Genomic DNA, 57671 nt, shown 5'->3' with positions numbered 1-57671 from the left:
CTGAGCATCGAGCACGCCTTCACGGGCGGCGATCAGAATCGCCTGAGCCGCTCGCGCCGGGCTTTCTTCGAGCATCGATTTGAGGTGGTCGCCATCGAGGATTTCCTCGCGGCGTAAGCGAAAGTCCGTCACTTACACCTCGACCCAACGACGCAACAGGTTGTGATAGGTGCCAGTCAGGCGGATCAATGAAGGGTGGTCGGGCATGTCTTGGGTCAGCTGTTGAATCGCCCCGTCCATCTCGAACAGCAAGGCACGCTGGCTGTCTTCCCGCACCAGGCTTTGCGTCCAGAAAAACGAGGCGTAACGGGTGCCACGCGTAACGGCGTTGACCTTGTGTAAGCTGGTGCCGGGATACAGGACCATGTCGCCGGCCGGCAACTTCACGCGCTGGGTACCGAAGGTGTCCTGGATTTCCAGTTCGCCGCCGTCGTAGTCCTCCGGTTCGCTGAAGAACAGTGTTGCCGACAGGTCGGTGCGCACCCGCTCGATGCTGCCCTTGGGCTGACGCACGGCGTTGTCGATGTGAAAGTCAAAACTGCCCCCAGCCGTGTAGCAGTTCAGTAACGGAGGGAAGACCTTGTGCGGTAATGCCGCCGACATGAACTGCGGATTTTTCCACAACCGTTCGAGCATCGCCGCACCGATTTCCTTGGCCAGCGGATGCCCTTCAGGCAGTTGCAGATTGTGCTTGGCCTTGGCCGACTGGTAACCGGCGGTGATTTTGCCATCGGCCCAATCCGCCTGTGTCAGGGCCTCGCGAATACGCTGCACTTCTTCTTTCGCGAACACGCCGGGAATGTGCAGCAACATGAAAAGACACCTGAAGGCAAAGGGGCGCCAATGGTATTGATTCTTATTGCACCTGTAAAACCCCGGCAGACGAATGAAACCGAAAAACCGTAAAGGCAAATTGTAAAGAATGTAAATTAATCGCGAATAGCAACGTTTCGCAATTGATACAGATACCTGTTTACCCTATATTCCGCGGCCTCAAATCCTTGGGGAGGGGAATTCACATGTCACGCCAACAACTACAATTAACGGTCAGTTCACCGCGTTTGCTCGCCTCTGCAATTGGCATGGCGATCACTGCCGGCTCTGCGGGCCACATGGTTTTCGCGGCCGAGAAGAGCGGCGAAAAAGCACTGAACAATGCGATTTCCCTGGACGCGACCAGTGTTGTGGGCGAGCAGGATGACGCCTCCTACAAGACCGATACTTCGGCCTCCAAGAAGTACACCGCGCCCCTGCGCGAGACGCCGAAAAGCGTCACTGTGATCCCGCAACAAGTGATTCGCGACACTGGCGCCACCAGCCTGGTCGACGCCCTGCGCACCACCCCAGGCATCACCTTCGGTGCCGGTGAAGGGGGCAACCCGGCGGGCGATCGTCCGATCATTCGTGGTTTCAACGCCGAAAGCGACACGTTCGTCGACGGCATGCGCGACCCGGCGTCCCAGAGCCGCGAGATCTTCAACGTCGAATCGATCGAAGTCAGCAAAGGCCCCGGGTCGGCCTTCACCGGCGCCGGTTCCACCGGTGGCAGCCTGAACCTGGTGAGCAAGACTGCCAAACTGGGCAATGCCTACAACGGCGGCTTCACTTGGGGTTCGGATCAGACCAAGCGCACCACTCTGGATCTGAACCAGCAGATGACCGACACCTCGGCCGTGCGTCTGAACCTGATGAAGCACGAAGCCAACGTCGCCGGCCGTGATGCCGTGGACGTCAGTCGCTGGGGCGTAGCGCCGTCCTTCGCTTTCGGACTGGGCACCGATACCCGCTTGACCGTCGGCTACTACCACGTCGAAACCGACGACATGCCCGACTATGGCATCCCGTTGACCTTGAGCCCCAACCGCAGCAAGCACAACGTCGATAAGCCTGTGAATGTCGATCGCGACAACTTCTACGGCCTCACCGGTCGCGACTTTCGCGAGACCACCAATGACAGCGGCACCCTCAAGATCGAACACGATCTGAATGAAGACCTGACTGTGTCGAACAGCTTCCGCATGTCCCGCTCGACCCTGGACTACATCGTCACCAACCCGGACGACAGCAAGGGCAACGTGGTCAATGGCAACGTGTACCGGGGTGCTAAGAGCCGTAACTCGACGTCCAGCGGATGGGTCAACCAGACCGACCTGAGCGCCAAATTCAACACTGGCGCCATTGAGCACAGCCTGGTGACCGGTCTTGAGTTTTCCTATCAGGACACCCACAACCGCCCGTACCTCTTGACCTCCACCGCCAGCGGCACCCGGTGCAACAGCGCCCTGTTCACCTCCGGCGACTGCACCAGTCTGTACAACCCGACGCCCGGGGATCACTGGAGCGGCACCATCACCGACAGCAAAGCCTTCACCGATACCGACACCAAAACCGCTGCGGCCTACGTGTTCGATACCCTGAAGTTCAACGAGCAATGGTCCCTGAACCTGGGCCTGCGTTACGACAACTTCCAGGTCGAATCCAGCGGCTTCGCCAACGCTAGCAGCACAGCCCCAGCGGGCAGTTTCTCCCGTGAGAACACCAGCGACCTGGTGAACTACCAAATCGGCGTGGTCTATAACCCACTGCCTAACGGCAGCATCTACGCGGCCTACTCCACTTCCAGCAACCCGGCCGGCGAAACCAGCGGCAACGGTGGCCTGGAACTGGCAGCGAACAACAGCACGCTGGAGCCGGAAAAAAACCGCAACTACGAGATCGGTACCAAGTGGGACTTCTTCGGTGACGATCTGTCGCTGACCGCCGCGCTGTTCCGTACCGAGAAAACCAACGCGCGGATCAACGACCCGGACGGCGGCACCACTCAAGTGCTGGACGGTGAACAGCAGGTCAATGGCCTGGAACTGAGCTACTCCGGCAAGCTGACGCGCAACTGGAGAGTCTTCGGCGGCTACACCTATATGGACAGCGAAGTGGTCAAGACCACACTCGCCGCCGATGAAGGCAACCATATGCCGAGCACTCCACAGAACAACTTCACGTTCTGGTCGACCTACGACCTGGTGCCGGACAAGTTGACCGTCGGTGCCGGTGCGACCTACGTCGATTCCCAGTTCGGCAACGTCGCCAACTCGGTGGAAATCCCGTCCTACTGGCGTTACGACGCGATGGCCAGCTATCGCCTGACCAAGAACGTCGACCTGCAACTCAACGTACAGAACCTGACCGACGAGCATTACTTCGACCAGATACTCCAGAACCACTACGCCCACGTCGCGGCGGGCCGTACCGCCCTGCTGAGTGCCAACTTCCACTTCTGATAGCAGAAGCGAAAGGCCAAAGCCCCAATGCCAGTCATTTAAACGAGAATCTCTGTGGGAGCGGGCTTGCTCGCGAAGACGGCGGCACAGTCAACATTGATGTTGCCTGACCCACCGCTTTCGCGAGCAAGTCGAATCGTCGCACCGCCGCTCCCACAGGTTCCGCGGCGTAACTGACTGACATCAGGCCAAAGCCCCGTTCATCGAAGTGAACGGGGCTTTTGTGTGTAAAAAAGAATGCTTCTCGACAACTCACGGCATAATGCGCGCCGTGATGATAATTTTTGAACGAACAAGGCGAGCGACGTGTTGAAGAAATCCCTGTTCCAGTTGCACTGGTTTTTCGGCATCAGCGCCGGACTGGTCCTGGCCCTGATGGGCATCACCGGGGCGGCGGTATCGTTTCAGGATGAAATCCTGCGGGCACTGAACCCCTCTGTGCTACACGTCGATAAGCAGATAGCCGGCGTGCTGCCCCCGGCTGAGCTGGTGGAAAAAATCGAAGGTGCTTCGGGCAAAACCGTCTCGATGCTCTGGGTCGAAACCGACAGCGGCAACGCCGCGCGGGTGATCTTCACGGCGCCGCCTGGCGAACGTCGCGGGCCGATGCGTTACTTCGACCCGTACACCGGCGAGTTCATGGGCGCTGTCACCGGCCAGGATTTCTTTGGCCTGATGCTGCAACTGCACCGGGTTCTGGCCATGGACGATATCGGCCGGCAGATCACCGGCGCCTGTACGCTGATTCTGCTGTTCTTCTGCCTGTCCGGCCTGTACCTGCGCTGGCCGCGCCAGTGGAAAAGCTGGCGCGCCTGGCTGACCCTGGACTGGAATAAAAAGGGTCGCAGCTTCAACTGGGATCTGCACTCGGTGGCCGGTACCTGGTGCCTGGTGCTCTATCTTTTGGCGGCGTTGACCGGGTTGTTCTGGTCGTACGAGTGGTACAACAAGGGCCTGACGCGACTGCTTTCCGATTCGCCGCAGAACGAGCGAGTGCGCAGTGGTCGCGGTCCCGCACCAAGCGGCCCGGCCCCCACCGCCGACTACGCCGCCATATGGAGCAGCATCTACAGCGCCGCCGGCCCTGATCTTTCATCCTACAACGTGCGTATGCCGCCCGTGGCCGGCCAACCGGCAACGGTGTTCTACCTGCTGAAGAATTCCCCCCACGACCAGGCGCGGAACCAGATCATCCTCGATCCGGCGACCGGCATCGTCAGCCGTCATGACCGCTACAGCGACAAGAGCCTCAAGGCGCAGCTGCTGACCAGTATTTATGCGCTGCACGTCGGCAGCTATTTCGGGATGGTCGGTCGGATAATCCTGACGATCGCCGCGCTGGCCATGCCGCTGTTTTTCATCACTGGCTGGTTGCTGTACCTGGACCGTCGACGCAAGAAACGTCAAATCAAGGATGCCCGCAAAGGCCTCGCGCAACCGGGCAGCGACGCGCCCGCATGGCTGATCGGCTTCGCCAGCCAGAGCGGATTCGCCGAACAGCTCGCCTGGCAGACCGCCGGGCAATTGCAGGCCGCCGGGTTGCCGGTGAAGGTTCAACCATTGGCGAATGTCAGTGAACAGGACCTGCAGGATTCCAGCAACGCGCTATTTGTGGTCAGCACCTTCGGCGACGGTGAAGCACCGGACAGCGCTCGAGGATTCGAACGCAAAGTGCTGGGCCGTGCGCTGAGCTTCGACAGCCTTAACTATGCCGTGCTCGGCCTCGGTGACCGCCAGTATCAACACTTCTGCGGCTTCGCCCGTCGCTTGCACACCTGGCTGGGCGAGCACGGCGGCAAGACCTTGTTCGCCCCGGTGGAGGTCGACAGCGGTGATCCTTACGCCTTGCGTCACTGGCAACAGCAACTCGGCTTGCTGACTGGACAGACGCCGGTGGATACCTGGCAGGCACCCAGCTACGACAACTGGACCCTGACCCGCCGCGAATTGATGAACCCGGACAGCAGTGGTTCGCCTGTGTACTTGCTCGGCCTCACCGCCCCCACCACCAGCAGCTGGCTGGCTGGTGACCTGGTGGAAGTACTGCCGCGTAATTGTCCGTGGGCCATCGAGCATTTCCTCGACGGCCTGGGGATTGACGGTCGGGCCAGGGTTGAGTTCGATGGCCTGTCGCAAACCCTGGAACAAGCCCTGGCCAGCCGCCAACTGCCCGAGAACCGCGCTCATCTGGTCGGCCTGCACGCCCAAGCGCTGGCGGACGCCCTGGTGCTATTGGCCATGCGCGAATACTCCATCGCCTCGATCGCCGCCGACGGCGTGCTGGAATTGATTGTGCGTCAGGAAGTGCATTCCGACGGCACCTTGGGCGTCGGTTCCGGCTGGTTGACCGAGCATGCGCCCGAGGGTAGCGGCATCAGTTTGCGGGTGCGGCGCAACAGTGGCTTCCATCTACCGAACGAACCCGTTCCGATGATCCTGTTGGGCAACGGCACCGGACTGGCCGGGTTGCGCAGTTTGCTCAAGGCACGGATTGCCGACGGGCAGCAGCGCCAGTGGCTGCTGTTCGGCGAGCGTAATCGGGAACACGATTACCTGTGCAGTGCCGAGCTGGAAGAATGGTTGATCAACGGCGATCTGGCGCGTCTGGATCTGGCGTTTTCCCGGGATCAGGCCGAGAAGATCTATGTGCAGGATCGCCTGCGCGAGTCGGCGGTTGAATTGAAGAAATGGCTGGCCGATGGCGCCGTGATTTACATCTGCGGCAGTTTGCAGGGGATGGCTTCAGGGGTGGATCACGTGCTCAACGAATTGCTCGGCATTGAAGAGGTCGACCGCCTGATCGAACAAGGCCGCTACCGCCGCGACGTCTACTGACACACACGTGACTGTTCTGATCGTTCCCACGCTCCGCGTGGGAATGCAGCCCGGGACGCTCCGCGTCCCTTTCAAGCCGAACGCGGAGCGTCCGTTGAGGCATTCCCACGCAGAGCGTGGGAACGATCATGCAGCCCTTAAACCGGCTGCAACTTACGCTCAAACACCCCCACCCCATCCAGATCCCGCAGCACGACGCTCATCTCCCCCGTTTGCCCATCTATGTTCACTTCACCAAAAAACTGAAACCCGGCAAACGGCGAGGTGTTCTGCGCCGCCGGTGCCTTCTGGAACACCACTTCGGGGCCGAAGGTTTTATCCAGCGCATTAGGCCCGAAGCTCCCCGCATTCAGCGGACCCGCAACAAACTCCCAGAACGGTTCGAAGTCCTGAAACGCCGCGCGGTCCGGGTGGTAATGGTGCGCGGCGCAGTAATGCACATCCGCCGTGAGGAAGACAAAATTACGCACCTGCTGCGCCCGCAGAAAACCGAGCAATTCAGCGATTTCCACTTCACGGCCCTGAGCCGGGCCCGGATCACCATTGGCCACCGCTTCCCACCGCGCCACACCGGGACTGACTTCACCATCCGGCACGCCGAGGCCGATGGGCATGTCGGTGGCGATGACTTTCCATTGGGCCTGGGAGCCTTTCAATTCACGCTTGAGCCAGTCCAATTGCTCTCGACCGAGAAACGCTTTGGCGGCACCGAGGTTGTCGTCGTTGGCTTCGCGATAACTGCGCATGTCGAGCACGAACACATCCAGCATCGGCCCGTAATTGAGCTTGCGATAAATCCGTCCGCCAGCGTCTGCACTCTGCAAGCGCATCGGCGCATATTCCAGCCAGGCTTGGCGCGCCCGGTCCACCAGGCTGTGGATATCTTTGCTCTTGTAGCGCTCATCCAGTTGCTTGCCCGGCGACCAGTTGTTCACCACTTCGTGGTCGTCCCACTGCCAGATTTGCGGGACTTCGGCGTTGAAGCGGCGGACATTTTCGTCCATCAGGTTGTAGCGATAATTGCCGCGATAGTCGTCAAGGGTTTCGGCGACTTTGCTCTTGGCTTCGCTGGTGAGGTTGCGCCACACGCGGCCGCTCTCTGTGGTGAGCTGCGCAGGTACGGGACCGTCGGCGTAGATGGTGTCGCCGCTGTGGATAAAAAAGTCCGGCAGGCGCAGACGCATGGCTTCGTAGATGCGCATGCCACCAATGTCCGGGTTGATGCCGAAGCCTTGGCCGACCGTGTCACCGCTCCAGACGAACCGAATATTCCGCACGACGGTTGGCGCGCTGCGCAGATGGCCGAACCAGGGTTCACTGGCGACACCACTCTGGGCGTCTTCGAAAGTCACGCGGTAGAAAATCGCCTGATCGGCGGGCAGCCCGGTGAGTTCGACCCGAGCGGTGAAGTCGGTGCGGGCATCGGCCAGTGGCGAGACGAACCGACGAGGATTACTGAACAGACTACGCGTGTCCCATTCCACCACCATCCGCGCCGCGCGGTCGCTACGGCTCCAGATCATCGCCCGGTCGCCCAGCAAATCGCCGGACTGCACGCCATCGGTGAGTTGTGGCCGATCCTTGACCGAAGCGATCACCGCCGGCGCCAGACCTGGCAACAGCAGCCCGGCGCCAACGGCTTGCATGACCCGACGGCGACCGAGGTCGAATTCGCTCATGGTGTTCTCCCTGAAAAAGGAAAACTTAAGCATGGCCATGTGAATCAGGCATGACAGATCCTTTGTAGGAGCGAGGCTTGCCCGCGAAGAGGCCATAACACTCAATATCAATGTTGAATGAAAAAACGCCTTCGCGGGCAAGCCTCGCTCCTACAGGGATGGGTGGCTATGCAGACGGATCGAGCAGCCGAACCAGCGCCATTGCTCATCGTCCTCCAGTAACAACATGAAATAGGAAATTTCAGCGCCGCTTTTGGGAAACGTCCTAACGCCAGCCTCTGAGCCTTTCAGTAGGTTCGAGGTGAACCCAGACGAACAAGAAGCGCTCATGAAAAAGCTCGGTTTCCCGGACACTCCGGATTTTCTGCCCGCCCCAAGGCAACAACCCACCCAGGCACAGATACAAGCCTTCCAGGACGCCGGCGCAGCGGTAGCCGCCATTAATCGCAAGCATGAACTGGAGGCCAACGCCCGTTGGGAGGCGCATCAGAAAAAACAACAGGACGCCCTCAACGCTCAGCCCGATTTGCAGGGTTGCGTGTTCGCCAAGAGCTGCAACCTCCCTGACGGCATCATCAATCACAGCCACCCGAGCGGATTTGTCCCCGTAGAGAAATTGGCCGACTACGGATTATGGGCCGTGCTCGACACCGGTGCGCCGATCACAGCCGCCGGGGTCCCCCTGAAACTGGTGAGAGGCTCAGCCACGGCCGGCGCCATCGCCCAACGACTCGGCGGCTCGCTTGCACTCGGTCTGCTTTCAGGCTCCACGGCCGTGGCAGCCGGCGCAGCGCTCGGGACCGTGGCACTCCTGATGCCCAATACCCGCCTTTCCGCCGACAGCGCCTTCTACAAGAAAGAACAGTACACAGAACTGAATACCGGGCGAACCCGTGTGCGCCTCAACGTGAAGACCTTGCCGGACGGCTCCGTCAGCGCTTACGGCTTCTACACCGGCGGGAAAACAGACTGGGAATTTGTCCCGGTCATCAAGGCCACCCAGAAAGGCGAGCAGTTTGTCGCCGACCTCGGCAACGGCATCGGCCTGATCTGGACGCCTGCGGCGAACCCCGACGATATACCACGCATCCCGGCCCTCGAAGGCGCCCCGCCACTGCCGACGATATGGGTGTACCCGCCCACCGAACATGCCAACAAGGCGCTGGTGAACCCGGAGCATCCGCCGGATTATCAGGACGCGATCATCTGGTTTCCTGCGGATACGGGGCTTGAGCCGATCTATATCGTGCTCAATGCCCGGTTTGAACCCGGCGGGGTGACGGGGGTGGGCGAGGATGTGTCGGGGGTTTGGCTTGCTGGGGCTGGTACTGGGTTAGGTGCCCCCATTCCAACGCGGATTGCGGATGTACTACGAGGGCGCGAATTTAAAAACTTCAACCAATTCAGAACTGCGTTCTGGACAGCGATAGGGAATAACCCGGAGCTTTTCAGCCAATTTAATGAAGACGCTCAAGACCGCTTAATGTCAGGCAATGCCCCTGCCGTTCGTGATAGAGACGCTGTAGGAAACCGAGGTACTTTCGAGATTCACCACGTCGAGCGAATTGCCGATGGTGGCGCCGTCTATGACGTAGATAACTTGCGAGTGAACACCCCTAAGAACCATATCAATCAGCACAGGACGAAATAGGCACATCATGGCAAACATTTCCGATTACACCGAGGCAGAGTTCATTAGCTTCGTTGAAAAGATACGTGCCACCAACAGAGGGGGATCAGACGAAGAGCTTGGTGAGTTGCTCACGCAATTCAGGAAGCTCACCGGCCATCCGGATGGCACTGATCTGATGTTCTATCCGGAACCCGGTCAAGACAATTCCGCCGAGGGCGTTACACGGACTGTAAAGGAATGGCGTTCAACTCAGGGCCTGCCAGGTTTCAGAACTGATCCTGAAAACTGAAGCCGTCCCCATGACCAAACGACGTCGCCGGCCTGGTTCGATATCGGGGAGACATTAAAAAGATCGCAGCCGTCAACAACTCCAGATTCGATGTACGCCGCAATATCGCGGTCGAACACAATCCTGGGAGCTGCCGAAGGCTGCGATCTTTTGCTTTTAAGCCTTGACCGGCTCCAGCACCAATTCCACCGTCTCAGGCCGTTTGAGCACCGAATACGTCACCGCCGTCAGCAAACTCCCGGCCACGATCGCCAGCAGATACAACAGTGCATGGTTGATCGCGTTCGGAATCAGCATCACGAACAACCCACCGTGCGGCGCCATGAGTTTGCAGCCGAAATACATCGACAACGCGCCGGTCAGCGCACCGCCGGCGATGCTCGCCGGAATCACTCGCAGCGGGTCTTTCGCCGCAAACGGAATCGCCCCTTCGGAGATAAAGCACAGCCCCAATACCAGCGCCGCTTTACCGGCCTCGCGTTCAGTCTGGGCAAACTTGCGCCGGGCAATGAACGTGGCGATGCCCAGGCCAATCGGCGGCACCATGCCGGCGGCCATGGTCGCGGCCATCGGCGCATAACTTTGCGACGCCAGCAGCCCCACCGAAAACGCGTAAGCCGCCTTGTTGATCGGCCCGCCGAGGTCGACGCACATCATGCCGCCCAACAATACACCGAGCAGTATGGCGTTGGTGGTGCCCATGCTGTCGAGGAAGTGCGTGAGCCCTGCGAGCATCCCGGCCACCGGTTTGCCGACCACGTAGATCATCACCAGACCGGTGAACAGGCTCGCCAGCAACGGAATGATCAGGATCGGTTTCAGTGCCTCAAGACTTTGCGGCAAGCGCGCATAGCGGTTGATCGCCTGGGCCGCATAGCCGGCGATGAAACCGGCAATGATCCCGCCGATGAAACCGGCGCCCAGGGTGCTCGCCAGCAAACCACCGATCATCCCCGGCGCCAAGCCCGGGCGGTCAGCGATCGAGTAGGCGATGTACCCCGCCAGCAGTGGCACCATCAGCTTGAACGCGGTATCGCCGCCGATCTGCATCAGCGCCGCCGCGAGCGTGCCTTCCTCCTTGAACGCGGTGATGCCGAACACGAAGGACAAGGCGATCATCAGACCGCCCGCCACCACCATCGGCAACATGTACGACACCCCGGTCAGCAGGTGTTTGTAGAGGCCGGTCTTCTCTTGTTTGGCCGGACCTTTGGCGCCGGTCGAAGCGCTTTCCTGCTTGCCTTCGGCCAGGGCTTTGTTCAGCGTCGCTTCGGCCTGTTTCAGCGCGATGCCGGTGCCACAGCGGTAGATTTTCTTGCCGGCGAAACGCTCGGTGGCGACGTCGATGTCTGCCGCCAGCAGCACCACGTCAGCATCGGCAATCGCCTCTGCGCTGAGTGGATTGCGTGCGCCGACCGAGCCCTGGGTTTCCACTTGCAAGTCGTAACCCAGGCGTTTGGCCGCTTGCTGCAAAGCTTCGGCGGCCATGAAGGTATGGGCGACGCCGGTCGGGCATGCGGTGACGGCCACCAGGCGCGGTGCATTTTTAACCACCGCAGCAGGCTCGGCGGTGGCTTCGGGCGCGACGTAAACCTCGGCCTCCTCCACCCCGCGACGTAGCAGCGCTTCGACATCTTGCAGGGCCTGGGCCGGGGTGCTCTGGAACACGCGTTTGCCGACGAACCGTGACATATCCACTGGCCCGCTGGTGACCAGCAATACCCACTCGGCGGCCTCGAGGGTCGCAGACGACAGTTGGCGTTCCGGATGGGCCGCATCAACGACTTCGACACTGGTGCTCCAGCCCTGACGCTGGGCGGCTGCATCAAGCAGACGAGCACACAGCACACTGGTGACCATGCCGTTCGGGCAGGCCGTAACAATGGCTAACTTCATGTCAAACCCTCTTATTGTTCTGTCAGGGGGCGCACGCGCACGCCCTGTTCAAGCTGCGTCAGTTGCGCGGCATCGCCGATACCAAAACCGATCTGGGTGACGGCCATGGCGGCAATCGCGGTAGCGGTGCGCAAGGTTTGTTCGGGCGTATCGGCGCTGAGCAACCCGTGCAGCATGCCCGCCAGCAACGAATCCCCCGCACCGACGGTGCTGACCACGCTGACCTTCGGCGGCGTAGCGTGCATGGCCGAGCCGACACTGAACCAGTTCACTCCGTCGGCACCATGGGAAATCACCACATGCTCGATGCCATGGGCATGCAAGCGGCTCGCTGCTTCGGCTTGGGCGGTCACGGAAACCACCTCGCAATCCAGCGCCTCAGCCAGTTCTTCGGTATTGGGTTTGATCAACCATGGGCCGGCCGTCAGACCTGCGCGCAAGGCTTCACCGCTGGTGTCGAGCGCCACTTTCAAACCGCGCTTTTTCAAGCGCTGGATCAACTCGCGCAACCACTGAGGATTCACACCACGGGGCAAACTACCGGCGACGACGACCGCGTCATGCCCTGGAGCAATCTGGTCGAGACGATCGAGCAAAGCCTGCTGCGCCGCTTCACTGACCCTCGGCCCCGGACCGTTGAGATCGGTGATGCGCCCATCGCTTTCCGCCAGTTTGATATTGCTGCGGGTTTCGCCAGGGACGCGGACGAATGCGTCGGTAAAACCGCGTTTGGCGAACAGGGTTTCGAACGCCTGAAGGTTGTCTTCCCCGAGAAAACCGCTGACGGTCAACTGATGACCGAGGTCGGCCAGCACCTGGGCCACGTTCACTCCTTTACCAGCGGCGTGGGTGTGCATTTCGTCGCTGCGGTTGACCTGACCGGGTATCAGATGCGGCAACTGAACGGTGAGGTCCAGCGCCGGGTTAAGGGTCAGGGTTAAGATCTTGGCCATTACAGGGCCTCCACTAATGCGCGGACTTCGTTCGCGCTGCCCACAGCCAGGGCTTGTTGGGCAAGGATTTGAGCCTGAGTCAGGCTGAGTTCACGAATGCGCGCCTTGACCTCGGCAATGCTGCGGCCCGACACGCTCAACTCATCCACACCCAGGCCCACCAGCACCGGCACCGCCAGCGGATCGGCTGCCAGTTCACCGCACACGCCGACCCACTTGCCATGAGCATGAGCCGCACGCACGGTGATATCGATCAGTTGCAGCACCGCTGGATGCAAGCCGTCAGCCTGGGCCGACAAGGTAGGATGACCACGGTCGATGGCCAGGGTGTATTGCGTCAGGTCGTTGGTGCCGACGCTGAAAAAGTCCACCTCTTTGGCCAGCACCGGCGCCAGCAAGGCGGCCGACGGTACTTCGATCATGATCCCCAGTTGCAGATCGGCCACCGGAATTTCCTGGCGCAGACGTTCGGTCATGTCCCGCGCCTGACGCCACTCATCGACGCTGCCGACCATCGGGAACATGATCCGCAACGGACGGTTGTCAGCCGCACGCAACAAGGCGCGCAACTGCGCTTCCATGACCTGCGGGCGTTGCAGGGTCAAGCGAATGCCACGTACGCCGAGGAACGGGTTTTCTTCTTTCGCGATCGGCCAGTACGGCAGCGGTTTGTCACCACCGACGTCAAGGGTGCGCACCACCAGCGGTCGACCGGCCAGGCCATCGAGTACGCGACGGTATTCGACTTCCTGAGTCGCCTCGTCCGGCGCTTGCGGGTGGGCCATGAAGATCAGTTCGGTGCGCAGCAGGCCAATGCCTTCGGCGCCCTGCTCCACCGCACTGGTGACGCCGGCGCTTTCACCGATGTTGGCGAACACTTCTACCGCGTGACCATCGGTGGTCAGCGCCGGTTGATGGCGTTGTTCAGCGGCGGCTTTCAAGCGAAGTTCGCGGGTGTCGCGCTCTTCGGTGGCGCGCTGCAAGGTAGCGGCATCGGCGTCCACGTGCAGGCGACCGCGTTGGCCATCGATCAACAGCGGTGTGCCCGGTTTCAGCAGCAACACGGCGGCACCGGCGCCCACCAGCGCCGGAATACCGAGGGCGCGGGCGACGATGGCACTGTGGGCCGTGGCACCACCGCGAGCGGTGAGGATGCCGGCGACGCGTGTCGGATCGAGACGCGCCACGTCGGACGGACCGACTTCGTCCATCACCAAAATATACGGTTGCGCGGGCTCGGCCGGTGTTTCGACGCCACTCAATTGCGCCAGCACCCGACGGCCAATATCGCGCAAGTCAGCGGCACGCTCGGCGAGCAAGGCGTCCTGTAGCGATTCCTGTTGTTTGGCGGCCGCTTCAATCACTGCCATCCATGCCGCTTCGGCGCTTTCGCCTTGCTTGAGGCGGGTGTCGACTTCATCGGTCAGTTCCGGGTCGTCGAGCATTTCCTGATGGGTGATGAAAATCTCGCGAATCGCCTTGGCCTTGCTGCGCTCGATCAGGCCTTCGATGTCGCGACGCACATCCGCCAGCGCTTGCTTGAGACGTTCACGCTCGACGGCGGCAGACTCACCGCGCAGCGGGTAATCAATGACTTGCAGCACTTGAATATGCGCCGGGCCGATGGCAATCCCCGGTGCGGCGGCAATCGCCTGGATCAGGCTGCCGGACGTTGGCGCGAGCAGCACTTCGACGACTTCGGCGAGCACTTCGCGCTGTTGGCTCACGACCGGCAGTGGCTCGACTTCCTCACCGAGGCCTTCTTCGATGGCCGCCAACAAGGCTGGCAAGGCATCGGCGGCGATGGTCGGTTCGGCGATGAATTCCAGCACCTGACCGCGACGGGCGCCAAGGCTGAGCAGTTTGCTCAAACTCTTCACCGACACCGCGTTGTCATGGCCATCGACAATGCGCACGCGGATTTCGCCTTCAAAGCTTTTCGCCAGTTGCGCGAGGATCTTCGCCGGGCGCGCATGCAAACCGTGGGCATTGGCCAGGGCAATGCGTACGTTCGGCCAATCCGCCGGCACTTCACCGCCGAGGACTTCCAGCACCGCGCGACTGCTGGTGGCACGGCCCAATTCATGACCCCGGCCTTCGATCAGCAACGCGCAAAGGCGTTCGAGCAGCGCCTGATGGGCCTCACCGAGGCTGGCCAGGCAGAACAGACCGCTCAACGGCTGACCGAGGTAGCGCATGGGTTTGTCCGGGGTGACGAAGGCCAGGCCCGGACGCTTCACCGTTTGTTCGCTGTGCAGCCACCACAGGCCATCGCCCAGGGGCAGCGCTTCGACCTGCTGTAAAACGCCGGCAAAACCATTGCTCACGCAATCGGCCTGCCGCAGCAAACGGGCACCGCGCCAGACCAGTTCTTCGAAGTCATCGGCGGAAACGCTGAGGCCGATCATCTGTGCGTCCAGCGCCAGTTCTTGCGGCGCGCCTTGCAGCAGTTTCAGCAAGGCTTCGGCGGAACTGGCGCGGCGCAGAGCCTGGCCCAGATCGGTTTCACCGAGGGCGCGGGTCAGCAGTTGCAGCAGGCGCAGGTGTTCATCGGATTTGGCGGCGATACCAATCGCCAGATAAACGATCTGGCCATCGCCCCAGTCCACGCCGTCAGGAAACTGCATCAGCCGCACGCCAGTAGCGAACACCTGATCGCGGGTTTCCGGGGTACCGTGGGGGATGGCGATACCTTGGCCAAGAAAGGTCGAGCCCTGTGCTTCCCGGGCCTGCAAGCCCGCAAGGTAGCCATCGGCCACCAGACCATCGATCACGAGTCGGTCAGCGAGCAATTGCAAGGCGGTGGCTTTATCCACAGCCGACTGGCCCATGGATATCTGCTCTATGGTGAGCTCGAGCATGCTTTCTCCTTTTTGGCGCCGTGTGACGCCAGGTATTGTTTTGATTGATTCAGCTTAGGCGTTTGGAAACACCTTTTCAGGAGGCCATTTTGGCGGTTTCGAGGCAGAACCTTCCAAAGCGACCTGTAACGTAGAAAATACGCCTGCTGAAACGTTTAATCTAGAATGTTAGGCACGTTACTCGATAATGTCTCATCCTTGAAGCCCAATTGTCGGACGAGCTGCGACAATGGTCACCTGCCTGAATCGGGTAGCATTGGCGAAATGTCGCAACACGCTTAAAAAAACAAGGAATACCGGGTTGAAACTCAGTGATATTGCACAGTTGGCCGGCGTCTCCGTGACCACCGCCAGTTATGTCATCAACGGCAAGGCCGAACAGCAACGCATCAGCAGCGCCACTGTCGAGCGCGTGCGTGCGGTGGTCGAACAACATGGTTTCACACCCAACCCCCAGGCCGCCGGGCTGCGCAGTCGGCATACCCGCACGCTGGGGTTCATTCTGCCGGACCTGGAAAACCCCAGTTACGCGCGAATCGCCAAACTGCTGGAACAAGGCGCCCGGGCTCGCGGCTATCAGCTGCTGATCGCCAGTTCCGACGATGCGCCAGACAGCGAACGGCAATTGCTGCAACTGTTCCGCGCCCGACGCTGCGATGCGCTGATCGTCGCCAGTTGCCTGCCGGCCGGCGACGACAGTTATCGCCAGTTGCAGGCCAAAGGCATTCCGATCATCGCCATCGACCGGGTGATGGAGCCTGAGCACTTCTGCTCGGTAATCAGTGACGACCGCGAAGCCAGCCTGCACTTGACCCGCAGCCTGCTGGATCCGCTGCCCAAACAGATCGTATTGATCGGTGCCCGTCCCGAGCTAAGTATCAGTCAGGAACGGGCGGCGGGCTTCAAGGAAGCGCTGAACGGTTTCAAAGGCGAGGCGCTGATCGAACACGGTGAATCGTTCAGCCGTGAGTGCGGCAAACAATTGATGGAAGAGTTGCTTCAGCGCCTGGGTCATTTGCCGGATGCGCTGGTGACCACGTCCTACGTGCTGCTTCAGGGCGTGTTCGATGCCTTGCACGACTTCCCGCTGAAAACCCGCCCGCTGCGCCTGGGTACTTTTGGTGATACGCAGTTGCTGGACTTCCTGCCGTTGCCGGTCAATGCCATGTCCCAGCAGCATCAGTTAATCGCCGACAAGGCTTTGCAACTGGCGCTGGCGGCGATTGAACAGGCCGATTACCAACCCGGCGTGCAGGCCATCGCGCGGACCTTCAAGCAGCGAATCAATCAGGACTGAACCGTGGAACTGATCGACACCCACACTCATCTGGATTTTCCGGATTTCGACGTAGATCGTCAGGCGCTGCTGACCGAGAGCCGCGCCCTCGGCGTGCGACGAATGGTGGTGCTGGGGGTTTATCAGGCCAATTGGCAGCGGGTCTGGGATCTGGTGCAGAGCGATCCCGATCTGCACGCGGCGTTCGGTTTGCACCCGGTGTACCTGGATGACCATCGCCCTGCGGATTTGATCGAACTCGGTGACTGGCTGACGCGCCTGGCGGGCCATCGGCAGCTATGCGCGGTGGGCGAGATCGGTCTGGATTACTTCATCGAAACCCTGGATCGTGAACGCCAGCAAGCGCTGTTCGACGCCCAACTGCAACTGGCGGCGGACTTCAATCTGCCGGCTCTGATTCATGTGCGACGCAGCCATGCAGCGGTGATTGCCACGCTCAAACGATTTCGCTTGAAGCGCGCGGGGATCATTCATGCCTTCGCCGGCAGCCAGGAAGAGGCGCGCGAATACATCAAGCTCGGTTTCAAACTCGGCCTCGGCGGCGCCGCAACCTGGCCGCAGGCCCTGCGCATGCACCGTGTGATCGCCGGTTTACCCCTTGAATCGGTGGTACTGGAAACCGATTCACCGGACATGGCACCCGCCATGTTTCCCGGCGAACGCAATAGCCCGGCTCATTTGCCGGCAATCTGCGCGGCACTGGCCGCCCTCATGGCGATCAGCCCCGAGCGACTGGCTGCTGCCAGCACTGCCAATGCGTGTGAGTTGTTCAACTGGTAGTCAGTCGCCACACACATCCCTTGTGGGAGCGGGCTTGCTCGCGAAGAGTCCGTCACATTCAAAATTGATGTGCCTGATAGACCGCTTTCGCGAGCAAGCCCGCTCCCACATTAGATCTGCTGCGTGGCATCAAACCCGGAACGCGCTGATCAATTGTTTGAGTTCCACTACCTGCGCCGACAACGCACGACTGGCATTTTCAGTCTGGTGCGCGCCTTCGGCAGTGCGCTCACCGGCGCGGTTGATCTCGACGATGTTCTGGTCGATGTCGTGGGTCACGGCGGTCTGCTGCTCTACCGCGGCGGCGATTTGCTGGTTCTGGTCGACGATCATGCCGACGGCGCCGAGGATGTTTTCCAGCGCCTGCTGGACCTTTTCCGATTGCCCGACCGTGCCGTTGGCCATCTGATGGCTGCTGCCCATCGCCTTGACCGCCGCACCGACACCGCTGTGCAGCTTGGCAATCATCTGCTCGATTTCTTCGGTCGATTGCTGGGTACGTTTGGCCAGGGTCCGGACCTCGTCCGCCACCACCGCAAAACCACGGCCCTGCTCGCCCGCACGCGCGGCTTCGATGGCCGCGTTGAGGGCCAGCAGGTTGGTCTGTTCGGCGATGCTTTTGATCACTTCCAGCACACGACTGATGGATTGGCTGTCGCTGGCCAGTTGATTGATCACCCGCGCCGACTGATCGATCTCACTGGCCAGTGCAGCGATGCTGCCCTGCTGGGACTCCACCAGCCCGCGCCCGCTAATGGTCTCGTCGTTGACGCTGTGGGCGCTGCTGACGGCCGCCGCGGCACTGCGCGCCACCTCCAGAGAAGTCGCTGACATCTGGTTCATCGCTGTGGCGACCTGCTCGATCTGGGTACGCTGCCCCGCCACCGCCTGATTGCTCTGGGCAGACACGTTTTCGACCTGGCCGGCCTGGCGCTCGACCTCACTGACGGTCTGGCCCACCCGCTCGATCAGATCATGGATTTTCTTCACGGTGCCGGTGAATACCTCGCCCAACTCGCCCAGTTCATCGCGGCTGTTGGCGCTGAAGGTCACGGTCATGTCGCCGGCCGCCACCTTATCCATCACCGCGCCAAGACGCTTGAGGGTGGTGCGGGTCGAGGCATAGAAACCGCCGTAGAGGTAAAAAATCAGCACAAACACCAGCGCCAGCGCCACTGCCTGCAGGATCATGTGAGTGCGGTGCTGCTCCAGCCGCTGCTGCAACTGGGTACCGAGAAACTTCAGGGTGGCTTCATTGAGTTGGTAGGTCTGATCGATCAGGCCCGTAACCTGATCGTAAAAGGTCTGCCACGGAGCATCGAGGGTGTCAGCCATCACTACTTGCTCTTCGAACAATTCACTGGCCTTTTTCAGCGAGGCCTTACTGCGTTCGGCCTGAGCAGCCAGGGTTTCGTGCGCCGCTTTACTGGAGCCCAGAGCATCCTGCAATTTCAGGCCGTATTCGGCCTGAAGCTTTTCGATCTGCGCCAGCAACTCATCGAAACGGGTGCTCGATGCCGAATTGAGAAAGCCCTGCCCCAACGAGTAAGAACCCATCGCCCGGCCTTCGCCGAGCGTCTGGGTGACGGCTGGCGTGACGTTGGTAATAAGCTCGCTCAGCTGACGCATGTCGCTCTGGCTGTCGCGGCTCAAGCCTGCCTGACTGGTGATGATCTGGCTGAAAATCTGCGCGTTGCCGAGCAACTTGCCGATCAGCGCACTTTTGCTTTGCAGGGAATTTTCTGCTTGCTGAGCCTTGAACGCGGCAATCATTTCATCGCGCTTGCCATCGAAAAAGGTGATTTGTTCCGGGTCAGTGGTCATCGCCGCCAGCCCTTGCAAACGGCTCAGAACACTTTGCTCCAGGGCGCTGATAGTCGATTCGACATTGCCGGCCTTGCCGGACTGGCCGAGGGTGACATTGATCTGCACCAGGTTGTTGAGGGTTTCCAGATCCCGGCGCAGGCTCAGGCCGCTGCCCAGCAGATCGAGGCTCTGCAGCTCGACCCGAGTGCCCTGGAATTCGCGGTAGGAGTCGCGCACCAGATAGAAGTTGGTCACCAGCATCGGCACGAGGAATAGCACGCTGATCAGGCTGAACTTCATACCGAAGCTCAAGCGGTTCATCAGCGCGACGGCGGGATAGAGCAAGCTCTTCACTGTGAAGTCTCCCTTTGAATTCTTATTTTTATGGCAGGCGCGCTGAGACAGCAGATAGCCACTATTGGCGCTATCTCTGTATAGCCTAAATCGGCGGAGGGTTTTGTAACTTAAGGTTAACGACGGGGTGCCTTTTCTTCAGGCAGAAGATGCTTCAGGCAAGTGATATCCCTGTGGCGAGGGGGCTTGCCCTAATGCCAGTCAGTTAAGCGAAATTCCTGTAGGAGCGAGCTTGCTCGCGAAGACGGCAGTACAGTCAATATTGATGTCGCCTGATATACCGTTTTCGCGAGCAAGCTCGCTCCTACAGTGTTCCGAGCCTTAACTGACTGGCATTAGGGCTTGCCTCGTTCGGCTGCGAAGCAGTCGTAAATCCGGACAATGCTATCTGTCTGAAAAGGCGCAGGGGGGTCGCTTCGCGCCCCAGCGGGAGTAAGCTCCCTCGCCACAATGAGATTCACTTCAGATGTATCGTGGTTATGACAAAACAGTCCACAACGCGAACCCGGCATACCAAAGCACTGCCGCGCGCAGCAGCAGTTCCCAGATCCGATCCAGGCTGTTGATACCGTCCGGTCCGACCATCGGTGCCGGAATTTCACCCGCCACCAACCCGATCTTCTCGATCAGTTGGGCGGCGCTGATGTTCCAGTTCAGCAGCTCGTGCAGCATCACCCGGCTGACCGCGACAAAGTTGCCGACCAGCGCGAAGCTCGCTGCCAGCAGCCGCACCGGCACCCAATCGAACGCATGACGCAGCTGTGCCGCTCGCTCGACCACGGCCGGGTTCTGCCCGTGCTCCTCGGCCAGCGCCAGCAATCGATAGCTCAGGGCCGCGACAGGGCCCAGCAAGAAGTACCAGAAGATCACGGCGAAAAAGCTCTGGTACGCCTGCCACAGCAGATGTGCCTGGACTCGTTCCAGCAATTGCTCGCCGCTGTCAGCGCAAATATTCAGGTCACGTTTGGCCACATGGGCGGCGGCTTGCAGGTCTTCCCGGCGCCAGGCATCGCGAAACGACCCGAGGTCGGCCAGCAGATCACCACGGCCCAAACTGTAAATCACCACCAGCAGGTGCACCGGTAACGCCAGCAATCCGTAAGCCACCGGGTCCAGCACCACCAACAGCAAACCCAGCAGCGCCACCGGCAACAACACCAGCACCACCAGTATCAGCCACGGACGGTTTGTCATACGCGGGTTGGCTTCAAGCTTGTTCAGCTCACGCACCCAACCGCCATCACGTTGAACCCGATGACGCAGGGCTGAGAACTTCTCGATCCATACCGCCAACAGCAGCACCAGAAAACTCATTGTTACTCCTTTTTTTCCAGAGCAGCATTTGCCAGAGCCGCGCGATAGCGTGTCCAGTCAAATGCCGGTCCCGGATCAGTCTTGCGCCCGGGTGCGATGTCGCTATGCCCGCAGATGCGTTGCGCGGTGATGCCTGTGAAGGCGCTTTGCAGCTGTCGTGTCAGTACCGTCAACGCTTGATATTGGGCGTCGGTGAACGGCAGATCATCCGTGCCTTCGAGTTCGATGCCCACGGAAAAATCGTTACAGGTTTCCCGTCCTTCGAAACACGAGACGCCAGCGTGCCAGGCGCGCTCAAGACAAGAGACAAACTGAGTGACGGTGCCGTCACGTTCGATCAAAAAGTGTGCAGACACCCGCAGGTCGGCGATTCCTGCAAAGTAGGGATGTTCCGTGACATCCAGACGATTCTGAAAAAATTCCTGCACCTTGCCGGTCAGAAACTGCGCGGGCGGCAGACTGATGTTGTGAATCACCAGCAGGGAAATTTCGCCCTCGGGGCGCGCATTGAAGTTGGGCGAGGGGCATATGCGCACACCCTGACACCAACCGCTCGCGGGGTCCAACTGCATACAGGTTCCTTCAACGACGACTGTGTTGGTACCCAGTATGCCGCGATAGACCCTTGGCGCGCGATCACTTGCCGCGATTGAGACGCCGCAGGTTGCCCAGCACCGACTCCAGCGCCCGGTCGAACAGCAAGGTGTCGTCCAGCGTTCGCACCGCGCCACGCCGGAACTGCAGGGCCAGCCCGGTACGGCTGTGCTCCAGCACTTTCATCCCGGTACGGTTGACGAAGATGTACTTGCCGGTGGTTTCAATGATCGCCGCCAGCTTGCAGCGCAGCGTGTTTTCCTCGTCTTCCTGAAACTCGACCCAGCAGCCCGGGTGCAGTTGATCGACTTGAAGCAGTGCGACATCGCCCGCCGGCAAACGCACCGAGGGCTTCTCGACCGGGCCTTCATCCGCGGTGCGAAGCACGATTTCCTGCTGCACCTGGACCATCATCGGTCCGCCAACAAGCGTACTGTTCTGGCCCGGGCGTTCGAACTGCTGAACGTGCAAAACTTCCAGCTCGCTGAAAAACTCGCCGGTGGCGAACGGGTCGAATGCCGAGCTGTTCAACCCATCGCGCAACGACTTGAGCAACCCCGGCACCAGTGCCAACAAGCACAGGCTTGCACCGGGTTCGTCATGACGCTGCACGCTCCAGATCAATTGTTCCATGGTCTGCACATCGGCATGCCATTCGGCGGACTGATCACCGTGCTTGAGGCCGGTCAACAACAGCACTTTGCTCCAGGCCTCCTGGACAAACGCCACCACGCAGTGCGGCAACACCTTGCCCACCAACGCCTGATTCAGTGCCTGCTCGACGCGCTGACGCGCCAGTTCAGTCCTTGCGCGGCCTTCTTCGGCGTCACGGGTGCGCTGCTCGAGTAATTCGCTACGACGGCGCTCGTCACTGGTGAAGGCGAGAAAATCCGCCAACAATTCAGAAAAGATCGCAGGATCATCGACAAAATCGTTTAACAAGCGCTGCACCACTTGCTCGATGTGCAGGTACAGGCTGTCGCGCTCATGGTCATCGCACTCGCCCCAGCCCATGGCCGCAGCGGCAATTTCGTTGAGCAAACGCCGGGCCGGATGGCTGTTGCGGCTGAAAAAGCTCTTGTCGAGCACCGCTACTTTCAGCATCGGGATCTGCAAACGGCCGATCAACGCCTTGAGGGAGTCCGGCAGGTTGCGGTCATCGAGGATGAATTCGAAGAGCATGGCAATCAGGTTGATCACGTCTTCGTCGGCCACCCCCACTACGCGTGATCTGCCGCTTTTGACGCTGACCCGGGTCAGCAGTAGTTCGAGCTGGTTACGCAGATCGAAGTCGTCCTGAACCGCCAGCGCCGGCACATATTGTTGCAAGTGCGAGAGCAGGCGCAGCAGGTCGCGGGTGGAAATGGGCTGAGTCTGGGCACTGACTTCCAGGGTCGGCGCAACGCTGCCACGCACATGGAGCAGCAATTCCTGCAATGCGGCGAAGACCTCCTGTACGCCATCGTCGATCTGAGGATTGCCCGTCAGTACGCCTGTCTCGTCGGGAGAACCACGAACACACGCCGCCGCCCGATCGGTGGCGCGTCGCGCCGGTGCGGGTGTAAGGTCCGGCAGCACGCCGGTAGCAATCAGCAATTGATTGGCTTCGGTGTACAGCTGATCAGCATTGCTGAGCACATAACGCTCGAACAGTTTAAGGATGATCAGCTTGACCTTGATCTCCATGCCTAGGTTGCGCCCGGCCTGCAAGAAATACTCGCAGAGCAGCGTTGGCCCCAAGGGGTTGTGCTGTTCGACCAGCGTCTTGCTCAGCAGTGTGCTGAGTCGAGCGGTGAGCTGGTCGAGGGCGAAACCGTCGCGATTCAGCACTTTGCCGACCATGGCCTCCACCGCCACGTTGCGCTCCATGTCGTCATTAGGCATCGACGCGCAGGCATCGAAAGCAAATGCCCGGGGCAAGGCCGCTTGGGAAATGTCGTACTGCGCAAGGCTGACGAAGGCCTCGAAGAATTGCTCGAGAAATCCGCGTTCGATGCTTTTACGCTTGAGGCGCAAATCGCGCATGGCCTCGAAGAAGATGTTTTGCTCGACATTATTTCGGGCCCGGTCAGCCATTTCGAACAGCGTGTCGTCGGCGTTATCGAACAGCTCCTGCAAACCTTGCTTGAGCTGTTGAGCGGCCTTGTCGCGAACCTGAAGCAGAATCACGGGCAGGCGGGCGAGCGGCGAGTGAGTCGCCTGGTCGGTAGATGCCCTGTGCAAAGGCACTACATTCCCGTCGTTGTGCATCCAGGCCTCCTGAGACGGTGATGCTTCGATTCGGCAAGAAAGCTGAACGCGCAGACTCCACAGCCGGCGCTCAACAGTGACAGTCGTCACCGTTGTCATTCGGAATCCAGAATTACGTCAAAGCCATGACGTCAAATACAAGGCGGATTATCTGCAAAAGACCTTCCTTGTACCAGCGGACTCTGCGCTCCCCGGGAAACTAATTGAGAAACGCCCTCTAGCACTGATTGCTCGCGCGAATCGACCAAATGCAGGTTTGCGAACAAGGGAATGGCCGTTGATACCTTGGGTTGCCTCGCAGCATGGCCCTATAATCGGGCCACTTTGTTTGTGGAGCCCGTTATGCCGAATCTACGTCTCGCCGATTTGACCGCCGAAATCGAAGCCAACGTGCGCCGTGCGTTGCTCGAGGACATCGGCAGCGGCGACATCACCGCGCAACTGATCCCGGCCGAACGCCTGGCCAAAGCCACCATCATTACCCGCGATGCGGCTGTCATTGCTGGCACCGCTTGGGTCGATGCGGTTTTCCGGCAATTGGACCCGCGGGTTGCCGTTCATTGGCAGGTGCGCGATGGCGAACGGGTGAAACCCAATCAGGTGCTATTCCATCTCGAAGGCCCGGCGCGCTCGCTGCTGACAGGTGAGCGCAGTGCACTGAATTTTCTGCAAATGCTTTCCGGCGTGGCCACTCGCGCGCAGTATTTGGCCGACTTCGTCGCCGAGACCCAGGTGAAATTGCTCGACACCCGCAAAACCCTGCCGGGATTGCGCCTGGCCCAGAAATACGCCGTAACCTGCGGCGGTTGTCACAATCACCGCATCGGCCTGTATGACGCCTTCCTGATCAAGGAAAACCATATCGCCGCCTGCGGTGGCATTCCTGAGGCTATCAACGCCGCGCACAAGATCGCCCCGGGCAAACCGGTGGAGATTGAAGTGGAGAACCTGGCGGAGTTGAAAGAAGCCCTGGCGGCGGGTGCCGACATCATCATGCTTGATGAACTGAGCCTGGACGACATGCGTGAAGCCGTGCGGTTGAACGCCGGCAAGGCAAAACTGGAGGCCAGCGGCGGTATCAACGAAAGCACGTTGCTGCCAATCGCCGAAACCGGGGTGGATTATATTTCGATTGGTGCGATGACCAAGGATGTGAAGGCGGTAGACCTGTCGATGCGTTTAAGCCTCTGATCAAGAAAACGCCCGATTCAAATGTGGGAGCGGGCTTGCTCGCGAAGGGGGCGTGTCAGTCGACGTAAATGTCGCCTGACTCACCGCTTTCGCGAGCAAGCCCGCTCCCACAGGTCAGACCACCAGATTATTCATCTCGCAATACTCTTCCCACTCGACGCCCAATACCTCGGCCGCCTCCTTGTGCAGCGCCAGGCGCGCGGCCTCGAACTCTTCCGGGGTGGTCGTGTACTTGAGCGTCAGCTCCCAAGGCTGCAAGCCCTGAGCCTCTGCCTCATCCTCGAACGCCCACTGAATCTGGTCTTTCTGATCATCGGCTGGCAAGTCCTTGATCTCTTCGGCTAGCTGGGGCGACTCAAGCAGGTACTTTTTGAGGGCTTCTTCGTGTCTGGCTTCTTGGGTCAATTCTTTAACGGTCATGGCGTTCTCTCTGATCTGGGGAATGGAAGATGGATCTGGATCATCAAGGATCTCTCTGACGCAAAAAAACCGTTTGAAGCCCGGTTTGTCTGGCCTTCAGAACCATTCGGGATCATCTGAAAACAAAGTGTCGCTGGTGCCCGAGACAGGAATCGAACCTGCGACCTTCGCGTTACGAGTGCGCTGCTCTACCGACTGAGCTACACGGGCGGTGGGCTAAACCTAGCACCGACTTCAGGGTCAGGCAACTTCGCGACGCGTCTCAATTTTTCGCAGGCAAAAAAATACCCCGCAGCGTTCACTGCGGGGCATTTCTACAACGTTGAAGCGGTCAGGCGAAGGGGGTGATTAAACGCCCGAAGCCTTGGCTGCTGCTACGTCTTTGATGGACAGCTTGATACGGCCGCGGTTGTCCACGTCCAGTACCAGCACTTCCACTTCCTGGCCTTCTTTCAGGATGTCGGTCACTTTCTCGACGCGAGCATCGCTCAGCATGGAGATGTGAACCAGACCGTCCTTGCCCGGCAGGATGTTGACGAATGCGCCGAAGTCGACGATGCGCTCAACTTTACCAACGTAGATCTTGCCGATCTCGGCTTCAGCGGTGATGCCCAGAACGCGCTGACGTGCCGCTTCAGCCGCTTCCTTGGTTTCGCCGAAGATCTTGATCGAACCGTCGTCTTCGATGTCGATCGAAGCCTTGGTTTCTTCACAGATCGCACGAATGGTCGCGCCGCCTTTACCGATGACATCACGGATTTTGTCGGTGTCGATTTTCATCGCGATCATGGTCGGAGCGTTTTCCGACAGCTCGGTACGCGACTGGCCAATGATCTGGTTCATCTGACCGAGGATATTCAGGCGCGCTTCCAGGGCTTGGCCCAGAGCGATTTCCATGATTTCTTCGGTGATGCCCTTGATCTTGATGTCCATCTGCAGCGCGGTAACACCTTTGGCGGTACCGGCTACTTTGAAGTCCATGTCGCCCAAGTGATCTTCGTCGCCCAGGATGTCGGTCAGAACAGCGAATTTCTCGCCTTCTTTAACCAGACCCATGGCGATACCGGCAACCGGTGCCTTCATCGGAACGCCGGCATCCATCAGCGCCAGGGAAGCGCCGCAGACCGAAGCCATGGAGCTCGAACCGTTGGACTCGGTGATTTCCGACACCACACGAATGGTGTACGGGAACACGTCGGCAGCAGGCAGCATGGCCTGAACCGAACGACGGGCCAGACGGCCGTGACCGATTTCGCGACGACCGGCGCCACCCATGCGACCACACTCACCTACCGAGAACGGAGGGAAGTTGTAGTGCAGCATGAACGGGTCTTTTTTCTCGCCTTCCAGGGTGTCCAGCAGCTGTGCGTCACGGGCAGTACCCAGAGTCGCGACTACCAGGGCCTGGGTTTCGCCACGGGTGAACAGTGCCGAACCGTGGGTCTTCGGCAGAACGCCGACTTCGATGTTCAGCGGACGTACGGTCTTGGTGTCGCGACCGTCGATACGTGGCTTGCCGTTAACGATGTTTTCGCGAACGGTGCGGTATTCGATTTCACCGAAAGCCGCTTTGACTTCAGCGGAAGTCGGCTGACCTTCTGCACCGGACAGGTTGGCAACCACCAGGTCTTTCAGCTCACCCAGGCGAGCGTAACGGTCTGCCTTGATGGTGATGGTGTAAGCCTGGGAGATCGCTTCGCCGAACTCGGCACGGATAGCGCCCAGCAGTGCGGTGGCTTCTGGCTGAGGAGCCCAGGTCCAGGTTGGCTTGGCAGCTTCAGCGGCCAGTTCCTTGACGGCGTTGATCACCACCTGGAACTCGTCGTGAGCAAACAGTACAGCGCCCAGCATCTGGTCTTCGGTCAGCTCTTTGGCTTCCGACTCAACCATCAACACGGCTTCCGAAGTACCGGCAACGACCATGTCCAGGCTCGAAGCTTTCAGTTGTTCGTAAGTCGGGTTCAGCAGGTAACCGGTGCTTTCATGGAACGCAACGCGGGCAGCGCCGATCGGGCCATCGAAAGGAATACCGGAGATGGCCAGGGCAGCCGAGGTACCGATCATCGCAGCGATGTCCGGATCGGTCTTTTTGCTGGTGGAAACGACGGTGCAGACAACCTGCACTTCGTTCATGAAGCCTTCTGGGAACAGCGGACGGATCGGACGGTCGATCAGTCGGGAAGTCAGGGTTTCTTTCTCGGAAGGACGGCCTTCACGCTTGAAGAAACCGCCAGGGATCTTACCGGCAGCGTAAGTCTTTTCCTGGTAGTGAACGGACAGAGGGAAGAAGCCTTTGCCTGGATCGGCTTGCTTGGCACCGACAACGGTCACCAATACGCTGACGTCGTCGTCAACGGTGACCAATACTGCGCCGGAGGCCTGACGGGCGATACGGCCAGTCTCGAGGGTAACGGTCGACTGACCGAACTGGAATTTTTTGATTACCGGGTTCACGGTGTCCTACCTTCTTTTGTGGCTCTTGGGGAACTTGTCTTCTTGCGAAATTCTTGGGCAATGTCGGGAATCGGCCCAACGCCTGTCCAGGGTAAAACGTATATCCAGATAAAACTTGAGGCTGGGAGCCTGCCATGCGCCAGCGGGAAACCCACTGACGCACGACAGACAACCAACCTCTAGCGCAATCGCTTATTAGCGACGCAGACCCAGGCGAGCGATCAGAGCGCTGTAACGGCTCACGTCCTTGCCTTTCAGGTAGTCCAGCAGCTTACGACGCTGGTTTACCATGCGGATCAGACCACGACGGGAGTGGTGATCTTTACCGTTGGCCTTGAAGTGACCTTGCAGTTTGTTGATGTTGTGGGTCAGCAGTGCAACTTGCACTTCTGGCGAACCAGTGTCACCAACAGCTTGCTGGTAGTCAGCTACGATTTGAGCTTTTTCTTGAACGTCGAGAGCCATGAGGCAATCCTTTTATCAGGAAACTGTTTCAGAGAAACAGCTTCAACAGGCCAGGGACAAATCCCTGTATCTATAAATGAGTAGTGACCGTGCCTGTTAACAGCCACACTCGCCGGCCTGCTGTTACACAGGCCGGTTCCGGTCATTCTGACCGAATCAGTCGACGCGGCGCGATGCGCCCGTCTTCGCTCACTTCACCGATACCGATGAAGCGACCGTTGTGATCCTGTACCCGTACCATGCCGAACTTCGGTGCATCCGGGGCGCGTACCGGTTGGCCGTTAAGCCAGTAGAACGCGCTGTGCTCCGAGAACTGCAACAGTGGCCAGTCCAGCAGGCCGCTGTCCGATGGCATCAGGAAGCGGTCGACCGCTTCGTTGCCGCCTTCGGCATGTACCGCTTCAAGCTCTTCCAGAGTGACGGTCTGTGCAAGCGTGAAAGGCCCGGCCTGGGTACGTCGCAATTCAGCCACGTAAGCGCCACAACCGAGTTGCTCACCGATATCCTCCACCAGGGTACGGATATAGGTGCCTTTGCTGCAATCCACCGCAAGCCGCGCAGTATCACCCTCAAAGGCCAGTAATTCCAAGCGCGCAATAGTAACAGAACGCGGTTCGCGCTCCACTACTTCGCCTGCACGGGCCAGCTTGTACAGCGGCTGCCCATCACGCTTGAGCGCCGAGTACATCGGCGGTATCTGACTGATTTGCCCACGAAATTTCGGCAGCACAGCTTCGATATCGGCGCGACCAACGGTCACCGGACGCTCCAGCAAAACTTCACCTTCGGCATCGGCCGTGGTGGTGGTCTTGCCCAGTTGCGCCAGGGTTTCATAAGCCTTGTCGGAATCGAGCAGGTATTGCGAGAACTTGGTGGCTTCGCCGAAGCACAACGGCAGCACGCCAGTGGCCAGTGGATCGAGACTGCCGGTGTGCCCGGCCTTCTCGGCATTGAGCAACCAGCGGACCTTCTGCAACGCCGCGTTGGAGGTGAACCCCAACGGCTTGTCGAGCAGGATGATGCCGCTGACGTTACGACGGATACGTTTGACCTGAGCCACCGATTACTCCTTGGCGTCTTCGGGTTCAGCCGCTACCGGGTGCTGATTGTCTTCAGCCACCGCACGCTCGATCAGGGCCGACAGGTGCGCGCCACGCACGACGCTTTCGTCGTAATGGAAGTGCAACTGCGGAACGCTGCGCAACTTCATTTCGCGAGCCAACTGCATACGCAGGAAACCGGCGGCTGCGTTGAGCACCTTGATGCTTTGCGCGATATCTTCAGCGCTGTCCTGCCCCATCACGGTGATGAAGATCTTGGCGTGACCGACGTCACGGCTGACTTCAACAGCGGTAATGGTGACCAAACCGACGCGCGGGTCTTTGACTTCACGACGGATCAGCTGTGCCAGCTCACGCTGCATCTGATCGCCGATACGTTGGGTACGGCTGTATTCTTTTGCCATGTCTTGTTACCTGTTACTGCCCCACGGTGAAACCCGAGGGGTCTGAAAGCGGCAAACGCCCGGCCTGACAAAAGCCAGACCGGGCGTTGCGTTTAGAGTCCGGACGTTGCGCCGCGCATCTGCATGCGGCGGCTCATCGTGGCCCTTGAAGTGCGCGAGTCAGAGGCTGCGAGCAACCTGCACCTTCTCGAAGACTTCGATCTTGTCACCGACCTTGACGTCGTTGTAGCTCTTCACGCCGATACCGCATTCCATGCCGGCACGTACTTCGGAAGCGTCATCCTTGAAGCGGCGCAGGGATTCCAGCTCGCCTTCGAAGATAACGATGTCTTCACGCAGTACACGGATTGGACGGTTACGGTGAACCGTACCCTCGAGCACCATGCAACCGGCGATCGCGCCAAACTTCGGCGAGCGGAACACATCACGCACTTCGGCGATGCCCAGGATGTTCTCGCGAACATCGCTGCCGAGCATACCGGTCAGGGCTTTCTTGACGTCTTCGATGATGTCGTAGATCACGTTGTAGTAACGCATATCCAGACCTTCCTGCTCGACGATCTTGCGAGCGCCGGCATCGGCACGCACGTTGAAGCCGAACAGTACAGCGTTGGAGGCCAGTGCCAGGTTGGCATCGGATTCGGTGATACCACCGACACCGCCACCGACCACACGCACTTGCACTTCGTCGTTACCCAGGCCGTTCAAGGCACCGTTCAACGCTTCCAGCGAACCACGGACGTCGGATTTGAGGACGATGTTGAGCGTCTTCTTCTCTTCCTGACCCATGTTCTCGAAGATGTTTTCAAGCTTGCCGGCGTGAGCACGGGCCAGTTTGACTTCGCGGAACTTGCCTTGACGGAACAGAGCCACTTCACGGGCTTTCTTCTCGTCGGCAACAACGCTCATCTCGTCGCCAGCGTCCGGGGTACCGTCCAGGCCGAGAATCTCGACAGGGATGGAAGGACCGGCGTCCTTGATTGGCTTGCCGTTCTCGTCAAGCATGGCGCGAACGCGGCCATAGTTCGAACCGACCAGCACCATGTCGCCTTGGCGCAGGGTACCGTCTTGAACCAGAACAGTTGCAACCGGGCCACGACCTTTGTCGAGACGCGATTCAACCACGACGCCACGGCCAGGAGCCGAAGGGGTCGCTTTCAGTTCGAGAACTTCAGCTTGCAGCAGAACAGCTTCGAGCAACTCGTCCACGCCAGTACCGACTTTCGCCGAAACCGATACGAACGGGGTATCGCCGCCCCACTCTTCCGAAGTCACGCCGTGAACCGACAGTTCGCTACGGATGCGATCGAGATCGGCGCCCGGCTTGTCGATTTTGTTCACTGCAACAACCAGCGGAACACCAGCAGCCTTGGCGTGCTGAACGGCTTCAACGGTCTGCGGCATTACGCCGTCGTCCGCTGCAACCACCAGGATCACGATGTCGGTCGCCTTGGCACCACGGGCACGCATGGCGGTAAACGCGGCGTGACCAGGGGTGTCGAGGAAGGTAACCATGCCGCGTTCGGTTTCAACGTGGTACGCACCGATGTGCTGGGTGATACCGCCAGCTTCGCCAGCAGCTACCTTGGCACGACGGATGTAGTCGAGCAGCGAGGTCTTACCGTGGTCAACGTGGCCCATTACGGTCACAACCGGTGCACGGGAGAACGCTTCACCTTCAAACTTCAGGGACTCGGCCAGGGAATCTTCCAGGGCGGTGTCGCTGACCAGGGTCACTTTGTGGCCCAGCTCTTCGGCAACCAGTTGGGCAGTTTCCTGATCCAGTACCTGGTTGATGGTCGCTGGAGTACCCAGTTTGAACATGAACTTGATGATTTCAGCAGCCTTGACCGACATCTGCTGGGCGAGATCGCCAACAGTGATGGTCTCGCCGATCTTCACTTCGCGCACAACAGGGCCGGTTGGGCTCTGGAAACCGTGGGCGTTGCGTTTCTTCAGCTTGGCCTTGCCGCGACCACCACGACGGAAGCCATCGCTTTCTTCGTCGGTAGTACGTGGCGCAACACGTGGAGCAGGCGCTTTTTCCTTGACCGAAGCACGATGCGGAGCGTTTTTGCGCTCGCCATCGCCACTGCCACGACGATTGCTATCGTCGGCACGTGGTTTGTCCGGACGACGCTGCTCGTCGCGTTTGCGAGTGTCGGCCGCAGGTGCTGGAGCAGCTGCAACAACCGGCGCGCTTTCACGCACTGGTTCGGCAACTGCAACTGGCGCTGCAACGGCGGCATTCGTAGCGGTTTGCGCAGCAGCAGGCTGACGACGCGCTTCTTCTTCGGCGCGACGCTTGGCTTCTTCTTCAGCCTTCTGACGTGCAGCATTTTCTACTGCGCGGCGTTCATCCAGTTCACGTTTGCGCTCGGCTTCGATTTCTTCCGGGCTGCGCTGTACGAAGACTTTCTTCTTGCGTACTTCAACGCTGATGCTCTTGCTACCAGCAACACGCAGGGTGCTGGTGGTTTTGCGCTGCAATGTAATCTTGCGCGGTTCTTCCACTTTCGCCTTGTGGCTGCTCTTCAAGTGAGTCAGCAAAGACTGCTTCTCACTATCGCTCACACCTTCATCGGCGGCGGTGTGCGGCAGACCTGCCTCACGCATCTGCTGCAACAGGCGCTCTACCGGTGTTTTGACCTCATCGGCCAGTTGTTTCACCGTGACTTGCGTCATGCACTTCTCTCCTCAGGCCGCGCCTAATTACTCGAACCAATGGGCTCGGGCGGCCATGATCAACTTGCCGGCACGATCATCGTCAATGCCGTCGATGTCGAGCAGGTCGTCAATAGACTGCTCGGCCAGGTCTTCGCGGGTAATTACGCCGCGCACCGCCAGTTCCATCGCCAAATCCTTGTCCATACCCTCAAGCGAGAGCAGGTCTTCGGCCGGATGGGCGTCTGCCAGCTTTTCCTCAGTAGCGATGGCTTTAGTCAACAAACGATCCTTGGCGCGAGCGCGAAGCTCGTTGACGGTTTCTTCGTCAAAGCCGTCTATGTTGAGCATTTCTTCCAACGGTACGTAGGCAATCTCTTCCAGGCTGGTGAAGCCTTCATCTACCAGCACCTGTGCCAGGTCTTCGTCGACTTCCAGCTCGTCGATGAAGTTGCGCAGGATGTCGCCGGTTTCTGCTTGCTGCTTAGCCTGGATGTCCGATTCGGTCATCACGTTCAGGGTCCAGCCAGTCAACTGGCTTGCCAGACGCACGTTCTGACCACCGCGACCGATGGCCTGAGCCAGATTGTCTGCGCCAACGGCGATGTCCATTGCATGGGCATCTTCGTCAACGATAATTGCCGCCACTTCAGCCGGCGACATTGCATTGATCACGAACTGCGCCGGGTTATCGTCCCACAGGACGATGTCCACACGCTCACCGCCCAACTCGCCGGACACTGCCTGGACGCGCGAACCGCGCATACCGATGCAAGCGCCTTGCGGGTCAATGCGTTTGTCCTTGGAGCGGACCGCGATCTTGGCGCGCGAACCCGGGTCGCGGGACGCAGCCATTACTTCGATCAGGCCTTCAGCGATTTCCGGCACTTCGATGCGGAACAACTCGATCAGCATTTCCGGCGCGGTACGCGACAGGATCAGCTGAGGGCCGCGGTTCTCGGTGCGGATTTCCTTGAGCAGCGCACGCAGACGCACACCAACCCGGAAGGTTTCGCGAGAAATGATGTCTTCACGGGCCAGCAACGCTTCAGCGTTATTGCCCAGGTCGACGATCACGTTGTCGCGGGTGACTTTCTTCACGGTGCCTGAGATGATTTCCCCCAGGCGCTCACGATAGGCGTCAACGACTTGAGCACGCTCGGCTTCGCGAACTTTCTGCACGATGACCTGCTTGGCAGTCTGTGCAGCAATGCGGCCGAACTCGATGGATTCGATCTTTTCTTCGACAACATCGCCGACCTTGGCACCAGGATGCGTTTCTGCAACCTTGCTCGGCCAGGTTTCGATGGCCGGATCGTCCAGGTCTGCTTCTTCGACGACCGTCCAGCGACGGAATGTCTCGTAAGCACCGGTGTGGCGATTGATTTCCACACGCAGATCGACTTCGTCCTCGAAACGCTTTTTGGTAGCAGTGGCCAGGGCCAGCTCCAGCGCTTCAAAAATTACGTTTGCCGGTACGCCCTTTTCATTGGATACCGACTCAACAACCAGCAGTACTTCTTTGCTCATCGTACGCCTCGCCTTTCGCAAGCCATTGGATCCGCGGGATCCGCGTCTCAGTCAAAACTGGGAATAATGTTGGCCTTGTCGATCATATCGATCGGCAACAGAAACTCATGGTCTTCAACCTGCACCACGACGTCCTGCTCTTCTACACCGCGCAGAAGGCCCTGAAAGTTGCGTCGACCTTCGAAAGGCGAGCGCAGCTTGATCTTCACTTGTTCACCGGCAAATTTTGCAAACTGCTCAATAGTGAACAGTGGGCGTTCCATGCCAGGCGAGGAAACTTCAAGGGTGTATTCAACGGCGATAGGATCTTCAACATCCAGTACACCGCTGATCTGGCGGCTGACGATGGCACAATCGTCCACCAGCACGCCGCCCTCTTTATCAATATAAACGCGCAACATCGAGTGGCGACCTTGGGCCGAAAACTCAATACCCCAGCATTCATAGCCTAGGGCCACGACCACCGGGGCCAGCAAGGCCTGCAACTCTTCTAGCTTGCTCGACACCTGAACCCCCTCGTGCATGTATGTGCATGCTGTGCAAAATAAAAAAATGGGCGAAACGCCCATCCTTGAAACGCCGTTGAACAGCGGCGTTGAAAGTGTCCAGCTAACAAAAAGCCCCTGAAAAGGGGCTCCTTAAACTGGTTGCGGGGGCCGGATTTGAACCGACGACCTTCGGGTTATGAGCCCGACGAGCTACCAGACTGCTCCACCCCGCGACAAAGCTGGGGCGGAAGTATACGACCGATCCCTGACAGGGTCAATGTAACCTTCCACCTACAAGAAAGCCCGCAACAGCGGGCTCTCCTGATAATTGGTACCGAGAAGGGGACTCGAACCCCTACACCCTATGGGCACAACCACCTCAAGGTTGCGTGTCTACCAATTCCACCACCTCGGCAATACTACGTTTGAAACTCTTCTTACTTCTGCTCTTGAGCTGGAGGCACGTCAGTCGCTGGAGTAGCCGACTTTTGCTCTTGAAGCACCGGGACATCATCAGAAGCCGGTTGTTGCTTTGGAACTTCCAACACTGCTGGATTTGGCAAACCTACTTGAGTCAGCTCTTGAGCCTTCTCTTTAGCAAAGTAACCTAACCCTAAGCTGGTTATGAAGAAACCGGCGGCAAGTATAGCAGTAAACTTACTAAGAAAGGTAGAGGAACCTTGGCTTCCGAACACAGTATTTGAAGCACCTGCTCCGAAAGACGCGCCAGCATCCGCACCTTTACCCTGCTGCAGCAAAACCAGAGCAACTACGCCCAATGCACCCAGCAGATGAAAAACGACTACGACTGTTTCCAGCATTTTTTCAGTTTCCCGCGGCGCGACAAATCGCACCGAACTCATCTGCATTCAGGGAAGCTCCACCAATGAGCCCCCCATCGATATCCGGCATGCCGAACAGTTCGACCGCATTGGCCGCCTTCACGCTGCCGCCGTATAGAAGCCGCACACCTTGCGCGACTTCAGAATTCTCTGCCGCCAACTGAGCGCGAATGGCTGCATGCACATCCTGCGCTTGTTGCGGCGAAGCAGTCAGCCCGGTGCCAATGGCCCAGACCGGCTCGTAAGCGATTACTGCCTTTGCAAAGACACCTACACCCAGCTCCTCGATGATACTGCCAAGCTGACGCCCGACAACCTCAAGAGTTTTTCCAGCTTCGCGCTCTTCGAGGGTCTCCCCTACGCACAACACCGGAATCAAGCCACATGCCTGCGCCGCTGCGAACTTGCGAATCAGCATTCCGTCCTGCTCGCCCATTATCTGGCGGCGCTCGGAGTGCCCGACAAGCACCAGGGAACAACCTGCATCCACCAACTGACTCGGCGCAATCTCACCGGTCAATGCACCTTGCATGGATTCCACTGCAGAATTCTGCGCGCCGACCGAAATCGACTTGCCTTTCAAGCCATCAATCACTTGATTGATATACAAGCAAGGCGGGAATACCGCGACATCAACACCGCTCGGCAAGGCCAGATGACTAAGGCCATTGATCAGCTCAGCGACGCTGGCGCGGGTACCGTGCATCTTCCAGTTACCAGCTACCATAGGGCGACGCATGCTGTACCTCGTCGGTCAAAGTGGGCGCAGATGTTACCCAACACAATCATGGCTGGCAAGCCGAAATCAGACAGAAACTTCAGTTACCAGTTTTGCCAGCTCTTCGGCGTAACCGCGAACCTGTGTTTCGTCCTCGCCCTCGACCATGACTCGCACCAACGGCTCTGTCCCGGACTTGCGCAACAACACGCGCCCACGACCAGCCATCGCCTGAGTAACACGGTCGCTGGCCTCCTTGACGGTCGGATGTTCGAGTGGATTCGCACCACCGCCAAACCGGACATTGATCAGCACCTGAGGGCACTTGCGCAGCGCCTGACGAGACTGAGCCAGGCCTTCTGTGCGCCTCTTCAGAGCCATCAACACCTGCAACGCAGCAATGATCGCATCTCCAGTGGTGGTGTGACTGAAGCAGACAATGTGCCCCGAGTTTTCCCCACCCACCTGCCAATCGCGCTCCAGCAACTCGGAGATCACGTAACGGTCGCCAACGTTAGCCCGCACAAAAGGAATCGCCAAATCCGCCAGGGCCAATTCCAGCCCCAGGTTACTCATCAGCGTACCGACCACGCCGCCCTGCAACTTGCCGCGCTCTTGCAGATCGCGAGCAATGATGAACAACAACTCGTCGCCGTCAACGACAGCGCCAGTGTGATCAACCATCTGGACCCGATCACCATCACCGTCAAAGGCGATACCCAAATCGGCCTGCTCGGCCAATACGGCAGCTTGCAGCGGCTCCATATGGGTCGAACCGCAATTCTCATTGATGTTCAGGCCATTGGGATGAGCAGAAAGCACAACGACATCGGCCCCCAACTCACGAAACACACTAGGCGCCACTTTATAGGTCGCACCGTGGGCACAGTCGATCACGATCTTCAGCCCAGCGAAACTGGTGCCGGTCGGAACGCTGCTCTTGCAGAATTCGATATAACGGCCCGAGGCATCGTTGATTCGCGACACCTTGCCGATCTTGCTCGATTCAACCACGGTCATCGGGGTGTCGAGCAACTCTTCAATCATCAACTCGACTTCATCCGGAAGCTTGGTGCCCTTCCCGGAGAAAAATTTGATGCCGTTGTCGTCATGAGGGTTGTGCGAAGCGCTGATCACGATGCCGGCTTCGGCATGAAAGGTACGTGTCAGATAGGCGATGGCCGGCGTCGGCATCGGCCCCAAGAGCATCACATCAGCACCTGCCGAGGTCAGCCCGGCCTCAAGCGCCGACTCGAACATATAACCGGAGATCCGGGTGTCCTTGCCCACGAGCACCTTGCAGGCACCCATGCTGCGAAATGCCATGCCTGCCGCCCAGCCAAGCTTGAGCATGAAATCAGGAGTTATCGGGTATTGACCGACCCGACCACGAATGCCGTCGGTGCCAAAGTATTTTTTACTCATAAGTACTCCATCATTCTTATTCGGCTGATTCTACTGCGGCAATCATTCGCACTACGTCGACCGTTTCAGCCACATCATGGACGCGCAATATACGCGCCCCCTTGACCGAAGCCAGTGCCGCGAGCGCCAAACCACCATGCAGGCGCTCTCCCACCGGCCGATTCAAGGCCTGCCCGATCATGCTCTTTCGCGAAACCCCGACCAACAGGGGCCGCCCCAAGGCATGCAAGGCTTCCATATGCTTAAACAAGCTCAGGTTGTGCTGCAAGGTTTTCGCGAAGCCGAAGCCGGGATCGAGAATGATCCGCTCAGCGGGAATGCCCACCGACGCGCATTGAACCATGCGCTCAGCGAGAAACTCGCCGACCTCTTTCGTTACATCCTGGTACTGCGGATTGTCCTGCATGTCACCCGGCTCACCGAGCATATGCATCAGACACACCGGCAAACCGGTGGCCGCCGCCGCATCCAGGGCGCCATCTCGACGCAACGAACGCACATCATTGATCAACCCCGCCCCCAGCCTTGCGGTTTCACGCATGACCGCCGGCGTGGAGGTATCGACCGAGATAATCACATCGAGTTCACGACTGATACGCTCAACGATAGGCGCTACACGTTCGAGCTCTTCAAGCGGCGAAACCGCCCTGGCACCGGGCCGGGTCGATTCGCCACCAACGTCGATCAGCGTCGCGCCAGCCGCCACCATCGCCTCGGCGTGGCGCAGCGCCGCATCCAGCTGGCTGAATTGGCCGCCATCGGAAAAGGAGTCGGGAGTGACATTGAGAATGCCCATGACATGCGTCTGGGCCAAATCAAGAACCCGGTTGCCGCAAGGCAACCGGGTCGAGGACTGAACAGAAGTCATTTCAAACCTTATACATCAGCAGCCGGGCCACCGATTGGTGTTTCCGGACGCCCATTCTGCACAGCCGGAGGCGTGCCGGAAGCATCACTTCCGCCAGACCAGTCGCGAGGTTCGCGAGGTGCACGCCCTGCCATGATGTCATCGATCTGATCAGCATCGATTGTCTCGTACTTCATCAAGGCATCCGCCATGGCGTCAAGCTTGTCACGGTTATCCGTGAGGATCTGTTTGGCCGTGCCGTAGCACTGGTCAATGATGCTGCGCACTTCGGAATCGATCAGCTTGGCTGTCTCGCCGGAGAAGCTGGCATGTTGACCACCGCCGCCACGACCAAGGAACACTTCGCCCTCTTCTTCGGCGTACATCAACGGACCGAGTTTTTCCGACAAGCCCCACTTGGTCACCATGTTTCGTGCAATCTGGCTGGCACGCATGATGTCGTTGGATGCACCGGTGGTGACACCGTCGAAGCCCAAGGTCATCTCTTCAGCGATACGACCACCATACAGCGAGCAGATCTGGCTGATCAGGGCACGCTTGGACAGGCTGTAGCGATCTTCTTCCGGCAGGAACATGGTCACACCGAGCGCACGACCGCGCGGGATGATCGACACTTTGTAGACCGGGTCATGCTCAGGCACGACGCGACCGACGATAGCGTGGCCAGCTTCGTGATAAGCAGTGTTCTGTTTCTCTTTCTCGGACATGACCATGGATTTGCGCTCGGCACCCATCATGATCTTGTCTTTGGCCAGCTCGAACTCTTTCATCTCGACGATGCGCTTGCCGGCACGGGCTGCGAACAACGACGCCTCGTTCACCAGGTTAGCCAGGTCGGCACCGGAGAAACCAGGAGTACCACGTGCGATCACGGCCGGAGCGACATCGTCACCCATTGGCACTTTGCGCATATGGACTTTGAGAATCTGCTCGCGACCACGGATATCCGGCAGACCGACCACGACCTGACGGTCGAAACGGCCAGGGCGCAGCAATGCAGGGTCGAGCACGTCGGGACGGTTGGTCGCTGCGATGACGATGATGCCGTCATTCATTTCGAAGCCGTCCATCTCTACCAGCAACTGGTTGAGTGTCTGTTCGCGCTCGTCATGACCGCCGCCCATGCCGGCGCCACGGTGGCGACCGACGGCGTCGATTTCATCGATGAAGATAATGCATGGCGCGTGTTTCTTCGCCTGCTCAAACATGTCACGAACACGACTGGCACCGACACCGACGAACATTTCGACGAAGTCGGAACCGGAAATGGTGAAGAACGGCACTTTGGCTTCGCCGGCAATCGCCTTGGCGATCAAGGTTTTACCAGTACCAGGAGGACCGACCATCAGCACGCCACGAGGAATGCGACCGCCCAAACGCTGGAACTTGCCCGGATCACGCAGGAATTCAACCAGCTCGCCAACTTCTTCCTTGGCTTCGTCGCAACCGGCAACGTCAGCCAAAGTGGTTTTCACCTGATCTTCGGAGAGCAGGCGTGCCTTGCTCTTGCCGAAACTCATCGGCCCGCCCTTGCCACCGGCACCGCCCTGCATCTGCCGCATGAAGAACATGAACACAGCGATAATCACCAGGATCGGGAAGCTTGCGACCAGGAGTTGAGTCCAGATGCTTTGTTGCTCAGGCTGCTTGCCTTCGACTACCACGTGGTTATCCACGAGATCGCCGATCAGGCCATTGTCCTGGATTGCCGGACGAATGGTCTTGAAGCTGTCGCCATCGTTGCGTTTGCCGGTAATCACGTAGCCATCAACCGCTACGCGCTCGACCTTGCCATCCTTGACCTGCTGGATGAAGTCGGAATAGTTGAGGGTCTGCGGCTCGTTAGGGCTGGAGAAGTTGTTCATCACCGTCACCAGGACAGCCGCGATGATCAACCACAGGATCAGATTCTTTGCCATATCGTTCAATTAACTACCCTCTGAAGCAAGCTCGCTGATGGCGCGTGCTTCGCATGATATTCACCGGCCTAACTTACTACATTACCTACGGCTCTGGCAGGCGCCGTCTGTAACCCTTTGTGAAACACTTTCTACACAATATTCGCTAAAGCTCACGGGACGAAATACGAAAAACCTATCGACCCGCAAAAAAACCTCGATTTACTCACTACGGCCGCGGTAGCCCCAAGCCAGCATGTATTGCTCGCGGGAACTGCCACGGGAAGAGTCCGGCTTGATCATCTGGACCTTGTCGAATTTCTGACGAGCGTCCTTCACGTAAGCATCAAACCCTTCGCCCTGAAACACCTTGATCACGAAATTACCACCCGGCTTGAGTATCCGAGCCGCCAGATCAAGAGCCAGCTCGCATAGAAACATGGCTTTGGGCATGTCCACCTCAGGCGTACCACTCATATTGGGGGCCATATCGGAAATCACAAGGTCCACCTGCGAATTACCCACGGCTTCAAGGATCTGAGCGAGCACTTCGTCCTGGGTGAAGTCACCCTGGATGAAAGTCACGTCCGGAATGCTGTCCATTTCCAGGATGTCCGAGGCGATCAGACGCCCCTGACCGCCGATCAGCCGACTAGTGACCTGCGACCAGCCGCCGGGCGCCGCACCCAGGTCGACAACGCTCATACCCGGACGGATCAGCTTGTATTTCTCCTGGACCTCCAGAAGCTTGTAACTCGCACGCGAGCGGTAACCATCCTTCTGCGCCTGCTTCACATATGGATCATTGACATGTCTTTTCAGCCAACCAAGGCTTGTCTTGGAACGCGCCATTGGGCACCTCGATGATAAGGGTCGTGATTAATTGGGCGGATCCACGAACCCTCGGGTAAAATGGCCGCCATTTTACAGAATCCAGACTAAAGGGTCAGATTATGCCGCTCACTCAAGAGCAGAAGAAACAGTACAAATCCATTGGCCACCATCTGAAACCAGTTTTGATTGTGGCTGACAACGGTTTGACTGAAGGTGTGTTAGCCGAACTTGAACGCGCTTTGGCGGATCACGAGCTGATCAAAATCAAGCTCAACATCCTCGATCGCGAATCGCGCCTGGCAGCCATTGCAGAGCTCTGCAAGGCCGGAAAAGCCGACCTGGTTCAGGTCATCGGCAAGATGGCACTGATTTACCGCAAGAACTTCAGCGTCAACAAGCAGCTGTCGAACGTCCATCGCTTCAAGTGATGACAAGGGTCAAGGGTGTGCTTCGCGCACCCTGACACTCCATCCCGGCACCGGCTGCATCACCAGTACCAGCCCGGAAAACCCCAGAACAAGATAGCTGAACAGCTGCCAATGCGCCGCCTGCGGCCAGCCGACGTAGACCGCGAAATACATCGCGCCCCCATATAGCGCCATCATCAGCAGTTGCCCGCGAATATCGCGCCATAGACTGGCAAGGCCCTCGGCCTGAACCAGCACCAAAGCCTGCAAAATCACACACACCGTGGCAAATCCCACCATCAGCGTATTCAGCATGCCTGCAATTTCGTCGATCAGCAGCGGTGCCAGGCCTATTCGCTCCAGCACCGGCAGCAGACCGATATGCAACAACCACAGGCCGCCAACCCACAACATCTGGGTCAACTGCCAAAGCATGGCGCCCGCACGTAGCGGGCGCCTTCTTTCAGAGGTGGCGAACTTCGACAATCTCGTACTCGATAACGCCACCTGGCGTTTTGACGGCAACCACATCGCCTTCTTCCTTGGCAATCAAGGCGCGAGCCAGTGGCGAACCGACAGAGATCTTGCCGAGTTTGAAGTCTGCCTCATCCTCGCCAACGATGTGGTAAGTGACGCGTTCATCAGTCTCGACGTTGGCGATTTCAACGGTGGTGCCGAAAATCACTTTGCCGGTATGAGGAATGGTCGTGACATCGATGATGACCTGATTCTGTATCCGGCCTTCGATGTCACGAATCCGCGCCTCGACCATCCCCTGCTGCTCGCGAGCAGCGTGGTATTCGGCGTTTTCCTTCAAGTCACCCAACTCGCGGGCCGTACCGATGTCCTGGCTGAGCTTCGGACGGACGACCTTGGTCAGATGAGCATGCTCTTCTTCCAGGGCTTTCGCGCCCTGGACGGTCATTGGGTATTTGATCATGCCTTCAATCCTGCGTGTAGATCCTGCAAGCGGCGCACGGTCTTCTCGGGACCGAACTTCAGCGCTTCGCAGATAGCTTCGCCAGCAGCAATGGTAGTGGTGCAGTAGATCTTGTGCTGCAAGGCATTACGACGAATGGAGTAGGAATCGGCGATCGACTGGCGACCTTCGGTGGTGTTGATGATCAGGGTGACTTCGTCATTCTTGATCATGTCGACCACGTGCGGACGACCCTCGGTCACCTTATTCACACGACGCACTTTCAGGCCTGCGGCTTCGATCAGCTTGGCAGTACCGGCAGTGGCGACCACTTCAAAGCCCAAGTTGATCAGATCACGGGCCACGCCTGCAACCAGTGGCTTGTCATCGTCACGCACGCTGATGAACGCGGTACCGCCAGTCGGCAGCACTTCGCTGGCACCCATCTGGGCTTTGGCAAAGGCTTCGCCGAAGGTATCGCCCACGCCCATCACTTCACCGGTGGACTTCATTTCAGGGCCCAGGATCGGGTCCACGCCAGGGAATTTGGCGAATGGGAATACCGCCTCTTTCACGCTGTAGAAGTTAGGAATGATTTCTTTGGTGAAGCCGATTTCCTTCAGGGTTTTACCAGCCATCACGCGAGCCGCGATCATTGCCAGGGACACCCCGATGCACTTGGACACGAACGGTACGGTACGGGAAGCGCGCGGGTTGACTTCGATGACGTAGATGTCTTCGCCTTGCAGCGCCAACTGAACATTCATCAGGCCGACAACGCCCAGTTCCAGGGCCATTTTCTTGACCTGTTCGCGCATCTCGTCCTGGATGTGAGCGGGCAGCGAGTACGGCGGCAGGGAGCACGCGGAGTCACCGGAGTGAACACCGGCCTGCTCGATGTGCTGCATGATCGCGCCGATCACTACGTCAGTGCCGTCGCAGACCGCATCCACGTCCATTTCGATCGCGCAATTGAGGAAGTGGTCCAGCAGCACCGGGCTGTCGTTGGAGACTTGAACCGCTTCACGCAGGTAGCGCTTGAGCTCTTCTTCTTCGTAAACGATTTCCATCGCGCGGCCGCCCAATACGTAGGACGGGCGAACTACCAGCGGGTAACCGATCTTGGCGGCGGCACGAATCGCTTCGTCTTCGCTGCGCACGGTGGCGTTAGGCGGCTGACGCAGGTTCAGACGCTCAACCATTTGCTGGAAGCGCTCACGGTCTTCGGCACGGTCGATGGCGTCAGGGCTGGTGCCGATGATCGGCACGCCGGCTTCTTCCAGGGCACGCGCCAGTTTCAGCGGGGTTTGGCCGCCGTACTGGACGATCACGCCTTTCGGCTTCTCGACACGGACGATCTCCAGCACGTCTTCCAGGGTCACTGGTTCAAAGTACAGGCGATCGGAGGTGTCGTAGTCGGTGGAAACGGTTTCCGGGTTGCAGTTGACCATGATGGTCTCGTAACCGTCTTCGCGCAGGGCCAGTGCCGCGTGTACACAGCAATAGTCGAACTCGATACCCTGGCCGATACGGTTTGGACCGCCGCCGAGGATCATGATCTTGTCGCGGCCCGACGGCGCTGCTTCACACTCCTCCTCGTACGTCGAGTAGAGGTAAGCAGTATCGGTGGCGAACTCGGCCGCGCAGGTGTCGACACGCTTGTAGACCGGGAAGATTTCCAGCTTGTGACGGTGGCGACGCAGAGCCTTCTCAGTCACGCCCAGCAACTTGGCCAGACGCATGTCGGAGAAGCCTTTGCGCTTGAGGCGGAACATCAAGTCGCGGTCGATGCTGGCCAGACCCAGAGTCTTGACCTTCTCTTCATCCTTGATCAGGTCTTCGATCTGCACCAGGAACCATGGGTCGATCATGTTCATGCCGAAAATGTCTTCGACCGACAGACCGGCGCGGAACGCATCAGCCACGTACCAGATACGCTCGGCACCCGGCACGGTCAGTTCGCGCTTGAGGATGCTCATGCTTTCCGGGTTGCTCAGGTCGAGCTTCTCGTCCAGGCCGCAAACACCCACTTCCAGACCGCGCAGGGCTTTCTGCAGGGATTCCTGGAAGGTCCGGCCGATGGCCATGACTTCACCGACCGACTTCATTTGAGTGGTCAGGCGCGCGTCGGCTTTCGGGAATTTCTCGAAGGCGAAGCGTGGCAGCTTGGTCACGACGTAGTCGATGGACGGCTCGAAGGATGCAGGAGTAGCGCCGCCGGTGATTTCGTTCTGCAGCTCGTCCAGGGTGTAGCCGATCGCCAGTTTGGCAGCGATACGCGCAATCGGGAAACCAGTGGCTTTCGAGGCCAGTGCCGAAGAGCGGGATACCCGCGGGTTCATTTCGATCACGACCATGCGGCCAGTGTCCGGGCAGATGCCAAACTGAACGTTGGAGCCGCCGGTTTCCACGCCGATCTCACGCAGTACCGCCAACGAGGCGTTACGCATGATCTGGTATTCCTTGTCCGTCAGGGTTTGTGCCGGAGCAACGGTGATCGAGTCACCGGTGTGCACGCCCATTGGGTCAAAGTTTTCGATCGAGCAAACGATGATGCAGTTGTCCTTCTTATCGCGGACAACCTCCATCTCGTACTCTTTCCAGCCGATCAGCGATTCGTCGATCAGCAGCTCTTTGGTCGGCGACAGGTCCAGACCGCGGGCGCAGATTTCTTCGAACTCTTCACGGTTGTAAGCGATACCGCCACCGGTGCCGCCCATGGTGAAGGACGGGCGGATGATGCACGGGAAGCCCAGGCGTTCGAGAACGGCGTTGGCTTCTTCCATGCTGTGGGCGATACCCGAACGCGGGCAGTCCAGACCGATGGATTTCATCGCCTTGTCGAAGCGCGAACGGTCTTCGGCTTTGTCGATGGTGTCAGCGTTGGCGCCGATCATTTCTACGCCGAACTTCTCCAGAACGCCTTCGCGCTCCAGGTCCAGGGCGCAGTTCAGAGCGGTCTGGCCGCCCATGGTCGGCAGCAGCGCGTCCGGGCGCTCTTTCTCGATGATCTTGGCAACGGTCTGCCACTTGATCGGTTCGATGTAGGTGGCGTCGGCCATGGCCGGGTCAGTCATGATGGTCGCCGGGTTGGAGTTCACCAGGATGACGCGGTAACCCTCCTCGCGCAGGGCTTTACAGGCCTGGGCGCCGGAGTAGTCGAATTCGCAGGCCTGGCCGATCACGATCGGGCCAGCACCGAGAATCAGGATGCTTTTAATGTCTGTACGTTTTGGCATGGGTTGTCACTCAAATCCGCAGGTCAGTCGGCAAGCCGTCTTGTTCAATCTCTGAAGCCTTGAGGGGGCCACCGTTTCGGGACCGCCCTCAGGCTTCGCTACATCAGGGCGAGCGATTAGCGTCGCTTGGCCATTTCATTGATGAAGCGATCAAACAGTGGCGCTACGTCGTTCGGGCCGGGGCTGGCTTCAGGGTGACCCTGAAAGCTGAAGGCGCTCTTGTCGGTAAGCTCGATGCCTTGCAGGGTGCCGTCGAACAGCGATTTGTGGATCGCCCGAACGTTGCCTGGCAGGGTCGTTTCGTCTACCGCAAAACCGTGGTTCTGGCTGGTGATCATCACAACGCCGGAATCCAGATCCTGGACCGGGTGGTTGGCACCGTGGTGTCCGTGACCCATTTTCAGGGTCTTGGCACCGGCGGCCAGCGCCAGCAGTTGGTGGCCGAGGCAAATGCCGAATACCGGAATTTCGGTTTCCAGCACGTCCTTGATTGCCTGGATCGCGTAGTCGCATGGCTCAGGGTCACCCGGGCCGTTGGACAGGAACACGCCGTCCGGCTTCAGTGCCAGCGCTTCGGCGGCTGGAGTCTGTGCCGGTACGACTGTCACGCGGCAGCCGCGCTCGACCAACATGCGCAGGATGTTCACCTTGACGCCGTAGTCGTAGGCCACCACGTGATAGGGCAGCTCGGAGGCTTCGAGCGTCGCGTGACTGTCGGTTTTCAGATCCCAGACAGTCGAGCGCCATTCGTACTGCTCTTTGGTGCTGACGACTTTTGCCAGGTCCATGCCCTTGAGGCCAGGGAAGCCCTGAGCAGCGGCGATGGCGGCTTCTTCGGAAATGTTGTCACCGGCCATGATGCAGCCGTTCTGCGCGCCTTTTTCACGCAGGATGCGCGTCAGGCGGCGAGTGTCGATACCGGCGATTGCCACCACATTGTTGGCTTTCAGGTAGTCGGACAGCGACATCGTGTTACGCCAGTTACTCGCAACCAGTGGCAGGTCACGGATGACCAGGCCAGCGGACCAGACGCGGTCGGACTCGGCGTCTTCCGGCGTGGTGCCGGTATTGCCGATGTGCGGGTAAGTCAGGGTAACGATTTGTTGGGCGTAGGAAGGATCGGTAAGGATTTCCTGATAGCCGGTCATTGCGGTGTTGAACACCACCTCACCAACGGTTTGACCGTCGGCTCCAATGGCTTCGCCGCGAAAAATGCTGCCATCAGCAAGGGCGAGTATGGCTGGCTTAGTCAAGAAGACCTCCCGTAAATAAAGCCTGAAAGGGCGATCGCAGGTTGTAAAAAAGCGGAGTGACGTATGGACACGTCACCCCGCTTGTTCACTGAATTATTCTGCGCGCTTTTAGTGGACACACTAAAGCTGTAGCTTACAGAAAAAGGCTTTTTTGGTCTACCGCCAATGAGCCCTAAAGGCCGGAGAATGCGACAGGACGTCGCTTGGCGGTTAAAACCGGGGTCAAACGCCAGGTTTGAACCCGATTTCGGGCACATCTTACCGCAGGTCGAGCACGTCTTGCATGTCGTAAAGGCCTGGCTCACGACCGTCCAGCCACAAAGCTGCACGTACCGCACCCTTGGCGAAGGTCATGCGACTGGATGCTTTGTGCGTGATTTCCAGTCGCTCGCCCTCACAGGCGAACAGCACCGTATGATCACCGACCACATCACCACCGCGAACAGTGGCAAAGCCGATCGTTTCACGCTCGCGCACACCGGTGTGACCTTCACGACCATAGACCGCAACCTTTTGCAGATCACGATCCAGCGCGCTGGCGATCACTTCGCCCATGCGCAAAGCCGTACCTGAAGGCGCATCGATCTTGTGCCGATGATGGGCCTCGATGATTTCAATATCGGCGTCATCACCCAACACACGAGCCGCCATATCGAGCAGCTTCAGCGACAGGTTTACACCGACACTGAAATTGGCTGCGAACACAATCGCAATATCCTTGCTCGCCTCGACCAGCAACTGCTTCTGCGCGGCGTCCAATCCCGTGGTGCCGATCACCATGGCCTTGCCCGCCTTACGACAGAACGCAAGGTTGCTCAGCATGACTTCCGGGAGCGTGAAGTCGATCAACACATCGAACTCATCAGCCACCGCATCCAGCTTGCCGGACAACGGCACACCGATTCGCCCCAGCGATGCCAGCTCACCGGCATCCACGCCAATCAGCGTGCTGCCAGGGCGCACAATGGCTGCCGTGAGGCCTGTCAGCGGCGCACGTTGCTGCACCGCCTCGACCAGGATTTTTCCCATGCGCCCGGCAGCGCCCATCACAGCAATACGTCGCATGCCTGTCTCCTTACAAATCGCCGAAGAAGCGCTTCACGCCTTCGAACCAGCCGGTGGTTTTCGGCGAGTGACTATTGTCGTCCGCCAGGGAGCTGCGGAACTCCTCCAGCAATTCGCGCTGACGACGACCCAGATTGACCGGGGTTTCGACCGCCACGCGGCACATCAGGTCACCAGCACCGCCGCCGCGAACCGGCGCGACGCCTTTGCCGCGAACACGGAACTGCTTACCGGTCTGAGTCCCCTCAGGGATCTTCAGTTTGACCCGACCATCGAGGGTCGGAATTTCCAGCTCGCCGCCCAGTGCTGCGTCGACGAAGCTGATTGGCACTTCGCAGAACAGGTGCTTGCCGTCACGTTGGAAGATCGCGTGCTCGCGCACATTGATCACCACATACAGGTCACCGGTCGGGCCGCCCTGCGCACCCGCCTCGCCCTCGCCGGACAGGCGAATACGGTCACCGGTATCGACACCGGCCGGCACTTTCACCGACAGGGTTTTGTACTCTTCGACACGACCTTCGCCGTGGCAGGAATCGCACGGATCGGAAATGATCTTGCCCTGGCCATGGCAGCGCGGGCAGGTCTGCTGCACCGAGAAGAAGCCCTGCTGCATGCGCACCTGACCGATACCGCCGCACGTCGGGCAAGTGATCGGCGAGGAGCCTTTCTTGGCACCCGAGCCATCGCACGGTTTGCAGTTGACCAGTGTCGGAACGCGGATATTCACGGTCGTGCCGCGCACCGCTTCTTCCAGGTTCAGCTCCAGGGTGTAACGCAGGTCGCTGCCGCGCTGAGCGCCGCCACGGGAACCGCCGCGACCGCCACCGAAGAAGTCACTGAAGACATCGCCAAAAATGTCGGAGAAGTTCTGACCGCCAAACCCGGCACCGCCGCCACCCATGCTCGGGTCGACACCGGCATGACCGTATTGGTCATAGGCCGCGCGCTTGCTGGAATCGGACAGCACTTCGTAGGCCTCGTTGGCCTCCTTGAACATATCCTCCGACGCTTTGTCATCGGGATTACGGTCCGGGTGGTGCTTCATCGCCAGGCGACGGTAGGCCTTTTTCAGGTCCGCTTCGCTTGAACCACGTTCAACACCCAATACTTCGTAATAGTCACGCTTTGCCATAAGTCTTTGCACTCTTAAGGACGTTCGGCAAACCTCTCCTGAGCCTCGCCAAACTCGTTGAGCCCCAATACAGGCCCGGACCCAACTCACGTCAATTCAACGATCCTGGTCTTTGATTCGATGCGGTAATTTCGACTCGAAAAGCAGGAGCATTCCCGGTCATACCGCCAACATCCGAGCGTTGTCGCATGCTGTAAAAATTCGCTTACTCCAGACACGCCAACGCGGGAGCAAGCTCCCGCGCGGCGACATCCTACCAGTCACCGCCTGAAGGCAGTCAACCGGGCGACCAACAACTTACTTGTGGTCTTTGACTTCTTCGAACTCGGCATCGACAACGTCGTCAGCCTTTTCAGCCGATTCGTCTTTCGGCGCCGCGCCTTCAGCTGGCTGAGCCTGCTCGGCGTACATTTTCTGAGCCACTGGCGCGGAGACCTTGGACAGCTCTTCAACCTTGGCTTCGATAGCGGCCTTGTCATCGCCCTTGATGGCGGTTTCCAGGGCAACTACAGCTGCTTCGATTGCAGTTTTCTCTTCAGCGCTCACTTTGTCGCCAGCATCAGCGACCATTTTGCGCGTCGAGTGAACCAAGGCATCGCCCTGGTTACGGGCGCTGGCCAGCTCTTCGAACTTGCGGTCTTCTTCAGCGTTCACTTCAGCATCGCGAACCATCTGCTGAATTTCTTCCTCGGACAGACCGGAGTTAGCCTTGATCACGATCGACTGAGTCTTGCCGGTAGCCTTGTCTTTCGCGCCGACGTGCAGGATGCCGTTGGCGTCGATGTCGAAGGTCACTTCGATTTGTGGCACGCCACGTGGTGCTGGTGGAATCTCAGCCAGGTCGAACTTGCCCAGGGACTTGTTCTGTGCAGCTTGCTTACGCTCACCTTGCAGCACGTGAATGGTCACTGCGCCCTGGTTGTCGTCGGCAGTCGAGAACACTTGCGATTTCTTGGTAGGAATCGTGGTGTTTTTCTCGATCAGCGCGGTCATTACGCCGCCCATGGTTTCGATACCCAGGGTCAGCGGGCTGACGTCGAGCAGCAGAACGTCTTTCACGTCACCAGCCAATACCGCGCCCTGGATAGCAGCACCCATGGCAACAGCTTCGTCAGGGTTGACGTCTTTACGCGCTTCTTTACCGAAGAAATCGGTGACCAGCTTCTGAACCAGTGGCATACGGGTCTGACCGCCGACCAGGATCACGTCGTTGATCGCGCCAATTTCGATACCGGCGTCTTTCATCGCAATGCGGCAAGGTTCGATGGTGCGCTGAACCAGGTCTTCAACCAGCGCTTCGAGCTTGGCGCGGGAGATTTTCACGTTCAAGTGCTTAGGACCGGTAGCGTCTGCAGTGATGTACGGCAGGTTCACGTCGGTCGACTGGCTCGAGGACAGTTCGATCTTGGCTTTCTCAGCGGCTTCTTTCAGGCGCTGCATGGCCAGCGGGTCACCCTTGAGGTTCATGCCGCTTTCTTTCTTGAACTCGTCAACGAGGTAGTCGATCAGACGAATGTCAAAGTCTTCACCGCCCAGGAACGTGTCACCGTTGGTGGCCAACACTTCGAACTGGTGCTCGCCATCGACTTCAGCGATTTCGATCACGGAAACGTCGAAAGTACCGCCGCCCAAGTCGTAAACGATCACGGTGTGATCGCCTTTCGCCTTGTCCATACCGTAGGCCAGTGCGGCCGCGGTTGGTTCGTTGATGATACGTTTAACATCCAGACCCGCGATGCGGCCGGCGTCTTTGGTGGCTTGACGCTGGCTGTCGTTGAAGTAGGCCGGAACGGTGATCACCGCTTCAGTCACTGGCTCGCCGAGGTAGTCTTCGGCGGTCTTCTTCATTTTCTTCAGAATTTCAGCCGAAATTTGTGGCGGCGCCATTTTCTGGCCGTTCACCTCAACCCAGGCGTCGTTGTTGTCAGCCTTGACGATCTTGTAAGGGACCATCTGGATGTCTTTCTGTACGACTTCTTCGTCGAAACGACGACCGATCAGACGCTTCACCGCGTACAGGGTGTTATGCGGATTGGTCACTGCCTGACGCTTGGCCGACTGGCCAACCAGGATTTCACCATCGTTGGCATAAGCGATGATCGACGGCGTGGTACGCGCGCCTTCAGCGTTTTCAATAACTTTGGCTTTGCCGTTTTCCAGCACGGAGACGCAGGAGTTGGTAGTCCCCAGGTCGATACCGATAATTTTGCCCATGTTCACTCTCCCGAAACTTTGGATTTGGATGCCGCAGTAGTGGTGGCTGACTGCGGTAGCACTTAAACGCTTGACTTCTAAATGGGGGCCTTGCGGCTAATTTCAAGCCTGCTCGTCAATCGAAGGCGAAACCGGTGCAGGTGCCTTGCTGACCACGACCATGGCCGGGCGCAGCAGGCGACCGTGGAGCTGGTAGCCCTTCTGAAACACCTTGAGCACGCTGTTTGGCTCGACGTCGGCGCTTTCCTGCATGGCCATTGCCTGGTGATGCGAGGCGTTGAAGGGTTCGCCTTCAGGATCGATCGCTTCCAGGTGATAGCGTTTCAGGGTGTCCTGGAACATTTTCAGGGTCAGCTCGATCCCTTCGCGCATCGGACGAATGTTTTCGTCGTCAGGATTGGATAGCTCCAGACCGCGTTCCAGGCTGTCAATGATCGGCAGCAGGTCGCCAGCGAACTTTTCCAGGGCAAATTTATGAGCCTTTTCAACGTCCTGCTCGGCACGGCGGCGGACGTTCTGCAGATCGGCGGCTACACGCAAAGCCTGATCTTGCGCACCCGCCAATTGCTCTTCGAGCACTTGTACACGAGCCGCCAGGTCTTCACCCGAAGCCTCGGGGCCCTGGTTGGCGTCTAGATTTTGCGTATCCACTGTCTGTTCGTCAGCCATAGATTTCTCCTTCCAATATCGTCCGCGAGCTCAACTCGCGCTTCTGCCCCGGTATATGGGGCCGCAAAATTCAGCTTCAAGGGCTATTTAATGATTGACCCTACAAAAAACAGCTGCATTGTCATTCCTCATCGCACTAAGGATTTCTTTGGTACAAGCAAATCGACCTAAGAGGGGGCATTGTCAGCCAGAAACAAAACACTGTATAAATAACCAGACCTAAAGCCTGGGAGCGGCCTTTATGCTGGTGCACCTGTCCATACATAACTACGCCATCGTTGAACATCTCGATCTCGAACTCGATCGCGGGATGAGCGTGATCACAGGGGAAACCGGTGCCGGCAAGTCGATCATGCTCGACGCCCTCGGCCTGACCTTGGGCGATCGCGCCGACAGCGGCGTGGTCCGCCCGGGCGCCGACAAGGCCGATATCCTGGCCACCTTCGACTTGATCGACATCCCGGAAGCCAGCGCCTGGCTGGCCGAGCGCGACCTCGAGAGCGACGGCCCGTGCATTCTGCGTCGAGTGATTACTGCTGAAGGACGCTCGCGCGGCTATATCAACGGCACCCCCTGCCCCCTCGGCGACCTGAAGGCCCTGGGCGAGTTGCTGATCGATATCCATAGCCAGCACGAACATCAGTCCCTGCTGAAAACCGATACTCACCGCCGTCTGCTCGACGAATACGCCGGCGCCACGGACCTGGCCCGCCAGGTGCAACTGGCCGCCCAACGTTGGCGCCAGACCCGTCAGGAACTGGAACGCCTCTCCAATTCCGGCGACGAACAGCGCGCGCGTCATCAGTTGCTCAGCTATCAACTTGAAGAACTGGAAAACCTCGGCCTCGGCGAAAGTGAGCTGGAGCAGCTGGAACAGGAGCACAAGAACCTGACCAACGCCGAAACCTTGCTGGGGATTTGCCGGCAAGTGGTCGAACAATGCAGCGAAAGCGATTCCGGCAATGTATTGAACGCACTTACCGCCAGCCTTAACCGCCTATCGAGCGTGAATAATTCGATCGGCGCCCTGGGCGAAGCCAGCAGCCTGCTGACCAGCGCGCAGATTCAGGTTGAAGAAGCCGTGGGCGAGCTGAACCGTTTTCTCGACAATTTCGACGCTGACCCGGCCCGCCTTCAATACCTGGAAGAGCGCCTCGATGCCATCTACACCCTGGCACGCAAACACCGCATCCAGCCGACCGAGGTCGCCGAGATGCAGCAGAAACTACTCGATGAAATCGAAACCCTGAATGCCAACGACGAATCTATCGAACGACTGAGCAATGAGCTGGCCTCCTACGCCCGCCATTATCAGGAAAAGGCTCGGGAGTTGAGCGATCTGCGCCATCAAGCTTCGGGCAGCCTGGCCAGTGCCGTGGAGCAGGAAATCCAACGTCTGGGCATGCCCGGCGGTCGCTTCACCATCGAACTGCGCCCCAACAGCATCGATGAACTGTTGCCCAATGGGCTCGAACAGGTAGAACTGCTGGTGAGCGCCAACCCGGGGCAACCGTTGAAAGCCCTGGCGAAAGTAGCATCGGGTGGCGAGCTCTCGCGTATCAGCCTGGCGATTCAGGTGATCACCGCACAGACCTCGCGCGTACCGACCTTGGTGTTCGATGAAGTGGACGTGGGTATCGGCGGCCCGACTGCCGAGATTGTCGGCCAGTTGCTGCGACGTCTCGGGGAGCGCGGGCAGGTTCTGACCGTGACACACCTGCCCCAAGTTGCGGCGCAGGGGCATCAACATCTATTTGTACACAAGGTGCGCGGTGAAGACGCTACGCATACGGCAGTTTCCAAGCTGAGCAAGACCGATCGCATCGAAGAAGTGGCACGAATGTTGGGCGGCATCGATCTCACCAAGGAATCACTGGCTCACGCAAAAAAGATGGTCGTTACCGCGAAAATTTAAGAACGACAGAAAGCACGAAGGCGACCCTGGGGTCGCCTTCGTTCGTTTCGCGAACCTGAAGTTCGCGCGACATGCTTACTTTTTCTTGCGCACGTACAGTACAAGATTGTGATCAACCATCTCGAAGCCATACTTGTCGACGATTGCTTTCTGCAGCCGCTCGATTTCTTCGTCGAAGAATTCGATCACTTCACTGGTCTCGACGTTGACCATATGGTCGTGATGCTTGCCATCGTCCAGCTCGAAGACCGCATGGCCTCCGTCGAAGTTGTGCCGCACCACAAGGCCAGCTGCCTCGAACTGGGTCAGAACACGGTAAACCGTGGCCAGACCGACGTCCTCACCAGCCTCCATCAGCGCCTTGTAGACGTCCTCGGCACTCATGTGGCGTTGCTCGGCGGAATCGAGCATTTGCAGAATTTTGACCCGTGGAAGGGTCACTTTGAGGCCGGCTTTGCGTAGTTCGCTATTTTCAACCATGGTCAGCTTTCTCGCGATGCTGCTTCGCAGCTTCTCTTAATGCGGGTATGATCGGCGTTTACGTTGTCCCAGCCAAGATAGTGGAAGTCGCCCACCGATGCAAAACACCAAGCTCTTGCTAACCAGTTTCACCTTTGTGGGACTGCTCGCACTCGCCGGTTGTTCATTCCCCGGGGTTTACAAAATCGACATCCAGCAGGGCAATGTCGTCACGCAGGACATGATAGACCAGTTACGCCCGGGAATGACCCGCCGGCAAGTACGGTTTATCATGGGCAACCCTCTGCTGACAGACACGTTCCATGCCGATCGCTGGGATTATCTGTACAGCCTGCAACCGGGTGGCGGTGAACGCCAACAGGAACGCATTAGCGTCATCTTCAACCCAAATGATCAACTTGTCAGCCTCTCTGGCGATTTTATGCCAGGCGTGAGCCGCGACGAAGCCATTCTCGGCAAGGACAGTGACACTACGGTGACCACGCCTGCCGAAAACGTCGAGAAACCGAAGCCAGAAAAACCGGTCAAGCCAGGTTCATTGCTGGACCAGATCCAGAAAGACGTGGACAACGTAGAAACCGTTCCAGTCCCGACGCCAGAACCGCTGGAAACTTCGCCGCAATAATTTGCGACGCAATAAAAAACCCGGCATGCCCGGGTTTTTATTGCCTGTCATTTACCCGGATCACTGATTCTGGGCTTTGGCCTCGGCAGCCTTGGCGGCACGTAACCGGCGAACTTCTTTCGGATCAGCCAGCAACGGCCGGTAAATCTCGAGGCGATCCCCTGCCTGAACCGGACGATTGGCCGGATCAGCGATCACTTTGCCAAAGATTCCAACCGGACAACTGGTCAGATCCAGCTCAGGGAACTCGCTATTCAAGCCGGAGTTGAGCAACACATCTCGCACTGTTGTGCCCACCGGCACGGTTACGGTAAGCAACACCTGACGATCAACGGCGGCATACACCACTTCGACCTTAATCACGACCTCAACCATGCATCTGTTTCGCACGCTGGCAAAACGCGTCCATCAGCGTATTCGCCGCCTGATTGAACAAAGGCCCCAACGTCGCACGCACCAGCGGTCCCGAATAGTCGAACGACAAGTCCAGACTGATCTTGCAGGCCTTCTCGCCCAACGGCTTGAATACCCAGACGCCGTGCAACTGGCTGAACGGACCTTCCTCGAGGTTCATCTCGATCGAACGTCCTGGCACCAGGGTGTTGCGCGTCACGAAATGCTGACTCAGGCCGCCCTTGGCCACTCCTACGCGGGCACGCATAAGCTCAGGAGTGCTTTCCAGAACGTCCGCAGCTGAGCACCACGGAAGGAACTCCGGATAGCGGGCCACGTCGTTGACCAGGTCATAAAGCGCTTGTGCCGGATATGGCAGCAGGGCCGAACGTTGAATGTGTGTCGTCATGTCAGCGTTACTTCCACAGCTGGGCGGCAAACACTACGAGAATGCCGATGGGCGCCACATAGCGCATCAAGAACAGGGACAGGGCGAACAGCACCGGACGGCGGATCGACAACTCGTCGCGCACCGCTTCACGCCCCATTACCCAGCCCGCAAACACCACGAAACACAAACCACCGAGTGGCAACATGATCCGCGAGGTGAAGAAATCAATCACACCGAAGAAGTCCAGGCCACCGGCCGCCCCCCATTGGTAGAGATGGAACATCCCGCCTTCGTTCACGAAAAACTTGGCTTCCTTCCAGATATTGAAGGAAAACACGGTACCCAGACCGACGAACCAGCAAATGAACGCCAGCCAGAAGGTGACCCAGGCACGACTGATCTTCGTGCGCTCAACCAGGTAAGCCACCATCGGTTCGAGCAGGGAAATCGCCGAACTCCAGGCCGCAATTGCTACCAGCACGAAGAACACTACGCCCATCAACTGGCCGAACGCTACGTTGCCAAAGGCAAATGGCAGGCTGACGAACATCAGGCCAGGGCCTTCGCTCGGGTTCAGGCCGGCAGCGAACACAATCGGAAACAATGCCAGACCCGCCACCAGGGAAACGAAGGTATCGAGCAGTGCCACGCCGACCACAGTCCCGGAAATCGAGGAACTCTTCGGCATGTAAGCGCCGTAGATCATGATCGAACCGACGCCCACACTCAGGGAAAAGAAAGCGTGCCCCATCGCCGGCAGCAAGCCGTCGAGCACTTTTTCCGGATGGAAGTCGAACATGAAATGCACGCCTTCCATGAAATGGCCCGTGGTCATGCTGTAGCCCAGCAATACAAGGATCATCACGAACAGCAGCGGCATCATGATCCGCAGGCTGCGTTCCAGCCCGGCGACCACGCCTTTGGCGATCACCACGGCTGAGAGGAGCATGAAAATCGTGTGCCAAAGTGTCAGGCGCCATGGGTCAGCGATCACATTGCCGAAGTACGCGCCGACCTGATCAGGTGTCACACCCTGGAAGTCGCCACGCCCCATGTCGATGATGTAGTCCAGCGACCAGCCGCCCACCACACTATAGAAAGACAGGATCAGCAACGCCGTGATCATCCCGGCAAACGCGCCCCAGGACCACTTCGCCGAATGTCCCGCTTCCAGCGCCAGGACCTTCAAGGCATTCGCCGGGCTCTGCCGCGCGCGCCGGCCGATCAGGGTTTCGGCCAGCATGACGGGCATACCGATCAGCGCGATACAGGCCAGGAACATCAGCACGAAGGCTCCGCCACCGTAGACGCCGACCATGTAAGGGAATTTCCAGATGCTACCCAACCCCACGGCCGAACCGGTCGCGGCGAGTATGAAGACCCAGCGGCTAGCCCAACTGCCGTGGACAGAAACCTTGTCTGTCGACATCGTTATCACGCCCAAGCGTTCAAAAAAGAGGCCGCATTGTCCGGGATTCAATCAACCTGCTCAAGCACGTAGCGTCACCGTAGCCGACTCGCTTGCAACTCCCTATAATGCCGCCCCTATGGCTAAACAGAAGAAACACCCAACAGGGACCATCGCGCAAAACAAAAAGGCGCGACACGATTACTTCATCGAGCATAAGTTCGAGGCTGGTCTGGTCCTGGCCGGCTGGGAAGTAAAAAGTTTGCGGGCAAGCAAGCTGCAACTGGTTGACAGTTACGTGCTGCTCAAGGATGGCGAAGCCTGGCTGCTCGGCAGCCACATTACGCCGCTGATGACTGCCAGCACCCACGTCATCGCTGATCCGACCCGCACGCGGAAACTGCTGCTCAACCGGCGCGAGCTGGAAAAGCTGGCCGCTGCCGTGCAGCAAAAGGGTTACGCCTGCGTGTGCCTGTC

Annotated in this window: 47 protein-coding genes and 3 tRNA genes (2 of these 50 only partly in view); 11 read left to right on the top strand and 39 right to left on the bottom strand. The window is 58.8% G+C overall.

Annotated features, from left to right (window positions below):
- Together MEB48_RS18855 and MEB48_RS18850 are read right to left on the bottom strand one after the other, a co-directional pair.
- A protein-coding gene (locus tag MEB48_RS18855) for a tetratricopeptide repeat protein (protein ID WP_237885492.1) crosses the window boundary here: on the bottom strand, window positions 1–75 show its 5' end (the start). 708 nt of this gene lie to the left of the window's left edge; the window shows 75 of its 783 coding nt (coding positions 1–75); it begins with the start codon at window positions 73–75; the stop codon falls past the left edge of the window.
- 57 nt (window positions 76–132) lie between these two features.
- Window positions 133–813, bottom strand: a complete 681-nt coding sequence (locus tag MEB48_RS18850; RefSeq protein WP_123721297.1) for a Fe2+-dependent dioxygenase — start codon at window positions 811–813, stop codon at window positions 133–135.
- Window positions 814–1019: 206 nt separating this feature from the next.
- Here MEB48_RS18850 and MEB48_RS18845 point away from each other — a divergent pair, with 206 nt between their 5' ends.
- Window positions 1020–3278, top strand: a complete 2259-nt coding sequence (locus MEB48_RS18845; RefSeq protein WP_237885477.1) for a TonB-dependent receptor — start codon at window positions 1020–1022, stop codon at window positions 3276–3278.
- Window positions 3279–3584: 306 nt separating this feature from the next.
- Window positions 3585–6113: a PepSY domain-containing protein gene (locus tag MEB48_RS18840; protein WP_237885476.1), complete on the top strand. Its 2529-nt coding sequence runs from the start codon at window positions 3585–3587 to the stop codon at window positions 6111–6113.
- Between the two features lie 137 nt (window positions 6114–6250).
- On the opposite strand, the gene MEB48_RS18835 is transcribed toward MEB48_RS18840, so the two are convergent.
- Window positions 6251–7792, bottom strand: a complete 1542-nt coding sequence (locus tag MEB48_RS18835; RefSeq protein ID WP_237885475.1) for an alkaline phosphatase D family protein — start codon at window positions 7790–7792, stop codon at window positions 6251–6253.
- Between the two features lie 328 nt (window positions 7793–8120).
- On the opposite strand from MEB48_RS18835, the gene MEB48_RS18830 reads away from it, so the two are divergent.
- The gene (locus tag MEB48_RS18830) at window positions 8121–9443 is read left to right on the top strand and encodes an S-type pyocin domain-containing protein (RefSeq protein WP_237885474.1); all 1323 of its coding nucleotides are present in this window, start codon (window positions 8121–8123) and stop codon (window positions 9441–9443) included.
- Window positions 9444–9450: 7 nt separating this feature from the next.
- Window positions 9451–9714 (top strand): bacteriocin immunity protein, encoded by a 264-nt coding sequence (locus MEB48_RS18825; protein ID WP_237885473.1) that lies wholly within the window; start codon window positions 9451–9453, stop codon window positions 9712–9714.
- 156 nt (window positions 9715–9870) lie between these two features.
- On the opposite strand, the gene MEB48_RS18820 is transcribed toward MEB48_RS18825, so the two are convergent.
- From MEB48_RS18820 to ptsP, 3 genes are read right to left on the bottom strand one after another with little or no spacing between them, the layout of a single operon-like run.
- Window positions 9871–11610, bottom strand: coding sequence for a PTS fructose-like transporter subunit IIB (locus tag MEB48_RS18820; RefSeq protein WP_237885472.1), 1740 nt, complete (start codon window positions 11608–11610; stop codon window positions 9871–9873).
- An 11-nt stretch (window positions 11611–11621) separates the two neighbouring features.
- Window positions 11622–12563: a 1-phosphofructokinase gene (gene pfkB, locus MEB48_RS18815; RefSeq protein WP_237885471.1), complete on the bottom strand. Its 942-nt coding sequence runs from the start codon at window positions 12561–12563 to the stop codon at window positions 11622–11624.
- Entirely contained in the window at window positions 12563–15424 is a 2862-nt protein-coding gene (ptsP, locus tag MEB48_RS18810; protein WP_237885470.1) for a phosphoenolpyruvate--protein phosphotransferase, read from the bottom strand. Before ptsP ends, pfkB begins: the two co-directional genes overlap by 1 nt.
- Window positions 15425–15725: 301 nt before the next feature.
- Here ptsP and cra point away from each other — a divergent pair, with 301 nt between their 5' ends.
- Together cra and MEB48_RS18800 are read left to right on the top strand one after the other, a co-directional pair.
- Window positions 15726–16721 (top strand): catabolite repressor/activator, encoded by a 996-nt coding sequence (gene cra, locus MEB48_RS18805; protein WP_237885469.1) that lies wholly within the window; start codon window positions 15726–15728, stop codon window positions 16719–16721.
- 3 nt (window positions 16722–16724) lie between these two features.
- Window positions 16725–17501, top strand: coding sequence for a TatD family hydrolase (locus tag MEB48_RS18800; RefSeq protein ID WP_237885468.1), 777 nt, complete (start codon window positions 16725–16727; stop codon window positions 17499–17501).
- Window positions 17502–17630: 129 nt separating this feature from the next.
- Here MEB48_RS18800 and MEB48_RS29450 read toward each other — a convergent pair whose 3' ends face one another.
- The 4 genes from MEB48_RS29450 to MEB48_RS18780 all read right to left on the bottom strand — a co-directional run bounded on the left by MEB48_RS29450 (window position 17631) and on the right by MEB48_RS18780 (window position 23819).
- On the bottom strand, window positions 17631–18335 hold the full coding sequence (locus MEB48_RS29450) for a methyl-accepting chemotaxis protein (RefSeq protein ID WP_442969108.1): 705 nt from the start codon (window positions 18333–18335) through the stop codon (window positions 17631–17633).
- Window positions 18336–20138: 1803 nt separating this feature from the next.
- Window positions 20139–20975: a regulatory signaling modulator protein AmpE gene (ampE, locus tag MEB48_RS18790; RefSeq protein WP_237885466.1), complete on the bottom strand. Its 837-nt coding sequence runs from the start codon at window positions 20973–20975 to the stop codon at window positions 20139–20141.
- 2 nt (window positions 20976–20977) lie between these two features.
- Entirely contained in the window at window positions 20978–21547 is a 570-nt protein-coding gene (gene ampD / locus MEB48_RS18785; RefSeq protein WP_237885465.1) for a 1,6-anhydro-N-acetylmuramyl-L-alanine amidase AmpD, read from the bottom strand.
- A gap of 64 nt (window positions 21548–21611) precedes the next feature.
- A complete protein-coding gene (locus MEB48_RS18780) occupies window positions 21612–23819 on the bottom strand; it encodes a DUF1631 domain-containing protein (protein WP_237885464.1) in 2208 nt (735 codons plus the stop codon).
- 342 nt (window positions 23820–24161) lie between these two features.
- Between MEB48_RS18780 and nadC the strand changes: the two genes are divergently transcribed.
- Window positions 24162–25010 carry a carboxylating nicotinate-nucleotide diphosphorylase gene (nadC, locus tag MEB48_RS18775; RefSeq protein ID WP_237885463.1) on the top strand — a complete coding sequence of 283 codons (849 nt, stop codon included), beginning with the start codon at window positions 24162–24164 and terminating at the stop codon, window positions 25008–25010.
- Between the two features lie 114 nt (window positions 25011–25124).
- Here the strand turns inward: nadC and MEB48_RS18770 are convergent, their stop codons facing one another.
- The 17 genes from MEB48_RS18770 to rlmE all read right to left on the bottom strand — a co-directional run bounded on the left by MEB48_RS18770 (window position 25125) and on the right by rlmE (window position 41099).
- Entirely contained in the window at window positions 25125–25430 is a 306-nt protein-coding gene (locus MEB48_RS18770; RefSeq protein ID WP_052965653.1) for a DUF6388 family protein, read from the bottom strand.
- Window positions 25431–25564: 134 nt separating this feature from the next.
- Window positions 25565–25640, bottom strand: a tRNA-Thr gene (locus MEB48_RS18765).
- A gap of 138 nt (window positions 25641–25778) precedes the next feature.
- On the bottom strand, window positions 25779–27884 hold the full coding sequence (pnp, locus tag MEB48_RS18760) for a polyribonucleotide nucleotidyltransferase (RefSeq protein ID WP_095055170.1): 2106 nt from the start codon (window positions 27882–27884) through the stop codon (window positions 25779–25781).
- A gap of 195 nt (window positions 27885–28079) precedes the next feature.
- Entirely contained in the window at window positions 28080–28349 is a 270-nt protein-coding gene (gene rpsO, locus MEB48_RS18755; protein WP_003197723.1) for a 30S ribosomal protein S15, read from the bottom strand.
- Between the two features lie 142 nt (window positions 28350–28491).
- Window positions 28492–29409 carry a tRNA pseudouridine(55) synthase TruB gene (gene truB, locus MEB48_RS18750; protein WP_095055171.1) on the bottom strand — a complete coding sequence of 306 codons (918 nt, stop codon included), beginning with the start codon at window positions 29407–29409 and terminating at the stop codon, window positions 28492–28494.
- Window positions 29410–29412: 3 nt separating this feature from the next.
- Window positions 29413–29814, bottom strand: a complete 402-nt coding sequence (gene rbfA / locus MEB48_RS18745) for a 30S ribosome-binding factor RbfA (RefSeq protein WP_123355979.1) — start codon at window positions 29812–29814, stop codon at window positions 29413–29415.
- Window positions 29815–29973: 159 nt separating this feature from the next.
- Complete coding sequence (gene infB, locus MEB48_RS18740; RefSeq protein ID WP_237885462.1) at window positions 29974–32499, bottom strand: translation initiation factor IF-2; 2526 nt, start codon at window positions 32497–32499, stop codon at window positions 29974–29976.
- Window positions 32500–32526: 27 nt separating this feature from the next.
- Window positions 32527–34008: a transcription termination factor NusA gene (nusA, locus tag MEB48_RS18735; RefSeq protein WP_007900474.1), complete on the bottom strand. Its 1482-nt coding sequence runs from the start codon at window positions 34006–34008 to the stop codon at window positions 32527–32529.
- Window positions 34009–34055: 47 nt separating this feature from the next.
- A complete protein-coding gene (gene rimP / locus MEB48_RS18730) occupies window positions 34056–34514 on the bottom strand; it encodes a ribosome maturation factor RimP (RefSeq protein ID WP_010463487.1) in 459 nt (152 codons plus the stop codon).
- Window positions 34515–34652: 138 nt separating this feature from the next.
- Window positions 34653–34729 (bottom strand) — tRNA-Met (locus tag MEB48_RS18725).
- A gap of 96 nt (window positions 34730–34825) precedes the next feature.
- Window positions 34826–34911 (bottom strand) — tRNA-Leu (locus MEB48_RS18720).
- 22 nt (window positions 34912–34933) lie between these two features.
- Entirely contained in the window at window positions 34934–35317 is a 384-nt protein-coding gene (secG, locus tag MEB48_RS18715; protein WP_060541200.1) for a preprotein translocase subunit SecG, read from the bottom strand.
- Between the two features lie 4 nt (window positions 35318–35321).
- The gene (tpiA, locus tag MEB48_RS18710) at window positions 35322–36077 is read right to left on the bottom strand and encodes a triose-phosphate isomerase (RefSeq protein WP_237885461.1); all 756 of its coding nucleotides are present in this window, start codon (window positions 36075–36077) and stop codon (window positions 35322–35324) included.
- A gap of 66 nt (window positions 36078–36143) precedes the next feature.
- Window positions 36144–37481 (bottom strand): phosphoglucosamine mutase, encoded by a 1338-nt coding sequence (gene glmM / locus MEB48_RS18705; RefSeq protein ID WP_237885460.1) that lies wholly within the window; start codon window positions 37479–37481, stop codon window positions 36144–36146.
- Window positions 37482–37497: 16 nt separating this feature from the next.
- Window positions 37498–38349: a dihydropteroate synthase gene (gene folP, locus MEB48_RS18700; protein WP_095055175.1), complete on the bottom strand. Its 852-nt coding sequence runs from the start codon at window positions 38347–38349 to the stop codon at window positions 37498–37500.
- An 8-nt stretch (window positions 38350–38357) separates the two neighbouring features.
- Complete coding sequence (gene ftsH / locus MEB48_RS18695; protein WP_237885491.1) at window positions 38358–40268, bottom strand: ATP-dependent zinc metalloprotease FtsH; 1911 nt, start codon at window positions 40266–40268, stop codon at window positions 38358–38360.
- 201 nt (window positions 40269–40469) lie between these two features.
- Window positions 40470–41099: a 23S rRNA (uridine(2552)-2'-O)-methyltransferase RlmE gene (gene rlmE, locus MEB48_RS18690; protein ID WP_007900501.1), complete on the bottom strand. Its 630-nt coding sequence runs from the start codon at window positions 41097–41099 to the stop codon at window positions 40470–40472.
- 101 nt (window positions 41100–41200) lie between these two features.
- Here rlmE and MEB48_RS18685 point away from each other — a divergent pair, with 101 nt between their 5' ends.
- Window positions 41201–41509: a YhbY family RNA-binding protein gene (locus tag MEB48_RS18685; RefSeq protein ID WP_007900503.1), complete on the top strand. Its 309-nt coding sequence runs from the start codon at window positions 41201–41203 to the stop codon at window positions 41507–41509.
- A 9-nt stretch (window positions 41510–41518) separates the two neighbouring features.
- Here MEB48_RS18685 and MEB48_RS18680 read toward each other — a convergent pair whose 3' ends face one another.
- From MEB48_RS18680 to grpE, 8 genes are all read right to left on the bottom strand, one after another.
- The gene (locus tag MEB48_RS18680; RefSeq protein ID WP_237885459.1) at window positions 41519–41923 is read right to left on the bottom strand and encodes an MFS transporter; all 405 of its coding nucleotides are present in this window, start codon (window positions 41921–41923) and stop codon (window positions 41519–41521) included.
- Window positions 41924–41951: 28 nt separating this feature from the next.
- The gene (gene greA / locus MEB48_RS18675) at window positions 41952–42428 is read right to left on the bottom strand and encodes a transcription elongation factor GreA (protein WP_007942892.1); all 477 of its coding nucleotides are present in this window, start codon (window positions 42426–42428) and stop codon (window positions 41952–41954) included.
- Complete coding sequence (gene carB, locus MEB48_RS18670; RefSeq protein WP_237885458.1) at window positions 42425–45646, bottom strand: carbamoyl-phosphate synthase large subunit; 3222 nt, start codon at window positions 45644–45646, stop codon at window positions 42425–42427. The genes greA and carB overlap by 4 nt, the downstream gene beginning before the upstream one ends.
- Window positions 45647–45762: 116 nt before the next feature.
- Window positions 45763–46899: a glutamine-hydrolyzing carbamoyl-phosphate synthase small subunit gene (carA, locus tag MEB48_RS18665; protein WP_237885457.1), complete on the bottom strand. Its 1137-nt coding sequence runs from the start codon at window positions 46897–46899 to the stop codon at window positions 45763–45765.
- Window positions 46900–47157: 258 nt separating this feature from the next.
- Window positions 47158–47964 carry a 4-hydroxy-tetrahydrodipicolinate reductase gene (gene dapB / locus MEB48_RS18660; protein ID WP_237885456.1) on the bottom strand — a complete coding sequence of 269 codons (807 nt, stop codon included), beginning with the start codon at window positions 47962–47964 and terminating at the stop codon, window positions 47158–47160.
- Window positions 47965–47974: 10 nt separating this feature from the next.
- Entirely contained in the window at window positions 47975–49099 is a 1125-nt protein-coding gene (gene dnaJ / locus MEB48_RS18655; RefSeq protein WP_095055180.1) for a molecular chaperone DnaJ, read from the bottom strand.
- A gap of 297 nt (window positions 49100–49396) precedes the next feature.
- Window positions 49397–51313 carry a molecular chaperone DnaK gene (gene dnaK, locus MEB48_RS18650; RefSeq protein WP_237885455.1) on the bottom strand — a complete coding sequence of 639 codons (1917 nt, stop codon included), beginning with the start codon at window positions 51311–51313 and terminating at the stop codon, window positions 49397–49399.
- 102 nt (window positions 51314–51415) lie between these two features.
- On the bottom strand, window positions 51416–51982 hold the full coding sequence (gene grpE / locus MEB48_RS18645) for a nucleotide exchange factor GrpE (protein WP_007900531.1): 567 nt from the start codon (window positions 51980–51982) through the stop codon (window positions 51416–51418).
- A gap of 241 nt (window positions 51983–52223) precedes the next feature.
- On the opposite strand from grpE, the gene recN reads away from it, so the two are divergent.
- On the top strand, window positions 52224–53897 hold the full coding sequence (gene recN / locus MEB48_RS18640) for a DNA repair protein RecN (protein ID WP_237885454.1): 1674 nt from the start codon (window positions 52224–52226) through the stop codon (window positions 53895–53897).
- 75 nt (window positions 53898–53972) lie between these two features.
- On the opposite strand, the gene fur is transcribed toward recN, so the two are convergent.
- Window positions 53973–54377 carry a ferric iron uptake transcriptional regulator gene (gene fur, locus MEB48_RS18635; protein WP_003197684.1) on the bottom strand — a complete coding sequence of 135 codons (405 nt, stop codon included), beginning with the start codon at window positions 54375–54377 and terminating at the stop codon, window positions 53973–53975.
- Window positions 54378–54474: 97 nt separating this feature from the next.
- On the opposite strand from fur, the gene MEB48_RS18630 reads away from it, so the two are divergent.
- Window positions 54475–55002: an outer membrane protein assembly factor BamE gene (locus tag MEB48_RS18630; RefSeq protein WP_237885453.1), complete on the top strand. Its 528-nt coding sequence runs from the start codon at window positions 54475–54477 to the stop codon at window positions 55000–55002.
- A 60-nt stretch (window positions 55003–55062) separates the two neighbouring features.
- Here the strand turns inward: MEB48_RS18630 and MEB48_RS18625 are convergent, their stop codons facing one another.
- Genes MEB48_RS18625 through MEB48_RS18615 form a run of 3 tightly spaced genes read right to left on the bottom strand, consistent with a single transcriptional unit; the run spans window position 55063 to window position 57215 of the window.
- Complete coding sequence (locus MEB48_RS18625; protein ID WP_237885452.1) at window positions 55063–55377, bottom strand: RnfH family protein; 315 nt, start codon at window positions 55375–55377, stop codon at window positions 55063–55065.
- The gene (locus tag MEB48_RS18620) at window positions 55370–55804 is read right to left on the bottom strand and encodes a type II toxin-antitoxin system RatA family toxin (protein WP_237885451.1); all 435 of its coding nucleotides are present in this window, start codon (window positions 55802–55804) and stop codon (window positions 55370–55372) included. The genes MEB48_RS18625 and MEB48_RS18620 overlap by 8 nt, the downstream gene beginning before the upstream one ends.
- Window positions 55805–55811: 7 nt before the next feature.
- Window positions 55812–57215, bottom strand: coding sequence for a sodium-dependent transporter (locus tag MEB48_RS18615; RefSeq protein WP_237885450.1), 1404 nt, complete (start codon window positions 57213–57215; stop codon window positions 55812–55814).
- A 118-nt stretch (window positions 57216–57333) separates the two neighbouring features.
- On the opposite strand from MEB48_RS18615, the gene smpB reads away from it, so the two are divergent.
- A protein-coding gene (gene smpB / locus MEB48_RS18610) for an SsrA-binding protein SmpB (protein ID WP_007900551.1) crosses the window boundary here: on the top strand, window positions 57334–57671 show its 5' portion. Its footprint extends 145 nt past the window's final position; 338 of the gene's 483 nt are visible here — the first part of the coding sequence; its start codon is at window positions 57334–57336; its stop codon lies off the right edge, out of view.

The sequence above is a fragment of the Pseudomonas sp. PGPR40 genome (genome assembly GCF_022014505.1).
Taxonomy (GTDB): Bacteria; Pseudomonadota; Gammaproteobacteria; order Pseudomonadales; family Pseudomonadaceae; genus Aquipseudomonas.
The sequence above is the reverse complement of the archived record's forward strand: the minus strand, read 5'-3'. Positions and strand labels throughout refer to the sequence as shown.

Bases quoted from the DNA above. Each gene is read 5' to 3' on its own strand.
- folP (WP_095055175.1), bottom strand. From the start codon at position 38,349: ATGACTTCTGTTCAGTCCTCGACCCGGTTGCCTTGCGGCAACCGGGTT.
- dnaK (WP_237885455.1), bottom strand. From the start codon at position 51,313: ATGGGCAAAATTATCGGTATCGACCTGGGGACTACCAACTCCTGCGTC.
- pfkB (WP_237885471.1), bottom strand. From the start codon at position 12,563: ATGGCCAAGATCTTAACCCTGACCCTTAACCCGGCGCTGGACCTCACC.
- rbfA (WP_123355979.1), bottom strand. From the start codon at position 29,814: ATGGCAAAAGAATACAGCCGTACCCAACGTATCGGCGATCAGATGCAG.
- MEB48_RS18630 (WP_237885453.1), top strand. From the start codon at position 54,475: ATGCAAAACACCAAGCTCTTGCTAACCAGTTTCACCTTTGTGGGACTG.
- ampD (WP_237885465.1), bottom strand. From the start codon at position 21,547: ATGCAGTTGGACCCCGCGAGCGGTTGGTGTCAGGGTGTGCGCATATGC.
- nadC (WP_237885463.1), top strand. From the start codon at position 24,162: ATGCCGAATCTACGTCTCGCCGATTTGACCGCCGAAATCGAAGCCAAC.
- MEB48_RS18625 (WP_237885452.1), bottom strand. From the start codon at position 55,377: ATGGTTGAGGTCGTGATTAAGGTCGAAGTGGTGTATGCCGCCGTTGAT.
- ampE (WP_237885466.1), bottom strand. From the start codon at position 20,975: ATGAGTTTTCTGGTGCTGCTGTTGGCGGTATGGATCGAGAAGTTCTCA.
- MEB48_RS18845 (WP_237885477.1), top strand. From the start codon at position 1,020: ATGTCACGCCAACAACTACAATTAACGGTCAGTTCACCGCGTTTGCTC.
- MEB48_RS18770 (WP_052965653.1), bottom strand. From the start codon at position 25,430: ATGACCGTTAAAGAATTGACCCAAGAAGCCAGACACGAAGAAGCCCTC.
- secG (WP_060541200.1), bottom strand. From the start codon at position 35,317: ATGCTGGAAACAGTCGTAGTCGTTTTTCATCTGCTGGGTGCATTGGGC.
- grpE (WP_007900531.1), bottom strand. From the start codon at position 51,982: ATGGCTGACGAACAGACAGTGGATACGCAAAATCTAGACGCCAACCAG.
- glmM (WP_237885460.1), bottom strand. From the start codon at position 37,481: ATGAGTAAAAAATACTTTGGCACCGACGGCATTCGTGGTCGGGTCGGT.
- MEB48_RS18685 (WP_007900503.1), top strand. From the start codon at position 41,201: ATGCCGCTCACTCAAGAGCAGAAGAAACAGTACAAATCCATTGGCCAC.
- MEB48_RS18850 (WP_123721297.1), bottom strand. From the start codon at position 813: ATGTTGCTGCACATTCCCGGCGTGTTCGCGAAAGAAGAAGTGCAGCGT.
- MEB48_RS18825 (WP_237885473.1), top strand. From the start codon at position 9,451: ATGGCAAACATTTCCGATTACACCGAGGCAGAGTTCATTAGCTTCGTT.
- greA (WP_007942892.1), bottom strand. From the start codon at position 42,428: ATGATCAAATACCCAATGACCGTCCAGGGCGCGAAAGCCCTGGAAGAA.
- fur (WP_003197684.1), bottom strand. From the start codon at position 54,377: ATGGTTGAAAATAGCGAACTACGCAAAGCCGGCCTCAAAGTGACCCTT.
- rlmE (WP_007900501.1), bottom strand. From the start codon at position 41,099: ATGGCGCGTTCCAAGACAAGCCTTGGTTGGCTGAAAAGACATGTCAAT.
- nusA (WP_007900474.1), bottom strand. From the start codon at position 34,008: ATGAGCAAAGAAGTACTGCTGGTTGTTGAGTCGGTATCCAATGAAAAG.
- recN (WP_237885454.1), top strand. From the start codon at position 52,224: ATGCTGGTGCACCTGTCCATACATAACTACGCCATCGTTGAACATCTC.
- MEB48_RS18620 (WP_237885451.1), bottom strand. From the start codon at position 55,804: ATGACGACACACATTCAACGTTCGGCCCTGCTGCCATATCCGGCACAA.
- ptsP (WP_237885470.1), bottom strand. From the start codon at position 15,424: ATGCTCGAGCTCACCATAGAGCAGATATCCATGGGCCAGTCGGCTGTG.
- ftsH (WP_237885491.1), bottom strand. From the start codon at position 40,268: ATGGCAAAGAATCTGATCCTGTGGTTGATCATCGCGGCTGTCCTGGTG.
- MEB48_RS18780 (WP_237885464.1), bottom strand. From the start codon at position 23,819: ATGCACAACGACGGGAATGTAGTGCCTTTGCACAGGGCATCTACCGAC.
- dnaJ (WP_095055180.1), bottom strand. From the start codon at position 49,099: ATGGCAAAGCGTGACTATTACGAAGTATTGGGTGTTGAACGTGGTTCA.
- MEB48_RS18835 (WP_237885475.1), bottom strand. From the start codon at position 7,792: ATGAGCGAATTCGACCTCGGTCGCCGTCGGGTCATGCAAGCCGTTGGC.
- MEB48_RS18615 (WP_237885450.1), bottom strand. From the start codon at position 57,215: ATGTCGACAGACAAGGTTTCTGTCCACGGCAGTTGGGCTAGCCGCTGG.
- infB (WP_237885462.1), bottom strand. From the start codon at position 32,499: ATGACGCAAGTCACGGTGAAACAACTGGCCGATGAGGTCAAAACACCG.
- dapB (WP_237885456.1), bottom strand. From the start codon at position 47,964: ATGCGACGTATTGCTGTGATGGGCGCTGCCGGGCGCATGGGAAAAATC.
- carB (WP_237885458.1), bottom strand. From the start codon at position 45,646: ATGCCAAAACGTACAGACATTAAAAGCATCCTGATTCTCGGTGCTGGC.
- MEB48_RS18680 (WP_237885459.1), bottom strand. From the start codon at position 41,923: ATGCTTTGGCAGTTGACCCAGATGTTGTGGGTTGGCGGCCTGTGGTTG.
- MEB48_RS18820 (WP_237885472.1), bottom strand. From the start codon at position 11,610: ATGAAGTTAGCCATTGTTACGGCCTGCCCGAACGGCATGGTCACCAGT.
- rpsO (WP_003197723.1), bottom strand. From the start codon at position 28,349: ATGGCTCTCGACGTTCAAGAAAAAGCTCAAATCGTAGCTGACTACCAG.
- tpiA (WP_237885461.1), bottom strand. From the start codon at position 36,077: ATGCGTCGCCCTATGGTAGCTGGTAACTGGAAGATGCACGGTACCCGC.
- MEB48_RS18830 (WP_237885474.1), top strand. From the start codon at position 8,121: ATGAAAAAGCTCGGTTTCCCGGACACTCCGGATTTTCTGCCCGCCCCA.
- MEB48_RS29450 (WP_442969108.1), bottom strand. From the start codon at position 18,335: ATGTCAGCGACTTCTCTGGAGGTGGCGCGCAGTGCCGCGGCGGCCGTC.